Annotated in this window: 47 protein-coding genes, 6 tRNA genes and 1 pseudogene; 37 read left to right on the top strand and 17 right to left on the bottom strand. The window is 47.5% G+C overall.

Features of this window, described 5'->3' with window-relative positions; translation table 11 throughout:
- Both Q0620_RS05440 and Q0620_RS05435 read left to right on the top strand, forming a co-directional pair.
- A pseudogene (locus Q0620_RS05440) lies at positions 1 to 491 on the top strand (hypothetical protein); the annotation flags it as partial.
- Positions 492 to 520: 29 nt separating this feature from the next.
- Positions 521 to 1090 (top strand): hypothetical protein, encoded by a 570-nt coding sequence (locus Q0620_RS05435; protein WP_298783591.1) that lies wholly within the window; start codon positions 521 to 523, stop codon positions 1088 to 1090.
- 332 nt (positions 1091 to 1422) lie between these two features.
- Here Q0620_RS05435 and hcp read toward each other — a convergent pair whose 3' ends face one another.
- From hcp to Q0620_RS05395, 8 genes are all read right to left on the bottom strand, one after another.
- Complete coding sequence (gene hcp / locus Q0620_RS05430; protein WP_298783589.1) at positions 1423 to 2751, bottom strand: hydroxylamine reductase; 1329 nt, start codon at positions 2749 to 2751, stop codon at positions 1423 to 1425.
- Positions 2752 to 3024: 273 nt separating this feature from the next.
- A tRNA-Asn gene (locus tag Q0620_RS05425) sits at positions 3025 to 3099 on the bottom strand.
- Positions 3100 to 3113: 14 nt separating this feature from the next.
- A tRNA-Leu gene (locus Q0620_RS05420) sits at positions 3114 to 3198 on the bottom strand.
- A 49-nt stretch (positions 3199 to 3247) separates the two neighbouring features.
- Positions 3248 to 3324, bottom strand: a tRNA-Arg gene (locus Q0620_RS05415).
- Between the two features lie 15 nt (positions 3325 to 3339).
- Positions 3340 to 3416: transfer RNA gene (locus tag Q0620_RS05410), tRNA-Arg, on the bottom strand.
- Between the two features lie 6 nt (positions 3417 to 3422).
- Positions 3423 to 3499, bottom strand: a tRNA-His gene (locus tag Q0620_RS05405).
- Between the two features lie 5 nt (positions 3500 to 3504).
- Positions 3505 to 3581: transfer RNA gene (locus Q0620_RS05400), tRNA-Pro, on the bottom strand.
- Positions 3582 to 3655: 74 nt separating this feature from the next.
- Positions 3656 to 4285 carry a non-canonical purine NTP pyrophosphatase gene (locus Q0620_RS05395; RefSeq protein ID WP_298783587.1) on the bottom strand — a complete coding sequence of 210 codons (630 nt, stop codon included), beginning with the start codon at positions 4283 to 4285 and terminating at the stop codon, positions 3656 to 3658.
- A 105-nt stretch (positions 4286 to 4390) separates the two neighbouring features.
- Between Q0620_RS05395 and Q0620_RS05390 the strand changes: the two genes are divergently transcribed.
- The 5 genes from Q0620_RS05390 (at position 4391) to Q0620_RS05370 (ending at position 9119) form a co-directional block, all read left to right on the top strand.
- Positions 4391 to 5689, top strand: a complete 1299-nt coding sequence (locus tag Q0620_RS05390) for an MFS transporter (protein WP_298783585.1) — start codon at positions 4391 to 4393, stop codon at positions 5687 to 5689.
- Positions 5686 to 6897 carry a molybdopterin molybdotransferase MoeA gene (locus tag Q0620_RS05385; protein ID WP_298783583.1) on the top strand — a complete coding sequence of 404 codons (1212 nt, stop codon included), beginning with the start codon at positions 5686 to 5688 and terminating at the stop codon, positions 6895 to 6897. The genes Q0620_RS05390 and Q0620_RS05385 overlap by 4 nt, the downstream gene beginning before the upstream one ends.
- Positions 6898 to 7236: 339 nt before the next feature.
- Entirely contained in the window at positions 7237 to 7749 is a 513-nt protein-coding gene (locus tag Q0620_RS05380; protein ID WP_298783581.1) for a DNA-deoxyinosine glycosylase, read from the top strand.
- Between the two features lie 164 nt (positions 7750 to 7913).
- Positions 7914 to 8039 (top strand): hypothetical protein, encoded by a 126-nt coding sequence (locus tag Q0620_RS05375; protein ID WP_298783579.1) that lies wholly within the window; start codon positions 7914 to 7916, stop codon positions 8037 to 8039.
- A gap of 12 nt (positions 8040 to 8051) precedes the next feature.
- Positions 8052 to 9119 carry a toxin-antitoxin system YwqK family antitoxin gene (locus Q0620_RS05370; RefSeq protein ID WP_298783577.1) on the top strand — a complete coding sequence of 356 codons (1068 nt, stop codon included), beginning with the start codon at positions 8052 to 8054 and terminating at the stop codon, positions 9117 to 9119.
- 1502 nt (positions 9120 to 10621) lie between these two features.
- On the opposite strand, the gene Q0620_RS05365 is transcribed toward Q0620_RS05370, so the two are convergent.
- The 4 genes from Q0620_RS05365 to Q0620_RS05350 are packed head-to-tail and all read right to left on the bottom strand — an operon-like array spanning position 10622 to position 14267.
- Positions 10622 to 11353 (bottom strand): superoxide dismutase, encoded by a 732-nt coding sequence (locus Q0620_RS05365; RefSeq protein ID WP_298783576.1) that lies wholly within the window; start codon positions 11351 to 11353, stop codon positions 10622 to 10624.
- On the bottom strand, positions 11353 to 11526 hold the full coding sequence (locus Q0620_RS05360; RefSeq protein ID WP_005870938.1) for a hypothetical protein: 174 nt from the start codon (positions 11524 to 11526) through the stop codon (positions 11353 to 11355). The genes Q0620_RS05365 and Q0620_RS05360 overlap by 1 nt, the downstream gene beginning before the upstream one ends.
- The gene (locus Q0620_RS05355; RefSeq protein WP_298783575.1) at positions 11519 to 13633 is read right to left on the bottom strand and encodes a mechanosensitive ion channel family protein; all 2115 of its coding nucleotides are present in this window, start codon (positions 13631 to 13633) and stop codon (positions 11519 to 11521) included. The genes Q0620_RS05360 and Q0620_RS05355 overlap by 8 nt, the downstream gene beginning before the upstream one ends.
- Entirely contained in the window at positions 13599 to 14267 is a 669-nt protein-coding gene (locus tag Q0620_RS05350) for a carbonic anhydrase (RefSeq protein WP_298783573.1), read from the bottom strand. Before Q0620_RS05350 ends, Q0620_RS05355 begins: the two co-directional genes overlap by 35 nt.
- Positions 14268 to 14398: 131 nt before the next feature.
- Between Q0620_RS05350 and Q0620_RS05345 the strand changes: the two genes are divergently transcribed.
- The 10 genes from Q0620_RS05345 to Q0620_RS05300 all read left to right on the top strand — a co-directional run bounded on the left by Q0620_RS05345 (position 14399) and on the right by Q0620_RS05300 (position 21565).
- Positions 14399 to 15094, top strand: coding sequence for a Bax inhibitor-1/YccA family protein (locus tag Q0620_RS05345; protein WP_297880079.1), 696 nt, complete (start codon positions 14399 to 14401; stop codon positions 15092 to 15094).
- A gap of 94 nt (positions 15095 to 15188) precedes the next feature.
- Entirely contained in the window at positions 15189 to 15710 is a 522-nt protein-coding gene (gene secG, locus Q0620_RS05340) for a preprotein translocase subunit SecG (RefSeq protein WP_298783572.1), read from the top strand.
- A 101-nt stretch (positions 15711 to 15811) separates the two neighbouring features.
- Positions 15812 to 16369, top strand: a complete 558-nt coding sequence (frr, locus tag Q0620_RS05335; RefSeq protein WP_295150138.1) for a ribosome recycling factor — start codon at positions 15812 to 15814, stop codon at positions 16367 to 16369.
- A 3-nt stretch (positions 16370 to 16372) separates the two neighbouring features.
- The gene (pyrE, locus tag Q0620_RS05330; protein WP_298783571.1) at positions 16373 to 16984 is read left to right on the top strand and encodes an orotate phosphoribosyltransferase; all 612 of its coding nucleotides are present in this window, start codon (positions 16373 to 16375) and stop codon (positions 16982 to 16984) included.
- Positions 16985 to 17080: 96 nt separating this feature from the next.
- Positions 17081 to 17506, top strand: a complete 426-nt coding sequence (locus Q0620_RS05325; RefSeq protein WP_298783570.1) for an RDD family protein — start codon at positions 17081 to 17083, stop codon at positions 17504 to 17506.
- Entirely contained in the window at positions 17503 to 18066 is a 564-nt protein-coding gene (locus tag Q0620_RS05320; RefSeq protein WP_298783569.1) for a ribonuclease HII, read from the top strand. The genes Q0620_RS05325 and Q0620_RS05320 overlap by 4 nt, the downstream gene beginning before the upstream one ends.
- Positions 18067 to 18400: 334 nt before the next feature.
- A complete protein-coding gene (locus Q0620_RS05315) occupies positions 18401 to 18943 on the top strand; it encodes a ClbS/DfsB family four-helix bundle protein (RefSeq protein ID WP_298783567.1) in 543 nt (180 codons plus the stop codon).
- Positions 18944 to 19345: 402 nt separating this feature from the next.
- Entirely contained in the window at positions 19346 to 20065 is a 720-nt protein-coding gene (locus tag Q0620_RS05310) for a TerC family protein (RefSeq protein ID WP_298783565.1), read from the top strand.
- A gap of 34 nt (positions 20066 to 20099) precedes the next feature.
- Entirely contained in the window at positions 20100 to 21092 is a 993-nt protein-coding gene (locus Q0620_RS05305) for a hypothetical protein (RefSeq protein WP_298783563.1), read from the top strand.
- A complete protein-coding gene (locus Q0620_RS05300) occupies positions 21017 to 21565 on the top strand; it encodes a hypothetical protein (protein ID WP_298783560.1) in 549 nt (182 codons plus the stop codon). The genes Q0620_RS05305 and Q0620_RS05300 overlap by 76 nt, the downstream gene beginning before the upstream one ends.
- A gap of 389 nt (positions 21566 to 21954) precedes the next feature.
- On the opposite strand, the gene Q0620_RS05295 is transcribed toward Q0620_RS05300, so the two are convergent.
- The 3 genes from Q0620_RS05295 to Q0620_RS05285 all read right to left on the bottom strand — a co-directional run bounded on the left by Q0620_RS05295 (position 21955) and on the right by Q0620_RS05285 (position 24779).
- Positions 21955 to 22983: a DUF3137 domain-containing protein gene (locus Q0620_RS05295; protein ID WP_298783558.1), complete on the bottom strand. Its 1029-nt coding sequence runs from the start codon at positions 22981 to 22983 to the stop codon at positions 21955 to 21957.
- A 379-nt stretch (positions 22984 to 23362) separates the two neighbouring features.
- Complete coding sequence (locus Q0620_RS05290) at positions 23363 to 23923, bottom strand: Fe-S-containing hydro-lyase (protein WP_040303892.1); 561 nt, start codon at positions 23921 to 23923, stop codon at positions 23363 to 23365.
- A gap of 10 nt (positions 23924 to 23933) precedes the next feature.
- Entirely contained in the window at positions 23934 to 24779 is an 846-nt protein-coding gene (locus Q0620_RS05285) for a fumarate hydratase (RefSeq protein ID WP_297902263.1), read from the bottom strand.
- Positions 24780 to 24978: 199 nt separating this feature from the next.
- On the opposite strand from Q0620_RS05285, the gene Q0620_RS05280 reads away from it, so the two are divergent.
- The 3 genes from Q0620_RS05280 (at position 24979) to Q0620_RS05270 (ending at position 27644) form a co-directional block, all read left to right on the top strand.
- Positions 24979 to 25536: a NapC/NirT family cytochrome c gene (locus Q0620_RS05280; protein ID WP_298783556.1), complete on the top strand. Its 558-nt coding sequence runs from the start codon at positions 24979 to 24981 to the stop codon at positions 25534 to 25536.
- A gap of 10 nt (positions 25537 to 25546) precedes the next feature.
- Positions 25547 to 26947 (top strand): multiheme c-type cytochrome, encoded by a 1401-nt coding sequence (locus Q0620_RS05275; RefSeq protein WP_298783554.1) that lies wholly within the window; start codon positions 25547 to 25549, stop codon positions 26945 to 26947.
- 280 nt (positions 26948 to 27227) lie between these two features.
- A complete protein-coding gene (locus tag Q0620_RS05270; RefSeq protein WP_298783552.1) occupies positions 27228 to 27644 on the top strand; it encodes a hypothetical protein in 417 nt (138 codons plus the stop codon).
- 1240 nt (positions 27645 to 28884) lie between these two features.
- Here Q0620_RS05270 and Q0620_RS05265 read toward each other — a convergent pair.
- Positions 28885 to 29103: a hypothetical protein gene (locus Q0620_RS05265; protein WP_297962993.1), complete on the bottom strand. Its 219-nt coding sequence runs from the start codon at positions 29101 to 29103 to the stop codon at positions 28885 to 28887.
- A 313-nt stretch (positions 29104 to 29416) separates the two neighbouring features.
- Between Q0620_RS05265 and Q0620_RS05260 the strand changes: the two genes are divergently transcribed.
- The 17 genes from Q0620_RS05260 (at position 29417) to Q0620_RS05180 (ending at position 47251) form a co-directional block, all read left to right on the top strand.
- Positions 29417 to 29953, top strand: a complete 537-nt coding sequence (locus tag Q0620_RS05260) for a DUF6803 family protein (RefSeq protein ID WP_298783550.1) — start codon at positions 29417 to 29419, stop codon at positions 29951 to 29953.
- Between the two features lie 388 nt (positions 29954 to 30341).
- Complete coding sequence (locus Q0620_RS05255) at positions 30342 to 31031, top strand: response regulator transcription factor (protein WP_298783548.1); 690 nt, start codon at positions 30342 to 30344, stop codon at positions 31029 to 31031.
- Positions 31021 to 32439, top strand: coding sequence for a DUF3365 domain-containing protein (locus Q0620_RS05250; protein WP_298783547.1), 1419 nt, complete (start codon positions 31021 to 31023; stop codon positions 32437 to 32439). Before Q0620_RS05255 ends, Q0620_RS05250 begins: the two co-directional genes overlap by 11 nt.
- A 104-nt stretch (positions 32440 to 32543) precedes the next feature.
- Complete coding sequence (locus Q0620_RS05245; protein WP_298041518.1) at positions 32544 to 34619, top strand: cytochrome C; 2076 nt, start codon at positions 32544 to 32546, stop codon at positions 34617 to 34619.
- 51 nt (positions 34620 to 34670) lie between these two features.
- Positions 34671 to 35444 (top strand): FKBP-type peptidyl-prolyl cis-trans isomerase N-terminal domain-containing protein, encoded by a 774-nt coding sequence (locus Q0620_RS05240; protein WP_005870892.1) that lies wholly within the window; start codon positions 34671 to 34673, stop codon positions 35442 to 35444.
- A gap of 28 nt (positions 35445 to 35472) precedes the next feature.
- Positions 35473 to 36180 (top strand): 4Fe-4S dicluster domain-containing protein, encoded by a 708-nt coding sequence (locus Q0620_RS05235; protein ID WP_298783545.1) that lies wholly within the window; start codon positions 35473 to 35475, stop codon positions 36178 to 36180.
- A gap of 1 nt (position 36181) precedes the next feature.
- Entirely contained in the window at positions 36182 to 37153 is a 972-nt protein-coding gene (gene nrfD, locus Q0620_RS05230; RefSeq protein WP_298783543.1) for an NrfD/PsrC family molybdoenzyme membrane anchor subunit, read from the top strand.
- Positions 37154 to 37168: 15 nt separating this feature from the next.
- On the top strand, positions 37169 to 39859 hold the full coding sequence (gene ccsA / locus Q0620_RS05225; RefSeq protein ID WP_298783541.1) for a cytochrome c biogenesis protein CcsA: 2691 nt from the start codon (positions 37169 to 37171) through the stop codon (positions 39857 to 39859).
- A 10-nt stretch (positions 39860 to 39869) separates the two neighbouring features.
- Entirely contained in the window at positions 39870 to 40703 is an 834-nt protein-coding gene (locus Q0620_RS05220) for a tetratricopeptide repeat protein (RefSeq protein WP_298783539.1), read from the top strand.
- A 31-nt stretch (positions 40704 to 40734) separates the two neighbouring features.
- On the top strand, positions 40735 to 41859 hold the full coding sequence (locus Q0620_RS05215) for a nitrous oxide reductase accessory protein NosL (RefSeq protein ID WP_298783537.1): 1125 nt from the start codon (positions 40735 to 40737) through the stop codon (positions 41857 to 41859).
- 17 nt (positions 41860 to 41876) lie between these two features.
- Positions 41877 to 42044, top strand: a complete 168-nt coding sequence (locus Q0620_RS05210; RefSeq protein WP_297881588.1) for a hypothetical protein — start codon at positions 41877 to 41879, stop codon at positions 42042 to 42044.
- Complete coding sequence (locus tag Q0620_RS05205) at positions 42034 to 43143, top strand: FtsX-like permease family protein (protein WP_298783535.1); 1110 nt, start codon at positions 42034 to 42036, stop codon at positions 43141 to 43143. The genes Q0620_RS05210 and Q0620_RS05205 overlap by 11 nt, the downstream gene beginning before the upstream one ends.
- On the top strand, positions 43140 to 43817 hold the full coding sequence (locus Q0620_RS05200; protein WP_298783533.1) for an ABC transporter ATP-binding protein: 678 nt from the start codon (positions 43140 to 43142) through the stop codon (positions 43815 to 43817). Before Q0620_RS05205 ends, Q0620_RS05200 begins: the two co-directional genes overlap by 4 nt.
- Positions 43814 to 44767 carry a hypothetical protein gene (locus Q0620_RS05195; RefSeq protein WP_297914381.1) on the top strand — a complete coding sequence of 318 codons (954 nt, stop codon included), beginning with the start codon at positions 43814 to 43816 and terminating at the stop codon, positions 44765 to 44767. The genes Q0620_RS05200 and Q0620_RS05195 overlap by 4 nt, the downstream gene beginning before the upstream one ends.
- The gene (locus Q0620_RS05190; RefSeq protein ID WP_298783531.1) at positions 44764 to 45273 is read left to right on the top strand and encodes a hypothetical protein; all 510 of its coding nucleotides are present in this window, start codon (positions 44764 to 44766) and stop codon (positions 45271 to 45273) included. The genes Q0620_RS05195 and Q0620_RS05190 overlap by 4 nt, the downstream gene beginning before the upstream one ends.
- Positions 45274 to 45609: 336 nt before the next feature.
- A complete protein-coding gene (locus tag Q0620_RS05185) occupies positions 45610 to 46431 on the top strand; it encodes a DUF364 domain-containing protein (protein ID WP_298783529.1) in 822 nt (273 codons plus the stop codon).
- A 136-nt stretch (positions 46432 to 46567) separates the two neighbouring features.
- Positions 46568 to 47251 carry an alpha/beta hydrolase gene (locus tag Q0620_RS05180; protein ID WP_298060733.1) on the top strand — a complete coding sequence of 228 codons (684 nt, stop codon included), beginning with the start codon at positions 46568 to 46570 and terminating at the stop codon, positions 47249 to 47251.
- 455 nt (positions 47252 to 47706) lie between these two features.
- Here Q0620_RS05180 and Q0620_RS05175 read toward each other — a convergent pair whose 3' ends face one another.
- Positions 47707 to 48138 carry a hypothetical protein gene (locus Q0620_RS05175; protein WP_298783526.1) on the bottom strand — a complete coding sequence of 144 codons (432 nt, stop codon included), beginning with the start codon at positions 48136 to 48138 and terminating at the stop codon, positions 47707 to 47709.
- Between the last annotated feature and the right edge of the window lie 151 nt (positions 48139 to 48289).

The raw sequence follows: 48289 nt of genomic DNA, 5'->3' as shown, positions 1-48289 counted from the left end.
TTATGGACGGCGATAACGCGAATTTAGCAAAGGCGTCCGAGCAACACAAGAAAGATTGCGATAGCAAGGGCGATATACTCGCTTGCGGGTTATTTGCCTTATTTATGGAGGGAAAGGATAATAAAGAAGCGGCGAAATACTATAAAAAGGCCTGCGAGCTTGGCAAAAATATCTCGGATCCCGCATTGCAAAATAACCCTGCATTTAACGATGGGATAAAGCAATTTTGCAGCAGATCAGATGAGCTTAAAGCGCAAAATTTAAGAGCTGTGCAGGACGTAATTAAAGCAAAAATCGCCGAAGAGTATAGAATATCTTGCGATTCTGAGGGGAACTGGGTATCTTGCGCGATATACGCCTCTAATATAGAGAGCGACGATCAAAGAGCGGCGATGAGATACTACGACAAGGCGTGCAAATTGGGCAAAAAAATCATAAGTGTCGATTCTAACAAGATACTGCAAAAATCTTGCGAAAAAGCCACCCGCTGAGGTGATTTTAAATTTATAGAGGAGTTGTAATGAAAAAGATGATTTTAGCTTTAGTGCTGTTAGGCTATGCAGCGTTCGGCGGTTTGGGAACTAAAATAGATGAAATCGTCTGCGAAGCAGGACGCGCCGACTCCTGCGCCTCCGCCGCCGCATCATATCTGAAAGAAGCCGAGCGATTAGATAATCTGACGCCCGAGATTGATCTAGGCAAAGCTGCAGAATTCCTCGGCAAAGCTTGCGCAGGCAAGCATAAAGCAAGTTGCTTGCAGCTTGGCATGATGTATCAAGAGGGAAAGGGCACCAAACAAGATATGGCGCAAGCCGTACAGCTTTATAAAAAGAGCTGCGATGGCATAGGTGGAGAATGGGCGGCTTGCGGATTGTATGCAGAGTATCAAACCGGCATAGAAGAAATGCAGGAGGCGGCACTCTATTACGAAAAAGCCTGCAGACTCGGCGACTGGGCGCGTCTTGGTACGACGGACGAAAAAGTAGGAGATATCGTAAATCATTTATGTGAAGCGTCCGAATCACTAAAATCGTTCCGACCTAAAGAGTCTGCGGCGCAAAGGCTTCTACGCGATGCCGCACGACCTTAATTATGTGGCAAAGCTATAAGACGAGTGCTTTGCTAGGCGTATTTTTTCACAATATATCACTCGTCACCGCTTACCCAATTGTGAGTATTTTGGAATTTAACGGCATAAATTTAAAGCCGCTTGATTAACTTCTGCGAAGCATTTGGCGAGATTATATGATTTTAAAATTTAAATAAGACGGACGGTATAGTCGTGAAATTTAAATATGAGCGTTGCGTAAAATAGCCGCGGAGTGAATCAGCTAGCTTCGCTAAAAGCGGCGTATAAAGGGTAAATTTAAAATCGTAGCTTTGCCGAATTTTAAATTTACCCGATTTGCCTCTCTATGAAATTTATTCGCCTAGGAAGTATTTCAGATCCGCCTGCGCGTCGCCGCTGATTAGGCGAAGGCCGAAATTTTGCACCAAAAAGCCCAAAATTTCATCGTTGAAAAACTCAGGCACCGTAGGACCCACGTTGATATTCTTAACGCCTAGGCTAAACAGCGCAAGCAGGATGATGACCGCCTTTTGCTCCATCCACATCAGCACGATCGAGACCGGCAGGTCGTTTACCGCGATGCCCGTAGCCTCGCTAAGCGCAAGGGCGATCTTGACCGCGCCGTTGCTGTCGTTGCACTGACCAAGGTCGATATAGCGCGGAAGCTCGGTGTCTGGCACGTTTCCGAAATCCACGTCGTTGAAGCGGAATTTGCCGCAGCTGGAGGTCAAAATCACGCAGTCCTTCGGCAGGCTAAGTGCTAGCTCGCGGTAATACTCGCGTCCCTTGCCCGGCGCGTCGCAGCCTGCGATGACGAAAAAGCGGCGGATTTTGCCCGATTTGATCGCGTCTAAAATTTGCGGCGCGAGGCTCAAAATCGTCTTGTAGTGTCCGCCCGTCACCAAGCTCTCGTCGCTGTCCATGCTCACGTCGCCGCATGCAAGCGCGCACTCGATGAGCGGCGTAAAATCGTCGTTTTGGATATGTTTGATCCCGTCTGTGCCAGCGATAGAGTAGCCAAACAGCCTGTCTGCGTAGCTACAGGACGAGCGAAGCGGCACGATGCAGTTCGTGGTCATCAAAATCGCGCCTTTAAATTCGTTAAAAAGCTTGGTCTGATCGAACCACGCCTTGCCGACGTTGCCCTTTAGGTGCGGATACTTGCGAAGCTGCGGATAGCCGTGCGCAGGAAGCATCTCGGAGTGGGTGTAGATATTGATGCCCTTGCCCTCGGTCGCCTTTAGCAGCGCCTCAAGAGCATGCAGATTGTGTCCGCTAACCAAAATCGCCTTGCCCTCGACTTTGTTTTGGCTGACCTTAACGGGGGTCGGTACGCCGAATTTTGCGGTATGCGCCTCGCTTAAAATATCCATCATCTGCACGCCCGCGCTTCCGACGGCCATTAGCTGCGCGATATGCTCGTCAAAGTTAAAATTTGAGTTCGTCAGCGTGAAATACAGCGTGTCCGCCATAACGGTATCGACCGCGCTAGTATCGGCGCCGAGCTCGTGCGCGTGGTGGCGGTAGGCGCTAAGACCTTTAAGCCCGAAGATCATCGTATCTTGCAGCCGTGCGAGCGTAGAGCCCTTGCCGCAGGTGCCTTTGCTTTGACCCTTTGCGCCGCAGCCCTCGGGCGCGCTCATTTGGCACTGATGACAGAACATCTCTAGATTGTCGCTCATAGAAATCCTTTATAAAAAATTTAGTTGGTAATTTTAAGATTTTATTTAGGCAAAAAAATTGATTATAATCAATAAATGGCTAAATTTTATCAAATTTATTTACAAAATGAGAATTTTAAATTTTATAAAAGGTATTCTAGATTGGCTTAGAAAGCATAACGAGAAATTAGAATATTAAAAAATTTCTGGAATAAATTTTTATAAAACCAAGAAAACTTAAAGCTCTTTAAATATCGATAAAATCAGGGGTCTAAAGGAGTTTTTGAGTATATATGGCTCCGGATGCTGGATTCGAACCAGCGACCAAGCGGTTAACAGCCGCCTACTCTACCGCTGAGCTAATCCGGAACGCGTAGAATGGATGGTGCGGATGAAAGGACTTGAACCTTCATGCCGTGAGGCGCCAGATCCTAAGTCTGGTGTGTCTGCCAATTTCACCACATCCGCAAAAAAGAAAGCGCATATTAGCTAAAAAGCTCTTAATATGAGCTTAATATGGTACGCCCAAGAGGATTCGAACCTCTGGCCTACGGCTTAGAAGGCCGTTGCTCTATCCAACTGAGCTATGAGCGCAAAATATCAAATCAGTGGTACGCTCGAAAGGAGTCGAACCTTCAACCTACAGATCCGAAGTCTGTTGCTCTATCCAATTGAGCTACGAGCGCATAAAGTGGGGTGAGTTGTGGGAATCGAACCCACGACCCTCAGGACCACAATCTGATGCTCTAACCTACTGAGCTAAACTCACCACAATGGTCGGAGCGAAAGGATTCGAACCTTCGACCCTCTGGTCCCAAACCAGATGCGCTACCAGCCTGCGCTACGCTCCGAAGATTTTCGTGGATTGAATGAAAAGCGTATTATATATATTTTTTCTTAAATTCCGCTTTTTACGGCTCTAAATTTAATGAAATTTAGCGAATCTCATCTGTTTTTCTAAATTTTTCAATAAAATTTGCATCAGCGCCAGCCCCTTCGTGCGGTGCGAAATTTTAAATTTCACCTCAGCGGGCAGCTCTCCAATTGTGCGGTCAAATCCGCGCGGAATAAACATAAAATCGTATCCGAATCCGTTTTGCCCGCGCTGCTTCGTTATCGCCGTGCCGTACATAAAACCATGCGTGCAAAACTCGCCCAGATCGCATTTTAGCGCGATCGCCGCCGTATAATGCGCGGGACTCTCCTTTAGCCCCAGGGCACGCAGGTTAGCGGCTAGCTTCTCGCGATTGCTCACATCCGTTGCACCCGCTCCGCTAAAGCGCGCCGAAAATATCCCCGGAGCCCCGCCCAGCGCGTCCACGCAGATACCGCTATCATCGCTTAGCACAAAAAATTCGCTCTGCAATTTTTTACTTTTTAGCGCCTCATGCACTGCGCGAACTTTAATAAGCGCGTTTTGTTTAAAGCTTGTGCCGCATTCGTCGATCTCAAAAGGATCCAGCACCTCGCCGAGCGCGTACACGTCGTATCCCGTGAAAAATTCTTTTATCTCTTTTACTTTATTTTTATTGCTCGTCGCAAGTAAAATTTTCATCCTCGCTCCTTAAATTTAAGCCGCCATTTTACCCAAAATCAAAGAATTCGTTACGATTTTTGGCTATAATCGGCACAAATTTCATATTATTTGAGGTCTAAGATTATGCTAAAAAGCGTCCTTCCACTTAGTTTTATCATCGCTACGAGGTTTTTTGGATTATTTATTTTGCTGCCCGTGCTTAGCCTGTATGCATTGAGCTTACACGGCGCAAACGAAAGCCTAGTGGGGCTACTTTTTGGAATTTATGCGATTATGCAAGTGATTTTGCAAACGCCATTTGGAGTGCTAAGCGATAAGATCGGACGTAAAAAAACCCTTGCGATAGGACTGGCGCTTTTTATCCTGGGCGCTTGCGTTTGCGCGGCTAGCGAGAGCATTTATACGATGATTTTTGGGCGTTTTTTGCAAGGCTGCGGTGCTGTAGGAGCCGTAGCTACCGCGCTAATTAGCGATTTTACGCGGGAGGAAGAGCGCGGCAAGGCGATGGCGGTAATGGGCGCGATGATAGGCGTGAGCTTTGGTGTCGCAATGATTTTAAGTCCGCTTTTAAGCGCTAAATTTGGACTTGCCAGCCTATTTCATCTAAGTTCGGCGCTTACGCTTTTATGTTTGATGCTGCTTTTTTTCGTAGTACCCACCGAACCGCATATCCGTTCCCTGCGCCAAAAGGTCCCGCTCGGCTCACTTTTGAGTGACAAAAATTTAATGCTTATGAATTTAACGAATTTTTTTCAAAAAGCTTTCATGACGGCAGCGTTTTTTCTAATTCCAATTTTGCTCGTGCAAAAATTCGGACTTTCTAAAAGTGATTTGACCAAAATTTATGCTCTAGGCGCTATTTTCGGCTTTACTGCGATGGGTGCGAGCGGTGCTTTAGGCGAAAAGCGCGCGCTAGCTAAGCAAATTCTACTCATCGGCATTTGCTTTTTCATCGCTTCGTATTTGATTTTTGCGTTTGCTAGCGGGGCGAGCGCTTTCGTGGTGGGTGTGATGCTCTTTTTCGTGGGATTTAACGCGCATGAGCCCATTATGCAAAGCCTTGCGTCCAAATTTGCCAAAGTCGCTCAAAAAGGCGCCGCGCTTGGGATTTTTAATTCGTTCGGATTTTTTGGCAGTTTTTTGGGCGGGCTATGCGGCGGCGCACTTTTTGGCAAAATTGGCATCGAAGCGCTAGGCATTGGCGTCGCGGTTTTGGGTGTGATCTGGCTTGTGCTACTTTCTAGGCTGAGCGATCCAAAACTTTTTAAGAATTTATACTTTCCTAAAGGCGGCGATTTTTCCGCACTACAGGGTGTCAAGGGCATTATTGAAATTTACGAGACCGATGGCGAACTCGTTGTGAAATTTAACTCGAAACTGATAAATGAAGATCAAATTTATAAAATCGTAGGAGGCAAATGATGGAATTTGAAAAATTTGAAAGCGCGATGGAGCGCTTCGCAAACACGGTGCAAAAGTCCTCGCGCATCGAAAAAGTCGCGATCACGCAGGCGCTGGGGCGTATTTTGGCAGGCGATGTCGCGGCGCCCTTTAGCACTCCGCGCCGCCCGACCGCCGCAATGGACGGCTACGCGCTAAAGGGCGCGGATCTAAGCGAGGGGGCTAAATTTAAGATCGTCGGCACGACGCCTGCGGGCAAGATGCCTAGCGCCGCGGCAAAGGCGGGTGAGTGCGTCAAAACCTTCACCGGCGGGCTCATGTGCGAGGGTAGCGACACGCTTCTGCCGATCGAAAACGTGCAGGTACAAGCAGGCGGTATTATCGTCACAAAGCCCGTTTCCGCAGGCTTTGCCGTGCGCGCGGCGGGCGAGAGCTACCGCGAGGGCGAGCTTTTGCTTAGAAGTGGCACGAAGCTCGGCTTTTCGCAGATCGCGCTGCTAGCCGAGCTAGGGCTATTTCACATAAGCGTATTCATCCGCCCAAAAGTAGCGATCCTAGCCACCGGCAGCGAGATCAAGGATCTGGGCGAAAAACTCGAAAACGACGCTCAAATTTACAGCTCCAACCACATCGCGCTTGCAAATTTAGTAACGCAGCTAGGCTGCGAAGCGATGATAATGCCCCTAGTACGCGATGACGAAAAAGAGCTGGAAGGCGCGATCCTATCGGCTTTACAAAGCGCCGACATACTTCTAACTAGCGGCGGAGTGAGCGTCGGAGACTACGACTTCGTGCAAAGCACGCTACAATCAAAATTTGAGCTCATCGTAAAGGGTGCGGCGATCAAACCGGGCCGCCACGTGCGCGTAGCCAAAACCGGCGAAAAATATATCTTCGCATTCCCCGGCTTCCCGCTCTCAGCGCTTATTACGTGCATTTTGTTTCTGCGCGTATTTTTGCAAAAATCCTTCGGCGTGCGCGAAAACACGGAATTTAGTGCAATCTTAGATCACGACTACGTAAAAAAGACGCCGTGGCTTGAGTTTATGCCCGCCGTTTTGCAAAACAGAGAGGGGCGACTTTTTGTTAGCCTACAAAGCAAAAAGCAGGGCTCCAGCGCGATTTTGAACAATTTAGACGACGATAGCGTCCTGCTCGTCGCACCGCTAGAGGTCAAAGAGCTCAAAAAAGGCGAGCTCGTGCGCGTGATCTCGGTACCTAAAATTTAGCGCGCAAGGTTTCGGGGGCGGTTGCGGCGGATGGAATTTTAACTGCCGCGAGGGTTAAAATTTTGCCGCTGCGAAGCGCTAAATTTAGTCGCAAAAGCTCAGTTTAGGATTTGCAAAGCTGAAATTTAGACCCAAATCGCACGCCGTAGCAGACTGATCAAAATTTTTACTGCGCAGCGCTATACAGCGAGTGCGCTAAAATTTTTGCCGCCGTGCAATTTCAGCCCCAAGCTACTTCGCGGGCGAAATTGCGAAATTTACGAGAGATAAAGCGAAAATGAAAGATAAATTTTATGGCGCTCCGGCGGGCGTTTTCGGCGAATACAAAGCAGGCGCAAAATGAGCCAAACTCACCCTTTTAAGCCGATTTTCGATAAGAATTCTAAAATTTTAATCCTCGGCTCCTTCCCCTCCGCCCCCTCTCGCAAGCTAGGCTTTTACTACGCAAATCCGCAAAATCGCTTCTGGCGCGTGCTGGCGCAAATTTTAAACGCGCCGCCGCCTATGAATACGGATGAAAAGATAAAATTCCTACTCGCCCGCCGCATCGCCATCTACGACGCTGCGATCTGCTGCGAGATAAAGGGCTCGAGCGACGCCAAAATGACCGCCGTCGTGCCCGCAAATTTAAAGCCGATCTTTAGCGGCGCACGCATCGTGCAGGTGTTCGCCAACGGCGGCAAGGCGCATGAAATCTGCGAAAAACATCTAAAAACTCAAATTTTAAACGCAACGGGCAAAGAGCCTGTTAAGCTACCGTCCACGAGCCCTGCGAATGCAAATTTTAGCTTTGAAAAGCTCGTGCGCGAGTGGACGATCGTCGCGGATGTGTTGAAGCACGCCGAAATTTAGCGCTCGGCTCCATTAAACAGTGCGCGCGAGGCTTACGGGTACATGGCTGCGCTCCGCCCGCATCATAAACCAAATCCACAGCCCAAACTCCGCGAGGATTTATCTAAAATTTAGCTTCAAATTTTAAAATTCTTAAAATTTAACCGAGCCAAAGGAAGCAAAATATGAAAATCTGCAAAGCCGCGCAAAATTCGCTCAATTTGGGCTTAAATTTAATGCGAAATTTTAGCTTTTCAAGCGCATTAAAGCTCCTGCTTCCGTTTTTGGCGCTAGGCGCGCAAGCTCTGTAGCCAAAAATCGTAATGCAACCTGAGCCGGTCCTAAAAAACGGTCTGTATTTCGTAGCGGACAAGCCCTACAGCGGGACGCTCAAGGTGCTGCACTACAGCGCCGAGGATCTCTACGACGTAAACTTTATGGGCGTCGTCTACCCCAGAGCAAAGCCGCTGCCGCCGACGCTTATCAGAGAGATCGACGTAAAGGACGGTACTGCGGTGCTTCAGCGCGATTACTTTGACGGCAGAGATAAGCCCTCAAACGAATATCCGCTAAAAAACGGCCTGTACGACGGCGTCGCGAAGAGCTACTACGCGGACGGCGGCGAGCTGAGATCGCAGAGCGAATACAAAGCCGGCAAGCGCGAGGGTTTTTACAAGCTGTATTATCAAGGAAGCGGCAAGCTAAAGCAGCAGGGCGCGTATAAAGCGGATAGGCGCGAGGGCGTTTTCACCGACTACTACGAAAGCGGCGAAGTAAGCGCGCGCCATCCGTATAAGGGCGGGCTGCGAAACGGCAAGGACGTGGATTATTACAAAAGCGGCAAAGTGCGCGGCGTGCGAAGCTATAAAGGGGGCAAGAGGCAAGGCACGGAAAAATTGTACTACGAAAGCGGCGCGCTAAAGCAGACGGGCGCATACAAGGATGACCGCAAACAGGGCGTTTGGAAGTTGTTTTACGAGGACGGCAAGACGCACGTAGTCGAAAATTTCAAAGACGGCGAGCGCGACGGCGCCGTACGCGAATACTACGCAAGCGGCGCGCTGCAGGGCGAATACGAGTTTGAGCGCGGCAGGCAAACGGGCGAGGCGCGGCAGTACTACGAGAGCGGTGCGCTTGCGGCGAAGGTGATGTTCAGAGACGGGCGCAAACACGGACTATACGAAACATATCACGAAAACGGCGCGCTCAAGGCTAGAGTTACGTTCAAGGATGGCCTGGAGACGGGCACGGCGAAGCACTACTACGCAGACGGCAAGCTCGAAGCCGAGGGCGAGTTTGAGCGCGGCAGGCTCGTGCGCGCCAAAAAATACGACGAAGCAGGCAAGCTAATCAGCGACAAATCCGATAAAAACGGGCTCGCAAGAGAGTAAGGCGGGCTAAATTTTAAAATTTTAAGCGGGTTTGGAATTTTAAAAAGGTTTAAAATTTTGAGTAGGCGCAGCTTTACGTTTTAACGACGCGGGTTTATATTTTCAGTACTCATGGCTTTGTGTTTTAAGCGAGCGAAATTTTGCGTTTTGAAGCGCAGCTTCGCGTTTTAAATAAATTTAGCTTTACCTTTCGAGCTAGCGCGGTTTTTAATTTTATTAGGCGTAGCTCTATACTTTAAATAGACACGACTTCGCGTTTCGATTGATCTCTGCTTCACGTCTCTAACATTTGATTAGGGCGCGGCTCCGCACTTTAAACAGACGCGACTTTACGTTTCGAGTGAGTGCGGCTTTGGATTTTATTGAGTATGACTTTGGATTTAAGCGAACGTGGTTTGCACTTTTGGTTTGGCGTGCATGCCGCGCGACTAGTGCCGCCTTAACGGACTAATTTTATGTTTGTGAAGCGATGTGCTGCGTTTAAACTAGTAAAATTCTACGCCGAGCAGCTTTATGCGGCGCGCGAATACGGCTGGCGCTTTAATTAACGAAGTCTCGCACAGCGCAGCTCGTCGCACAATTTGAGCTGATACGGTTAAAACCACTATATTTTGGCACACATAGTGCGCAGGTATCGCCCGGCGCAGCATAGCTTGGCTTTCTATACGGCTTGTTTTTTCCGCGCAACGAGCAACTTTGGCACGGTGCAAATTTTTAAAATTTAAAGCGAAATTTCAAGCCGAAACGACGCTAAAAATTTCAACTGCCAAAAAGTAAAATTTGACGATCAAATTTTGTTAAATTTAGCCCGCGGTTCGCAAGCCGCAAGTCGTGCTATTCAGGCCCAAATTCAAATTCACCGCAACCTTGTCTTTGGCGCGGCAAATTTTATCTGGCTGATATTTTAAAATTTGCCGACCGCTTTACTAAACAAAATTTTACGAATAGGGCATGGGTGAACAAAGCAGGGAGGCAGAGAGTGCCTCTCTATATAATTACGGAAGCAAAGAATGCGCTGCTTATTTCGGTATGAAAATTTCATGGGCTTATTGCAACTTTAAAATTTTGCAAGATGCTCGCTCGTAGCGTTAAATTTCAATACGCGGGCAGTGGAAATTTTAAGAAAGCAGAGCTAGATAAAGCGAAATTTCACATAAGGTCTGTGTAACGCGGTATTTGCGCACAAGATATAAGCGCTGAAAAGGAGAAGCACTCGGAATTTGGCGCGTAACGAGCGGTGAATTATAGTCAAACAAACTTCAAATTAAAAATCTTAAATTTTAATCCGTGGACGCCAAATGAGCTCAAGATCAAAATCCACGTAAATTTTATACGGCGAGATAGCAAGCCTAAGGTCTCGCGACGCCACGGGCGATACGGTGCAGTATTCGCGACGCAAAATATAGACGCCAAGAAGCGGAAGGCGCTTGAAATTTAGCGCACGGCGGGCATAGAGAACCGAAAATCCGCAGCGCTCGAAGCTGTGTAACGAAAGCTCAAATCTACCCGCAGCAGCCACAATCGCAGCGCGAGGAGGCAGCAGGGTGAAGCTCGCTGATGTAGAGCTTTACGGAGTCAAGTCCTTGCTTTTTTGCCTGAAAGTAGGCGTCGCTTGCAAAGCCAAAGTCCGCAAAACGCAAGAAATTCTCCACGTAGAACTTGCGCGCATTTTGATGATCGACATAATAGGCGTGCTCCCAAAGATCGCAGGCTAAAAGCGGAATTTTACCACGCACGATCGGCGTATCCGCGTTTTGCGTCGTGATGATTTCTAAATTTGCGCCGCACTCGTCGCATACGAGCCAGCACCAGCCGCTGCCAAAAAGCCCCATTGCGCGCTTTAAAAACTCGCTTTTAAAATTTTCCATCCCGCCGAAAGCCTGCGCCAAAGCATCCGCGAGCTCGCCACTAGGCTCGCTTGGCTGCGCGATGCAGTCGAAGTAAAAATCGTGATTGTAAATTTCAGAGGCGTTGTTAAAAATACGGCTAAAACCTAGGCAGATCCGATAGAGCTTTGAAATTTGCGAAAAATTGCACTCCTCGCCGCGCGTATCCTTGAACGACTGCGTGATGATCATAAAAAGATCCGCGTTTTGTATCGGCGTGTCCGCAATATCTCGATTTAAGGCAGAGACGTAGTCCTCGCAAAGCCCGCCGTGATGGAATTTCAAACTCTGCAAGCTCGCGATTTTATTCGTGCGCGGATCAAAAGGCAGCACCCTGGATCTAAACACTAATAATCCTCGCTGTCCAAATCGCTATAATCGTTAAAACCGTCGTCGTCTTCGTAGCTGTAATCATCCTCGTCGTAGTTGTAGTTGTAACTCTCGTCGCCTCCGATTAAATCATCGTCCTCGTATTCGTCCTCATCGAACTCTTCGTCTTCGAAGTCATCGAAATCAGCCATTTTGCTCTCCTTTGTCGTTGGAATTTACTTTTGATTTTACGCATTCGCTTGCTATTTCCGGGATATTTTCGATATAAACGCTCTGCGATGGGAAGGCAAACGATAGTCCGTTTTGCTCCACGATATCCATTATTTTAAATAAAACATCCTCTTTAGTTTGGATGAAATTTGCCCATATTACGGTTTTTGTGAAGCAGTAAACTAAAATATTAATAGACGAATCGCCAAAGCTATCTAACGCCACGAACATAGTGCTTTTATAGCCCGCTAAATCGTCGATAGAGACCATATTTTGTCTATAGCGCATACGAAAATCTTTAGAATTTAGCGCCGTATCTGCAGATTGAGCGATACCCGGGTGAGATTTTAACATCTCTTTGATGTCGTTTACGCACTTTCGAAGTTGAGCCGTGCTCGCACCGTATTCGACGCCTACGGTAAGCTTTAAATTCCGTCCTACCTTCCTGCGGCTCCAGTTTTTGATATTTTGCGCCATTATGTTGGAATTCGGCACAAAAACAAGAGCGTTGTCAAAGGTTCTGATCGTCGTCTTTCTAAAGCCTGTTTCTACGACATTTCCTTCTATGTCTCCTAATACGACCCAATCACCTTGTGAGAACGAGTTATCAAACAATAGCATCACGGATGAGAAGAAATTTGCGATGATGTCCTTGGTTGCAAACGCGATCGCAAGTCCGCCGATTCCAAGCGATGCCATAAGCGCCGAGATGTCAAAGCCTAGACGCTTTAGTACCAAAAGCACGGCGATGATGATTACGATGACGTATAGAATTTTAACGACTAGATTTATGATATCTTTTCTGACGCCTTTTTTTGTGATGTTTCCAAGCACGACAATGCCGTAGCCATCGATGATTTCGATGATGAGCCATGCCCAAAGTACCACGTAAACGATCGAGAATAAATTTGCAAATTTTATCGGCACGGGCGCCGGATAATAAAAGATACTAAGACAGATATCAACCGAATAAGCGATCAGCAAAATACCCATCGGGCGCTTGATAATGCCCACTACTTGCGTTTTTAGAGTTTCGCTATCCAGAGAAAAGCTTTTATTAAAGAATTTAAATACGAAATAGATGATGTTGGCAAGTAGCCTGCGAAGCGAGTAGAAAAATAGCGTAATCAGCGTGATTAGAATCAGCTTGCCGAAATTTACGTGGCTGAGCTTAAACGGAATTTTATCGTTGATATAATCGATCACCGACTTAAAATTTAAGCTCGTAAAAACCACGCTGCTTGCGAGTAGATCGCTATTTCGCGATAGATACGTAAGCACCTCGTCGTAGGTCTGCTTGTCGTTTTTCAAATCGTTGATTTTAGACTCTAAGGCGTCTATTTGCTCTTGACTGCTTAGATTATTTTTCAAATCATTAAGTTTGCTAAAATCCCTAGTTTGGATATTTAGTAGCGTGCTACTTAGCTCGCTTTCAAGCGCGCTTCTGCTTGCGCCGTTTACAAACATATCCTCAATTTTCATAAGTGAGGTATAAAAGATCTCTGCCATCTCCATTTTTTCCAAATCCGCGCTTGCATTTACGTATTCGGGAGAGCTCTGCTTTTTAGCGTATTTTTTTAGCGTAGTTTGGATGTTCTTTTTATTTTGTGCATACGACATTATGCTTTCGATATCCATATCCTGCTGTGTAATCGCGAAAGGTAGGCGATCAAAGAGCTTGGCTTTATTACGATCGATGGCGTCCAGCTCGTTTTTGCTCGCGTTGGCATCGCCGCCGTTAAGCAGGGAGCTACGCTGCAAATTTAGCTTTTTAATCTCTTTGATTACAGAGATAAGCGTCTCGCCGTTAGGAGTTTTTTTCTGTGAAGTCTCCGTTTTGGCGACCTTTTCTGCGATCATATTTATTACTTCGGTTTTATTGCCATCCTCCGCACCGAGGGATTTGGATAAAATTTTAGCGACCTCCTTTTTGATCTCGGTTTTGTTATTTTCTAAAGTAAGATTTGCCTCTGGAGTAGAAGAATTCGTCTCTACAAAGCTTCCCTCGCCGGTCGTGTTGAGGTCTGCAAACGCTAAAGCGGCGCTAAAAAGACTAATCGTTAAAAAGCTGATTATAGATTTTTTCATAATCCATTCCCTTATTTAATAGCGTAAAATGCGCGCCTTCGTCGTCGTAGTTGAATAGCTCGCCCGTTTCGATGACGTAGTGCCAGCCGTAAATTTTAATCTCGCCGTTTTTGTAGGCGTCTTTGATGCCAGGAAAACTAAGTAAATTTTGCATGGAATTTATAATATTTAATCTCTCGGTGATCCACTCACGCTTGTCGGTGCCGAGATCTTTGAGCTTTTCGACCTCGTCTTTTACGGGCTGCATTAAATTTAGCCAGCGCCTTACGTTTGGAATTTTTTCAAGTTTTTTAGCGTCGTAAAACAGCGCCGCGCAGCCACCGCAGTTGCTGTGCCCGCAAACGATGATATTTTTGATTTTTAGCGAATACAGCGCGTATTCAATCGCCGAAGTAGTAGCTAAAAATTCCTCGCTAATTCGGTATGGAGGAACGACGTTTGCAATATTTCGTACAACAAAAAGCTCTCCTGGAAGCGTCGAGGTAATTAGACTCGGCACCACGCGCGAGTCGGAGCAGCCGATAAAAAGCGTGTGGGGCTTTTGATGATTTGCTAGACTTCCGAAAAGCTCGGCATGCTCGGCAAAATTTTCTTCCATAAATTTAATAGCTCCATTTATTAACTGGCTGGGCATACTTTCTCCTTAAAAAAGTCGGGAATTATATATTACTTTCATAAATAGATAGAATTCTGCGAATTTTTAATTATATATTTACCAAATTTTCGCTAAACTCCCCGCTCATAAATCAAAAGAAGGAGAAAAATATGAGTCTATACGACAGACGAAATTACGCGGACGGCTATGAACTATCGGACGCGTCACTGGAACAAGGACGAATCTCTCAGACCATTAAACAAACCTATGCGCTTCTAACCGCTTCGATGATAGCTGCAGCGGCAGGGGCTTTTGTGGCGATGAGTTTCGGCGTGAGCTTGGCTCTTCATCCGATTTTATATCTGGTAGTTTTAATGGGGCTGATCTTCGGTATGCAAGCAGCTGTAAATCGCGGCGCTAATACGATTGCGCTAGTTTTGCTTTTTGCATTTACCTTTATTACCGGTCTTACTCTAGGTAAATTGATCGCTATTTATATCGCAGCAGGCGCTGGAGACGTAGTAACGCATGCGTTTGTGGCTACAGCGATTACTTTCGGTGCTCTTACCGTTTATGCGATGAATACAAAGACAAATTTCGACTCTTGGGGCAAACCGCTATTGGTATCGCTTGTGGCTATTATCGTGCTAAGCCTTTTGAACTACTTCTTTTTCAAAAGCACCGTGCTTGATATAGCGATTTCAGCTTTTTCGGCTTTAATCTTTTCGATGTATATCATCTACGATACTAAAAACATCATCAACGGCACCTATACTTCACCGATAATGGCTGCCGTAGATATGTATCTAAACATCTACAACCTCTTCCTTTCGCTGCTAAGAATTTTCGGCGCAAGCAGAGACTAAATTTTACGCACCGCTTCGTGCGGTGCACTCTTAACTTAAAATTTATAAATCTTTTATTATAATCGCGAATTCAATTTTTTCAAAAGGTTTTATAGTGACTACGTTATTTTTGGTTTTACAAGTCGTTTTTGCCGTGATAATTACGATCTCCGTCCTGCTGCAAAAGAGCTCTTCTATCGGACTTGGCGCATACAGCGGAAGCAACGAAAGCTTATTTGGTGCGAAGGGTCCAGCGGGATTTTTGGCTAAATTTACCGCCGCGATGGGAATTCTATTTGTGATAAATACACTCGTGCTTGCGTATTTCTATCAGCAAGATGCTAAATCTTCTGTCGTAGATCGCGTAAAGATTGAAGCAAATGCTACTAAATCCGTGCCAAACGCTGTCCCTGGCGTGCCATCCATCCCAGCTTCAGGCGCAAAGCCTAATTTCGCTCCGGCAAGCACCGAAGCAAATCCTGTAAATAGCAGCGAGGTAAATTCAACAGCTCCGAAGATCGAAGCACCCGCAACTCCTGCTACCGATACAGCCGCAGCTAGCGCGCCTGCTCGGTCGCAAGCATCAAGTGATACCAATGCTAGCGCTGCTTCCGCAGATCAAAACACAACCAAATAAACTCTAAATTTTAAAATTTAAAAGCGCAAAATCCGCGCTTTTAAATGCTATTCTTATTTTTTTAACGCTATAATTCCGCAAATTTTATTTAAAGGATTTGAATGCTAGAAGCTATCTACAAAGAGCAAAGAGCAAACGGCGATCGAGCTATCGAGGCTTTGAAAAAGGACTTTACGACGCTACGCACCGGCAAGGTGAGCGTGGCGATCCTGGATCATATTTTCGTGGATTATTACGGCTCGCAAACTCCGCTGAATCAAGTCGCGACCGTCCTTTCGACCGATGCGGTAACGATTTCGATCACGCCGTGGGAGAAACCGATGCTAAAGGCGATCGAAAGCGCGATCGCAGCGGCGAATATCGGCGTAAACCCTACTAACGACGGCGAGAGCGTAAAACTATTTTTCCCGCCGATGACGATCGAGCAACGCCAAGAAAACGCTAAAAAAGCAAAAGCAATGGGCGAGAAGGCCAAAATCGGCATTCGCAACGTCCGTAAAGACGCTAACGACGAGATCAAAAAGCTCGAAAAAGACAAAGCGATCTCCGAAGACGACGCCAAAAAGGGCTACGACGAGGTGCAAAAGATCACCGACTCTTACTCCGCCAAGATCGACGACGCAGTTAAGGCCAAAGAAGCCGAGCTTTTGAAGGTTTGAGCTGTGAATATAGAAAAAATCTATCGCGACTGCGGCGCATATTTGCGAGGGCATTTTCTACTTTCAAGCGGCAACCATTCGGAATTCTATCTGCAAAGTGCCAAAGTACTTGAGGATCCGCGGCTCGCGGGACGGCTCGCAGACGAACTCGCCGCGATCATCGAAAAAGCGGGCGTGGAGTTTGACAGCGTCTGCTCGCCCGCGCTGGGCGGAATTTTAGCGGGCTACGAGCTAGCTCGCGCGGCAAAAAAACGCTTTATCTTTACCGAGCGCGTAGATCGCGTAATGAGCCTGCGCCGCGGCTTTGAAGTGCATAAGGGCGAGAGATTTATCATCTGCGAGGACATCATCACGACGGGCGGCTCGGCTCTTGAGAGCGCCAGGCTCATCGAAAACCTCGGCGGCGAGGTCGTGGGCTTTGCCGCGCTTGCCAATCGCGGATTTTGCAAGGTCGCAAATTTAGCGGGCAGCGTCGCTAAGGCTGGCGCCAAGCTGCCCGCGGATAAGCCGTTTTTTGCGCTAGGCAATTTCGAGTTTGAAATTTACGAGCCCGCGACCTGCCCGCTTTGTGCTACCGGAAGCAAGGCGATCAAGCCTGGTAGTCGCGGAAACTAGGCGCCGATTTGCTGCTAACAAACCGCAACGAGATTAAATTTTACCCTTCGGCTTTACCGCGCCGGAATTTTAAAATTTAATCCAAAACGGATCAAAATGGCAAAACAAAAAGCTAAAATTTCACCGATTTTTCTGCGCGTAAAGGCCTTCATCGTCGATCTTTTCATCATCGCGATGCCTCTATTTTACGGCGTTACATATCTCGTCTTGGGCTCGAAAGAAGCCCTGTGGCGCAACCAAGTTGCGATCGCGCTTATCTGGCTTGCTTACGGCGCGATTTGCGCGGCATTTTACGCCCGCAGCGCCCAGACGCCAGGCTACAAGCTGGCGGGGCTTTACCTCATCGATGTTCGCAGCGGGCGCAAAGTAAGCTTCTTTAGAGCCTTAGCGCGCTTTGCGTGCTTCGTATTTGCAGGCTTTAGCGTCATCGGGCTTTTGATCTGCTTTTTTCGCAAAGATAGATTAAATTTACACGACCTGCTAAGCGGGGCCGCACCCGTCGTGCGAAAGGACGCGCAGTGAGCGGGCAAATTTGCGGCATTGACGAGGCGGGGCGCGGCTGTCTTGCGGGTCCGCTTTGCGTCGCGGGCTGTGTGTTGCAGCGCGAGATCGCAGGACTTGCCGATAGTAAAAAACTAAGCGAAAAGCACCGCGAGGAGCTCTACGCCCAGATTATCAAAAACTCGCGCTACAAAATCGTCGAAATTTCAAGCGCACAGGTCGATGAGATCGGACTAAGCGCATGTCTAAGATCGGCGCTTGAGCAGATTCTTGCGTATTTTGCGGATTTTAGCGGACAGATCATCTACGACGGCAACGCAACCTTCGGCGTACGCGGGCTTCAGACGCTCGTAAAAGCCGACGCGCAAATCGCCGAAGTAAGCGCGGCGAGTATCCTCGCTAAGGTCACGCGCGACCGCACGATGAATGAGCTCGCGCAGCGCTACCCGCAATACGGCTTCGCGCAAAACAAAGGCTACGGCTCGCGCGCGCACATCGCGGCGATCGAGCGGTACGGGCTCACGCCTTTTCACCGCGCAAGCTACAAGATCAAATCGCTGCAACCCTCGCTGTTTGATTAATGAAATTTCTTTTGCTGCGATTTGTTTCGCGCTGTTTAGGACGCGCTCACTCGCTTAAATTTCGACCTCGCACCCTCTGCGTGCATTCGGCACAGAATTTAACTCATCCGCATTGCGCCGCCAGTCGCTGAATTTATTTACTGAAAAGAATTTAGAAATCCGCGTCTAAAAGTTAAGTTTGCTTGATAAATGGCGTCAAATATCTTGGAGGGGGATTATCTTAAATATTGTCTATGTTGTGCTATGCTTATGGCAGAGAATAATGAATTTTGTGGAAGCGCAAATGAAGATAGAGTTTTTCCAACACCTAAAAAAATGAAAGGAGTAAAATGCTATGCCAAGACCGACTACAAAAAATGATTTAATGACTGCCGCCGAGCAAAACTATGAGAAGTTAAATTTACTCATTTCGAAGATGAGCGAGGAGGAGCTAAATACGCCGTTTGATTTCTCAAAGGACGAGAAGAAAAAGGAGGCTCATTGGAGAAGAGATAAAAATTTGAAAGATATTTTAATCCACCTCTACGAATGGCATAGGCTTGTTTTGAATTGGGTAAATTCCAATCGAAAGGGAGAAGAAAAACCGTTTTTGCCCGAACCGTATAACTGGAAAACTTATGGAGATATGAATTTGGAACTTTGGAAGAAGCACCAAAAAACCTCACTTGAAGAAGCGACTAAGATGCTTCATAAATCGCATAAAGATATTTTAGAGTTAGCCGAAACATTTACAAACGAAGAGCTGTTTTCAAAAGATGTATATAAATGGGTCGGGGGCAGCACGCTTGGATCATACTTCGTAAGCGCCGCTTCGAGCCATTATGACTGGGCGATGAAAAAGCTTAAGGTCCATCAGAAAAATTGCAAGACAAAATAGCGGAAATAGGATAGTAGGGCGTATTTCAAAGCGAGTGCGCTTATTGCGACTAAAGAAGTAAAAATTTTGATTAAAGCAAACCCGCGCCGTAAATTTAAAATTTAGCTCGTAAATTTATCCGCGCATTCACTCCGCAGCAGTTTAGAAAGTGAAATTTTGTGCAGCATGAATATGAACGCGCGCTACGCCGCACTAAACAAATTAAAATTCCGATCTATGCTAAATTTAGCCCATATTTGCGCCGTATCAAAACTCAAAATTTTAAAATTCGAGACTTTAAATTTAGTGCGAAATCAAACGCGGAATTCCACGCGCTGTTTCGCGCGCAAAGGCGGTAAAATTTAGAAATTTTAACCAAACTTTCGCTATCATCACGGCTTAAATTTCACCCAAAGGAAACCGATGTTTGAATGGATCGCCTCACCCGAGGCATGGATCAGCCTGGCGACGCTCACGGGGCTTGAGATCGTGCTTGGCATCGACAATATCATCTTTATCGCGATTTTGTGCGGCCGCCTGCCCGAGGCGCAGCGCGGGCGTGCCCGTATAATGGGGCTCGCGCTTGCGATGTTCACGCGCATACTGCTGCTTCTTAGCCTAAGCTGGATCATGGGGCTTACCAAGCCGCTATTTAGCGTGCTTGCGCGCGATTTTAGCGGGCGCGATCTCGTGCTGATCGGCGGCGGATTGTTTCTACTCGTCAAATCCACGCTCGAGATCCACTCCAGCGCCACCGGCGAGTCACACGAGCATAGTGCTAGCGGCGGCAAGGCGAGCTTCGGCGGCACGCTCGTGCAGATCGCCGTTTTGGACATCATCTTTTCGCTCGACAGCGTCATCACCGCCGTGGGCATGGCGCAGCACCTGCCCGTGATGATCCTCGCAGTGATCATCGCCGTGGGCGTGATGATGCTCGCTAGCGGCGCGATCGCGCGCTTCGTGGACGCAAACCCGACGATCAAAATTTTAGCGCTTGCGTTTTTGATCCTAGTGGGCGTCTCGCTGATCGCCGACGGGCTGGGCTTTCACATACCTAAGGGCTACATCTACTTCTCGATGGCGTTTTCGCTGCTGGTGGAGCTCATCAATATCCAGATCCGCAAAAAATCCGCCGCGAAATAGAGGGGCGAAATTTTGCGAGATCTGAAAGGCACGCATGGGCTTTGCTAAATTTCTTTCGCCGCGGCAGATCAAGCTTGCTCGCGGCACGGCTAGGGATTTGAAGCTTGAGCCTGCAGCTGCAGACATAGCGAAATTTAGCTTTACGCTGGAGCGCTTGCGCTTTGCGGGAAATTTGGACTTAAGGCGCGACGGGCTTTATCTGCCGATACGCGAGGGCGACGAGCTGGCGGTAATCTATGAAGATGAAGCTTTGGGCTTAAATTTCGGCAGTGAGGCTTCGAGGGGCTTAAATTCCTGCCGCGAGGATTTAAGCCACGCCGATTTAAGCGGCGATAATTCCGCAGAGCGCCCTAGCTGCGAAGTTTCAAGTAGCGGAAATTCCACCGCCGCAAATTTAGACTGCGACACACATAGTGATACCGCGGCAAGTGTACGTCAAAATTCTACAGCATCTGATTTATCGGACAAAGATCGCAGCGGCATAAACTCCGCCGCTTTAGGTTTTATCCGCAAAGATTTAAGCGGCTCCGCCTCTTTAAATTCTACTCGCGAGAGCCGTGACGGCGCTTCGGTAAACTCCATTGCTTCCGCCCTTCCACTAGATTTCGTTAATCTAAGCCTAGGCGCGCAGCGCTGGAAGGACGCTGGTAGCACGGCGCTCGCCGCAATATTTGCAGCCTTCGGCGTAGCGCTGACCGCGATGAGCATCTACTGCATAATCTTTATCTTTGATGCAAGGGCTCCTGCCGGACTGCTAGCCCTGCTCATCCTCGCGCCTTTTGCGTATTGCAGCTTAGGTTTATGCGAAGAGACTGGCGCGCCGCAAAGTTTGGACGCATATTCGCAGCGCTTCCGCACTCCAAAGAGCCCAAGCGAAGCGGCGAAGCGGAGGGCTATGCTAGCGGCGTGCGCGTGCTGCAAAGCGGCGACGTTTATTACTATGGCTTCGCGTTGGACGGGCTATATTTATCGGGCGACAACAAGCGGCGTATCGTCTCCGGTGCGCTACGTGCGGATCAAAATTTAGTGGAGCTTGCGGACGGCGAAAATTGCATGAAATTTAAGAATTTAGACGCAGAAAATTCCACAAATTCTGCGAGCATCAAGAATTTTGCAAAATCAGCAAATTCCACAAGCTCTGTGGATTCCGCTAACGCAGCAAATTCTATAAATTCCGCCCGCTCCGCCAAAACCGCGGCATCCGTCAAGGCGAAGGACGCCTCGCAGAGCTTCGAGCTGCAAAACGGCGATATTCTCCGCGCCCGCTACAAAGACTACCGCGTAAGCGGGCTTTGGAATCAAAGCCGCGGCATGAAGCTCGGCGATACGCGCAGCGGACTTCGGCGCGTGATAGATTTTATCGCGAGCGTGGCGCTACAAATAGGTCTGCGTCTAGGCGGCGCGCTCGTGCTGACGCAGCTCGGCGATCACATCGGCGGCTCCTTCGGCAACGCCCTAAGCTTCATCGGATTTTTGCTGCTGCTTAGCCTTATGCTTTGAAAGGCGAATTTCAAACGGCAGCCTCACGAAATTTTGCAACTTCAAGGAATTTCAAATTTCGGAATTTCGCAGAATTCTGCAGCGAGCGGATTTGGATTTTAAATTTTAAGGCTTTTGGGCTGCAAATTTAAAAGCGTAGAATTTCAAGGCGCGGAATTTTAATTTCAGAATTTTAAATTTTGCGGTGCGGAATTCCGTAGCGTGGATTAAAATTTTAAATTTCAAAACGCGCGGGATTTTAGGGTGCATGAAATTCCAAAGCGCGAAATTCATGAAATTCAAAAGCAGAATTTTAAAATTTCAAATTTTACGGCGCGTGAGGTCGCAGCACGGCGTGTGAAGCTATAGTGCGCGAGGCTGTGACACGCAAAGCTGCGGCGAGCCGCCTGCTAGCTCCAAATTTTTTCGTTTAGTTTTAGGTTTTTTACGATCGCTAAAAAGTGCGAAAGCTCGCGCTTGAGCTGCGCGGCAGGGTCGCGGCGCAGCACGCTTTCGTCGATGTCCGGCTCGAAATTGTCGCGCCCCGTATTTACGAAAATGTAAATTTTGCTATCTGCGAAGCTAAGACTGACGGGCGCGGCTACGGCGTCTGCGAAGCGCAAGAGCCTGCGCATAAAGGCTGGCGTTAGAATATACATCGCGCCCGTCGCGTCCGCGGAATACACGGCGAAGGCGGCGTTAAACTCCGCATCGTCCATATCGATCTTTTTTAGCCCGCGGGTGTTCGGCGCGCCGGCATGAGCGGGAAAAATCAGGGTTTTGGCGCTTATGCGTTTGTTAAATTCCGCGTAGAAAAAGGTGCCGAGGATTTCGCTTTCCGAAAATCTATTAAATAAGCTCACGTCGCAAAATGCGAACTTCACGCCGTCATAAACGCCCGAGACCCTGTCGTTGCCGCCTAGATATCTGTCTAGTCGAAAAAAGAGCCCGGAGAGCTTGAGTTTGGCGGGATCGATACTGCCTCCAATATCGTATCGATAGCCGAACGCCTTAAAATAGGGCATTAGATAGTGCTCTTTAAAAGCGCGCCGAAATTTTATCGAATAATCTCGTTTGAAGACTCTAAATAATACGAATAAGCTGGAAGCAGCCAAGATTAAAATTATAATCGCGAGTAAGATATATTTGGAAATCGTGGGGCGATTTTGTAAATCGTTTAGAAATAGGCTCATAGCAAAAAGGCAGGCAGCGTAGATTATCTTAGCTTTTATGGAGCTTTCATCGCACAAAACGGCTACTATAAGAACAACCGCGAATAATCCGATAAGAGGCAACAAATCTGTCATCTCTCCTCCGTCGCGTAGCTTGTATAACAAAAACACGCCGTAGCCGAGCATGCACGCCGCCGCTAAGATCGTATTTCTTTTCGCCTTATACAAAAGCCCCAGTCTGATCTTCTCCAGCTCGCTCGCGCCCATTTTGCCCCTTTTAAATTTAAGATGGATTATGACGCCTGCGGGCTTTAAATTTGCTTACGAACGGCGCCAAAATTTTGAAATTTAGACTTGGATAAATTTTCGGTTAAATTTTAGCAGCGGATTGTTTAAATGAAACAAAGACGGAATTTTTGTAGGAATTTAAGCGGCGCGAAATTCTAAAAATTCCATGCCGCAAATGGAGATAAAATTTTACGAACGCGTTTAAATTTCGCTATAAAATTTCACTGCGCCGAGTCGTAAAATTTCGCGAAACAAACGCCGCAGATTATGCTGCGAAATTTAGGGCGCCCGAGCGAACGCCGATAAATTTACGAACGCTCGCGCCGCAAAAAGCGCCGCGCGGACGCCGCTAGCAAATTTAAATTTTTCTATAAGGCGCCTGTCCGACTTCGTAGAAGTTATTGCCCTCGCTGTCGATCGCTACGATAGCCGGAAAATCCTCTACGGTAAGTCGCGCAACCGCCTCGGGGCCGAGCTCGGGATAGGCCAATACTTCATATTTTTTGATACTTTGGCTGATTAGCGCGCCCGCTCCGCCGATAGCGACCATATAGACGCAGCCTGATTTTTTCATCGCCTCTACGACGGCGTCGGAGCGGTAGCCCTTGCCGATCATGCCGTTGATGCCGACTTCGTTTATCATCGTCGGAGTGTATTTGTCCATTCGTCCACTAGTCGTAGGTCCCGCAGCACCGATAGCCTGACCCGGTTTGGCGGGGGTCGGTCCCAGATAATATATCGTCTCGCCTGCTAAATTTACGGGTAGCTTCTCGCCGCGAGCGAGGGTTTCGGTTAGAGCCTTGTGCGCGGCATCGCGAGCTGCGATGATGGTGCCACTGATTAGGACGTTATCGCCCGCCTTTAGGCTTTTTACTACGCTTTTATCGAAAGGTGCGGTAATTCTTTTAACTTCTGACATGATTTCCTCCTTATAGTTCAGCGTCGGCATGGCGAGCCGCGTGGCAGTTGATATTAACGGCGACCGGAAGCCCCGCTATGTGGGTCGGATACCACTCTACATTTACCTTAACAGCGGTGTTTATGCCGCCCAAACCTTGCGGACCGACGCCCGTAGCGCGCGCCATCTCCAGTAGTTCATCCTCTAGTTTGGCGTAGCGCTCGTCGGGATTTCTGCTGTCGATCGAGCGAACCGCGGCTTGCTTGGCTAAAAGCGCCGCCTTATCCATCGTGCCGCCGATACCGACGCCTACGACCATAGGAGGGCAAGCGTTAGGGCCTGCGTATTTAACCGCCTCTAAAAATACCTTTTTTACCCCCTCGATGCCGTCTGCGGGAACGAGCATTTTTAGTACGGATTTGTTTTCGCTGCCAAAGCCTTTTGGGGCCACTTTGATCTTAAGCTTGTCGCCGGGGACGATACGGGTATTGATGACTGCGGGAGTATTGTTTGTGGTGTTTTTGCGCTCAAAAAGTGGCTCTGCGACCACGGATTTGCGCAGATAGCCGCCTACGTATCCGTCTGCAACGCCTGCGTTGATAGCATCCTCCAAATATCCGCCCTCGATATGCACATCCTGACCGAGTTCGACAAAAACCACCGTCATACCGGTATCTTGGCAGATCGGCGCGACCTCTTTCGCCGCCAAATCGGCATTTTGTAAGAGCTTGCCTAAGATATCCTTGCCGATAGGCGAAGTCTCATTCTCGCGTGCTTTCTCAAATGCCGCGCGCATATCTGGCGTGACGTGATAACAGGCTTTTTTGCAAAGCTCGCTGACTACTTTGGTAATTTCATCCGCTTGGATCGTTTTCATGATCTCTCCTCATATTGAAATTTTAATGGATTATATTCCGTTAAACTAAAAATTTAGTTTAAAATTTTATCTTCATTTAATAAATTTTAACAAAAGGCTAGAAAATAAGCGGTTTTTAATCTTTTTATAATAAAATACCACTTTTCGAATTATCAAATACTAAAAATTTTGCGAAGAAATTTTAAAATCAAGGAAACCTATGAAAAAGAAAACTCTTGTGCTGCTCGTGGGCGCTTGTGTGCTTATAGGAATGATACTTTCTCTTGGGATTGCGGAGATGGTTCACCTTACGGGCACCGATAAATTCTGCGTATCCTGTCATACGATGCAGCCGATGGCAAACGCATTTCACAACGATGTTCACGGCGGCAATAACCCGCAATGCTTCAAGGCCGATTGCGTCGCCTGTCACGTTTCTCATGAAAATACCTTTATGTATCTTTGGACTAAAGCTCTAACCTCCGCAAATGATGTCTACAAAACTGTCTTTACCGATGCCGATAAGATCGACTGGCAAGAAAAACGCAAGGAGCGAAATCATTTCGTTTATGAAAGCGGCTGTCTAAGCTGCCATCGAAATTTAAAAGAGCAGAATAACCAAGTAGATAAAGCCTGGCTCGCGCATAGGGATTATTTCGCGGGCACTACCGGCAAAACCTGCGTGCAGTGCCACGAAAACGTCGGCCACAAAAATATGGGTATAGAGATTACCAAATATTGGGATAAATACAACCGAGAAAATAACAAAACCAAGTAAAGGAGAAGCAATGCTAAAAAAAGTCGCTATTTTAATAGCCTGTATCGCATCGTTTGCATTCGCAGAAATGCCCGCGCAGCATGCGAATATGTCCGCGTCGGATGCGAACGTAAGCAATTCTGTAAACGTTAGTCTTACGAAGAATTTAAAGGTAAATAGGCAGCTTACGCCGCTAGCTAGACGCTGCGTCGAGTGCCATGCCGAAAAAACTCCGGGCGTCGTTGCGGATTGGAAGATGAGCCGTCACGCTCACGTAGGCGTTAGCTGTACCGACTGCCACTCGCAGCCAGCAGATAGCCCTATGGCAGCTAAAGAGCCGCATCCGAAAGACACAGACAATCATATTTCGGTGCTAGTTAGCCCAAAAACCTGTGCCAAATGCCACAGCAACGAGGTTAAAGAGTTTGAAAACAGCGGTCACGCAAGAGGCGCTATGCAAATGCAAGCCAACAAAGGAATAGTTGATCTAATGTATCACTACGAAGGACGTGATATCCCTGATCTTAAACATGCACCTGATATTACCGGCTGCTCTCAATGCCACGGTAGCGTCGTTAAAATGGATGAGCATAACAAGCCTACCAAAGAGACCTGGCCCGTTTACGGCATCGGTACGGTTTATCCGGACGGTAGCGTAGGCGGATGCAAATCGTGCCACTCGGGTCATAAATTTTCGATCGCCGAAGCTCGTAAGCCTGCTGCTTGCGCATCTTGCCACTTAGGACCTGATCATCCGGATATCGAAATTTACAATAACTCAATGCACGGACACGTATTTAACGCTGAAGGTAACGAGTGGAAATTCGATAGCGCTCCTGGTACTTGGGCGGTTCCTGACTACCGCGCCCCTACATGCGCGACCTGCCATATTAGCGGCGGTGTGGGCGATCTAAACTCCACTCACAACGTATCTCAACGCTTGAAGTGGAATTTGTGGCAGCCTAAGAGCAATCTACGCACCGGCGGTAATGAGACCGCGGTAAGCGAGTTTTTAAATACCGGCAAACTAAACGTTGGTAATCCTTTGGCGGGTAACCTAAACGGTCCTGAGGCAGCGCGTGCCGAGATGAAGCAAGTCTGCAAAGAGTGCCACGCAAGCACCCACACGAATAATTTCTTTGAGGTGGGCGATAAGCAGGTACTTCTATATAACGTTTACAACGACGAAGCGACTAAGATGCTAAAAGAGCTTAAGGAAAAGAAACTTCTAAAAGACGATCCTTGGGCGGATGCGTTCCAGCGAATCTATTATGTTTCATGGCACCACGAGGGTCGCAGAATGCGTCAAGGCGCGCTAATGGGCGGACCTGATTATTCGCATTGGCACGGCGTATTCGAGGTCAAAAATGACATCAGAGAGATGCGCGAAATCTACGAGCGCCGCATCAAAACCGGCAAGATCGAGGAATAATCCTTCTTAGTCTGCTAAATTCTGCCGGACTAAACAGATCAAGCTTGTAAGCCCCTGCACTTCGCAGGGGCTTTTTTGTTTGGATAAAATTTTGGAATTTTATTTTGTAATCCGCGCAAAGCCCATCGAAAATCGCCCCTAAAAGCCACTACAAAATCACTATCTAATTATTTAAGATTATTGAGAATTTATGACGGAAGTAGCTGATAAATTAGAGTAAATTTATCTCTTTGCAATCCAAAATTAGCTACAATCGCGCATATCATTTAAAAGGAATTTTATGGACAAGCAAACGGCATTAGACTTTTTGAGACTTCATCAGCCGATGCCTGCGCAGCTTTCGGATCAGCTCGTGGCGGAGTTTCGTGCGGTACGGGAGTTTTTGCGTGATAATCCCTGCGACGAGGCGCTTGAGCCGCTTTTGCGCTCGCTAAACGAGGGCGACGGCGCAGGTGAATATCCACTCGTGGACGAGGTGCTAGGTGCAGCGGACGATGCTGCTGCGGTAGCTGCGATTAGAGCGGTCTTGGAAGATCCGAGCACGGGCAGCGGAGCGCGATTTTGGGCGACGCTTTTTAGCGTGAGCTTCGTTCGTAAGGAGCTCATCGCAAGCCTGGAGACATCGCTTAAATACGCAAACGATGATTTGATCGAGCTTACGAAGGAGCAGATCGAAATGTTTAAGCAGCTGGTGTAAAGCTAGCTGCGTAACTTAGAGTTGCGCCTTATTCGCCAGATTGTGCATTGCAAAGCAAATCCAAATTTATAAAAATCGGCTTAATCGAAGGCTGCTTTTAAATTTTAAAATTTTGCGGTCGCTTAAATTTTTTAGAGGCTACGATTACGAAAGAGGCGCACTTTATTTTCTATGGGCTGTGGCAGGCGCCCTGTGCGAGGGTTGCTATCGGCAAGGATATAGCGTCGCCGCTAAGTGCGAGCGGCGCAGGCACTGCGAGATATGTATCTAGGAGGGTAGAAATTTCACGGCGTCGTTTGAAGTAAAATTTTAAATCTGCGGGCTTGTGATAGAATTTAAGTCGTAATAATGAAGCAGAATTTAATATGCGGCGAGCTCACCGCTGAAATTTTAAGATTACGTCGCGCAGTGACGAGATTTTGCTCGGTGCAATCCGTACGAAATTTTAAGCCGTAAAGATAAAGCGGAATTTCTCATACGTGATTTTTTGAGACGAAATTTTAAGTAATGAGTTTGAAGCGGAATTTTAAGGTGCGAGTTAGAGACTATAAACTCGCACCGTCGGTAGAGGATACCGCGCCTTTTTGCGGGCTGAGAACTTCGACCGCGCAACAAAGAATTCCACGCCATTTCGCACTATAGCTACGGACCTCGGCCACGCAGTGAGCAAGGCTACGCTATGCGACTAAGGATACTGCGCATTTCATAAGCGATCTTGTAGCGAGATTAGGCTATGAGCCTTGGCGCACAGCATAGGAATTTGGGCGGGTGTGATCCGTGCAAGGTTGCGTGGCACAGATTTTGCGCCTCCATCTGCACCGCCAAAAAATTCTACCGAGCGGAGTTGTGATCTAGAAATTTTGCAGCGGCACGAAATCTTCTAGCGCGGATTTTGAGCTTGCGTAAAATTTCGCACCGCTAGCATGTGAGAGACCTGAAATTTTAAATTGCATGTCGCTTTAAAATTTTAAACTTATGAATTTGACCCGCACTTACTTTTAAATCCTAATTCCACGCCATGTTTGGCGATGAAATTTTAAAATTTCATCGCGCCAAGAGCAGCTCGATCAATTGGCGGACGCAGTTAAAAATTAAGTATAGATAAAATGCATCGGCGCGCGTGAAGCGGAGTTAAATTTAAATTGCGGGCTAAATTTTAAAGTGCGGCTTAGACCGCTTGCGGGCGTTCGGCTCGGTTCTAAAATAGTTAAATTTAGCGCTAGCGCCTGCGGAGCTTCGGCTACCTGATTTTTGCGGTGCCGAAGCAAAGTCCGTTTTCGTTGCACTGCATATTTTCGATTTGCGGATCCTCGCTTTCGCCGCAAATTTGAATCATCTGATGCGATGCTTCATCCATTTTAGGCTCGCTGCAATACGAAACGCCGGGCTTTGGATGCTCAGGATTGGAGCAAGCGCATACAAACAGCGCTGCGCAGGCGAATAAGAGGGTGTTTTTCATTTTAAATCCTTTTAAAAAAATTTTGTAATTCTATCTTTGTAAAACTGAAATTTTACGGAATTTAAAGCGTTTCGGATAAATTTAAAGCATCTGCTTTTGCAAATATAAATTTTCTAAATTTCACGTTAGATACAAAGAGGCGGCGTGCGAGGCGAGATTAAAATTTAATATTTGTGAGCGAGTTTTAAGACGCAGCCCAAATCGTTTTATGGAAAGATAAGATTAAAGGTGCACTTAATCTTATCTATTGTTTTAAAATTTTTTACCGAAAGCCGCTAGAATTGCGCCCTTTAAACCAAAATAAGGAGAAAACATGGCAATGACGAATTACATGGAACTTTTGATGGCAAATCAGCCGTGGAATTTGATTTTATTTATGGCGGTGCCGATGGGCTTAGCAGAAGCGATAGTAGCGAGCGAATTTTTTAGCTTGTACCGCGCGAAGGAGGGCTCTTTGGCACTAAAAATCAATAAATGCCTTAGCATCATTCTCGGCGCTTATTTTACGATATTAATCATTTACGTAGCGGTTAAAATTTTGCCCGTCATTCATTTGCGTGGTGCTGCGGACGCCTTAGCTTTGGCGGCATACGTAGCGGCGGCGCTGCCTGCGCTGGTGCTGCTACTTTTGGAGCTCGGAGTTATCGCAAAAGGAGCGGAATTTAGAGCTAGGCTTAAATTTCATTTCTTGGCGCTGATTGTATTTTTGGTGCTAGGACACGTCGCGATGATTTTTGGAATGACCGATCCAGGTGTGAGCGGCATGGATCATTCTATGATGAATCATGGCTCGATGGAGAACATGGATCATGGCGGCATGGATCACTCAAAGATGGAGCATTCACATTAACTTTAGTATGCCCGGCTTGGGCTAAATTTTAAATTCTATTCCGCCGAGCTGCGGAGCTGAGATTTTATGTTTTAATTGCCTTTCGTCTACAAAATGCATATGTAAGCCCCTCTAAAATAGAATTTTACCGCCTTTCATATGCCGCCTGCGAGGCGGTAAAATTTAATATCAAGCTTATCGCCCCGCCTTTTATGTTCTTGTGATCTTTTAAGCCGACTTATGCAGGCGCAAAGCTCGCACATAGGTAGTTTTCAGTTTAAATTTGCGTGCAAACCGCTTTGGTATATTTTTTAACGTTAGTTTAATGCTAAATTTATATAATTTAAGCGAGTTATATTTTAAGAGACGATTAAGAATGAAATGTGCTAAGCTTGGAGGCGGATAGAGTATGCAAGATTACGAATTATTGGACGTTTTGTCCAATAAAAGGGTTCTTTGCCTAGAGGACGAGCCTGGGATTTTAAAAAATATAACCGAATCGCTACAGCTGTTTTTCGGCGAAGTAGTGGGGGTTAAGGACGGGCTGGAGGCGCTCGATGAAGCGATGAGCGGTTCGTACGACGCGCTGGTTTTTGATATCGGCGTGCCGCATATGGACGGGCTAGAGGTCGTTAAAAAGATCCGTGCTGCTGGTATCTCAGTGCCGATCGTGATACTTTCGAGCCACACCGAGCAGGAGTATCTGTGGCGGGCGGTGGAGCTTAAGATCACTAGATATCTGCCTAAGCCGTACGACAAAAATGCCTTTATAAAGGCACTGCAAGACGTCGCAGCGGAGCTGATAAATCACGCGCCGATATTTAGCATAAGCAGTGAGCTGAAGTATGATTTTGCCAAAAAGATCATCTACGTCAAAGACAGCGCCTGTCATCTTTCCAAAAGCGAGAGCAAGCTTTTGGAGTACTTCTTAGCGCGCAAAAATCAAACTATAACCTACGAGCAGCTATTCGACTATATGTGGGAGTTCGAGCAGCCCAGCAAGGAGGCGATCAAGGCGATCGTCAAAGAGCTACGCCGCAAGATCGGCAAGGACGTGATCAAAAATTTATATGCGGTGGGGTATCTCTTTGAAGTATAAATTTAAATTTATCGTAGCGGTTTTCGTGCTGCTATATATCGTAATTACGGCGTTGGTTTTTAACTTCTACCGCGAGCTCGCGCTAAAGGACACGAGGCGCGAGGCGTTTTATATCCTAGATACGATGAATGCGGTGCGCGATTACGTCTCGACCGTGCAGCGCCCGCTAATAAACGAACTTAAAGAAAAAAAGCTTCTGAGTGAGGATTTTTTCGATCCGAGGCTGATGTCCTCGACCTACATAACGCGCGAAATTTATAAAATTCAGCTCGCTAAAGAAAACATCAACTACGACTACAAGCTCGTCGCTACCGATCCGCTCAATCCCGAGCACGAAGGAAGCGAGTTTGAGAATGAAATTTTAGAGGGCTTTAAAGAAAACAAATATAAAGAATACTCCAGAGTCATCTATGATAAAGGTGGCGCCTCGTATCTTTTGAGCCTGCCGATAACAAACTCCCAGCCTTCGTGCACTGAGTGCCACAGCATCAACGCAGCACCTAAAAAGATGCAAGAGCTCTACGGCGATGTAGGGAATTTCAAAGGCGGTCTAGGCGATACGATCGCGATGATAAGCTTTAAAATTCCGATAAAAAGCATTCTGCTCTATCACACCAAAGAGTTTGTCGTTAGCGGCCTAAGCTTGCTTGCAGTGTTTTTGATCTGCATATTTTGTATCTATAAAATTCACAAAAAAAACGAGACCTTAAAGATGCAGACTCAGCTTTTACTGATAAATCAAAGCCGCCTCGCGCTAATGGGCGAGATGATCGGCAATATCTCGCACCAGTGGCGCCAGCCGCTATCGCAGATCAGCTCCACGCTTATAAATTTAGAGCTTTACAACGAGCGAGGCAAGCTCTCAAAAGAGAGGCTCGAAGGCGGTATAAAAGACGCGGGCGAGCAGGTGAAATTTATGAGCGATACGATCGAGGATTTTAAAAATTTCTTCAACCCGAACATGCCGAAGAGGGAATTCAGCGCCGGCGAAGCGATCGAGCAGGCGCGTAAAATTTTAAACGCCTCGCTTAAAAAACACGTCATCGATATAAGCGTGCGGATAGAGGAAAATTTCACCCTTTACGGCAACGTAAACGAGCTAATCCAGGTGATCATAAATATCATAAATAACGCAAAGGAGGCGTTTTTGGACGTACCGCTTAAACGGCGCGAGATTAAAATTCGCTCGTTTTTAAAACAGGGCGAGCGGGTAATCACGATCGAAAATAACGCAAGCCGCATCGATGAAGCGCAGCTAGATAAAATTTTTGAGCCGCACTTTACTACAAAGCAGCAGGGCAGCGGGCTAGGGCTATATATGAGCAAGATGATAATCGAAAAAAATGGAGGGAGCATAAGCGCTGCGAATTCCGACGAAGGCGCGATATTTACGATATCTTTTCGTTAAATTTAGACTTTATTAAATTTCTCCCTTTTTCACCCTTTTTTGTTGGTATTATTTCAATCGTAAAACTTTGCTAATTTAAAAATTTGATTTTCAAAGGAGGAGCCATGAAAAAATGGAATAAGATGCTACTAGGCGCGCTCGCCTGTATTAGCATTTTTGCCGCAGGAGCCTGTGCCGACGAAGGCATGGGGCATGAGATGGAAATGTCGCAAAAATCGCGCGACGTCATCGCAAATCCTAAGGGCACGTTGCAAAGCAGAGGCGTCATATCCTTGCAGGACTACGTCGTAGAAGAGCGAGAGATGTATGACTGGCTATTTAAAAATCACCCGATTTTTACCAAATACGGCGGTAAGACGGTCGGTAAGATGGATGTACACGACCGAGGTTTGGAGTGGCTTGCGGAAGGTCATGGATTTGACTTTTCAAAGGCGAGTAAAAGAGACGACGGCAAGGGCTATAGCTCTATGATGTATAGAATCCCTGCGGGCTCTTCTTTGCAATTTCCGAATAAATTCATAGGTCCTGAAAAATGCGGCGAGTGCCACCCTGCGCAGTATGAGACATGGAGCAGATCGCGCCACGCCACTACTATCCGCTTCCCGGGCGAGCACCCGGAGGTTAATAACAACCTAACCGATCCTGTATTTAGCCCGGATACGGCGTCGATCCTTCCAAAAGGTATTACCCCTGACGTAATTTATGCGACCGTGGGGCATCTAAGGACAAAATTTGGCTACGTAGATGCGTGGCTTCTACGCGGAACCTATCACGTAGAGGGCGGCTTGCTAAGAGATGGTACCGGTCAAATCGTAGCCGGCGGCAACCAATTCCAAAGGACTTGGGCGTTAAATTTAGACGATGAGACGGTCAAAAAGATTAAAAAGATCGTTCCGGAATTCCCGGAAACTCTAGCCGATTATGGCGATAACGGCGGTTACGTAAGAGGTCTTGCGTCGTATGCTGCGAAATATAAAAAATCGATGTTTTTCCAAGCAAACAGCTCGTATTGTGAAGTCTGCCACCCATTCAAATTCGACTTTAAAACTAAAAAAGAATTCTATGCTGCTTTGGGTAATGCAAAAGAGCTTCAAAAGCACACTATCTCCAAAGGTATCACCTGTGAAGAGTGCCATGGAGCGGGCGGTCACCTTGACGGCGCTACAAATTTTAGAACCTCAAACTGCGAACGCTGCCACCAAAGATTTAACTATAGCCCTGATTTAGCTCGTGCTAATCCGCTAAACAACGGAAATCCCGATCTATCTCTTAGCTCTAAATTTAAATCTATGGGACCAGGATGTGGCTCTGAAGGCTCTCAGTCCTACTTCACCGCTCACTACGAAAAGGGTATGCGCTGCGTAACCTGTCACGATCCGCACGATAATACTGGACCGGTAGTTGGCGATAAAACCGTCAAGGGCGTAAATTATAACTCCGAGCAAGGCTATTTAAGCGCGTTTTATACAAAGCCTAAGATCACAAAAGAGTGCAAAGACTGCCACCAAGAGCAAGCCTACATCGCCGCAAGAGCCGATACGCATAAAGACAATACCTGCGCATCTTGCCACATGCCGTTTATGATGAGCTGCGAGAACTTCTACGCTATTCAGTTCCAAGACAACGCGGGATTCGATACTCAAAGAAGATCGCACATCTGGAAGATCGACATCGATCCTGCTAGAAAATCTCTAGTCGCAGGCGATGCCGCTAAAGGTCCAAGAGATGCAAAAGATTGGCACTTCCAAAGAAATAAAGAGGGACGAAATTTCGTCGATCTTATGTGGTCGTGCGCACGAACGTCTTGGGCAGATAAAGATATGCAAGATACCAAAGGCTGCCATAGTCCAGTCGTCTCCGAGCTAAAAGAGACGCTTCACTTCAAGAACCAAAAGCAGGTTTACGATGAGGTTATGGGCTGGCAAACTCCGATTAAGAGCGACTTCTCGCAAGTTAAGATCGGTATTCAAGGAATTTACTCTATCCTTGAGACTAAAAAGCTTAACTCCAGCGACAAAACTCGCGTTTACGAGCTAATAGAAAAAGCTCAAGACACCGTCGATCTTATCGAAAAAGACGGCTCATGGGGAATGCATGGCTTTAAATATACTAAGCAAAGGCTAGAGGCTGCTAAAGAGTATATCAAAGAGGCTCAAAGAATTCTAAATAATAATTTATAATTCTTTCGGGGTCGCGTAAGTTCGCGGCCCCGAAATTTAAAAGGCAAATGTATGCAAAAAAGACTAAAAATTTTCTTGCCTATCGTTTTGGCAAGCTGCGCGTTGGGCGCGAATTTAACTACGCAAGAACAAAAAGAATCTTATAGCATCGGAGCTTCTACCGGAAGCTATGTTTCAAACCAGCTGCATTCACAAGCCGCATTAGGCGTCAAATATGACTTAGATGCGGTGATAGAGGGGTTTTTGGACGCTCTTAAAAAGCAGCAGAAGCTAAAAGATGAGGAAATTATTGCGCTTTTGAATCAAAGAGCCGATAAGCTAAATAAGATCGTAGAAACAAATTCCAAAGCGGAGCTTGATAAAAATTTAAAAGCGGGCAAGGAATTTATGGCGAAAAATGCCAAAAATCCGGACGTTAAAACCACAAAATCCGGTCTTCAATATGAAATTTTAAAGCTAGGTATGGGCGAAAAGCCAAAGCCTGAGAGCGTAGTAGTGATGAACTACAAGGCGTATTTGACGAACGGTAGCGTATTTGACGATACTTTCGCGTCTAAAATTCCGGCGCATCTTTCTATGATAGGCTTAATCGACGGATTGCGCGAGGGGTTGCTTTTGATGAATACGGGCTCGAAATATAAATTTACAATCCCTAGTAATTTAGCCTACGGCAACGTGGACGTAGATAGAATTCCTGCGGGTTCTGTGGTGATTTTTGAAGCCGAACTACTAAAGGTTTTAAAGCCCGGCGAGCTTGCCGATGCGGCCAAAAAGCTTAGCGAGAGCGAGGCTAAAAGCTTTCACGACGCGAATAAAACAAAGTAGTTTTGCTTAAATTTAGTCGGAGGAGAATATGCAAAAGCAAAGAAGAAATTTTATAAAATCCGCCGCACTCGGCTCTTTGGGGCTCGGCGCAATCGCCTCAAGCTTGCTCGCACAAAACGGCACAGATAAAAATGCGCAAGATGTAAACGCAAGTGCTAAAAAGCAAGAGCCGAAAAAGCCGCACTACGGCATGATATTCGATCAGAACAAATGCGTGGGCTGTACCGATTGCGAGATCGCCTGTAAAAAGGTAAATTTGGTTCCGAAAGGTCAAATGAGGCTTTTTATCCAGGACAAAACCGATCCGCTAAATTTGAAAGAAAAGCGCTATGTTAGAGTATCTTGTCAGCAGTGCGAGGACGCGCCGTGCGTGAACGTCTGCCCGACGAAAGCCTGTCACAAGGACGAAAAAACCGGCATCACGACGATGAACACCGATGATTGCATCGCCTGTAAATACTGCATCGTCGCCTGTCCTTACGACGTGCGCTTTATAAATCACGAAATAAGAGCCGCAGAGAGCTGTAACTTCTGCTTGGATACGAATTTAAAAGACGGTCACGAGCCGGCCTGCATCGAGGCGTGCAGATACGAGGCGATCGTGTTTGGCGATCTAAACGACGAAGACTCGCACATCAGCAAGCTACTTCGCGTAAAAGACAGCCTGCGAATGCATCCTGAGTGCGGCACGAAGCCGAGCCTGCGCTATATTCCTGCGGTAAAACTGGGGGTGTGATATGAACGGAGCCATAAATTTCACTGCGACCTTCTCGCACGGCGTAGAGTGGGGCTGGCCGATAGCGGTCTATCTTTTGCTGGCGGGTATGAGCGGCGGCGCTTTAGTAGTCGCGATCCTCGTCAAATTTTACAAAAAACAGACCGAAAGCACGCCGCTGTTTAAGGCCGCGTCGCTGCTATCTTTAGTTACGATTTTACTCGGTATGGTCTGCCTGGTAGCCGACCTTGAGAGGCCGCTACTTTTCTGGAAAATTTTGATTAATTATAACTTCACCTCGGTTATGTCCGTGGGCGTAGCGGCGCTTTGCGTCTATATCCCGCTTAGCTTCTTAGCCTGCCTTTATGCGTTTGAAGCTGATCTTAGCGGATTTTTATCGCGCAGACTTACTTTTTTAAAAGGGCTTTTCACGCTCGTAATAAAAATTTTAAACGCGCTTCGCCCGCTACTTCTTGCGCTTACGCTTGTTTTTGCGGTCGCGATCTGCGCCTATACGGGCTTTTTGATCTCGGTTTTGGTTAGATTTCCTATCCTTAATACCGCTGTTTTACCTGCGCTTTTCGTGGCGTCTGGCTTATCGGCTGGTATCGCGGGATCTAGCCTAATAGCCGCGCTTTTCTTTAAAGCCGACCCGCACGGCGGCGATCTTAAAATTTTACACGCGGTCGAGTGGCCGGTTTTAGCGATGGAAATTTTACTAATCGGCATGATTTTCGTCTCACTAATAACGGGCAGCGACGTACAAAAAGCCGCGAGCGTCGCATTTAGCGAGGGATTTTATGCGAAGATGTTTTGGCTAGGCGTCGTAGGCGTAGGCTTTTGCGTACCGCTAGTTTTAAATTTCGCACTGGGCAAAAAGATCGCTCACACCGCGTTTGCGTTCTACGTTAGCGCGCTTGCTAGCGTGGTCGGAGTATTACTTCTTAGAATGTTTATACTATACGCGGGACAAACTTACGATATAATAATGTAAAACTGCGGAGGGTTAATGAGCGCGCTAAAAATATTAAAATTTTTCATCTCTTACAAGTTCGCGCTCTGCCTCCTTTTTATTCTAGCCGCAGGTGCCGGCGTCGCAACCTTTTTAGAGAGCATTTACGATACGCAAACTGCTAAAATTTTAGTCTATGAGGCGCGCTGGTATGAGTGCGTCATGGGTGCTGCGACGCTGAGCCTGCTCGGCATAATCATAAAATCTAAAATGTGGCGCCGCTTCGGCTCCTTCGTCCTTCACACGGCATTTATCGTTATCTTTATCGGCGCGGCGCTGACGCGCTATTTCGGCACCGAGGGCGTGCTGCACGTAAGAGCGGGCGAGAGCGAAAACGAGATGGTGAGCGTCAAGCCATACTTGCAAATCCGTACGCAAGACGCGCTGTTTGAGCACCCGCTAAATTTAAGCCAGATCGGCGATAACGATTTTAGCTTCACGCAAACCATAAACTCAAAAAACTTCACCGTCAAATTTAGCTCCTACAAACCCGCGCCCAAAGGCGAGCAGGGCACGCTTGCGGTAAAGGTGGGCTTTGAGGGCGGAAGCGAGCAAGAAGCGCAGCTGCGCGGCGGCGCTGGCTGGCTCGGGGAACCTAAAATTTTAAACTTTGACGGCGAGGAGATAATGCTAAGCTGGGGCTCGAAACTCATAGAGCTTCCGTTTGCGGTAAAGCTTTTGAAATTTAAGCTCGAGCGCTACCCTGGCTCGCAAAGTCCATCATCCTATGCTAGCGACGTTGAAATTTTAAAAGAGGGAAAGAGCGCGGGGGAGTATGAAATTTATATGAACCATCCGCTAAGCTTTGGCGGCTTTAAGCTCTTTCAATCCTCCTACGACACGGACGAGCTGGGCACGGTGCTGGAGCTTAACCGCGATCCGGGTAAAATCCCTACCTATTTCGGCTATTTCTTGCTTTGCGTCGGATTTATCGGAAATCTTTTTACCGCCGGCAGCAGGTTTAAAAAGCTAGCTAAATTTATCAAAAATAACGCGCCTGCCGCGCTTCTTTTGATCGCGCCGCTTTTTTTCAGCATTGAGCTTCGCGCCGCGGATGAAAACTATCTAGCAAACCTTAAAGCCAACTCGCGCGTTCACGCAAACGGCGCGTTCGCGGAGCTTTTGGTGCAAGATTACATGGGTAGAATCAAGCCGCTTAGCACCGAAGCAAGCGAGATCGTAAATAAAATTTCGGGCACGGAGGGGCTTTACGGCTTAAGCGCCGAGCAGATGATCCTAGGAATGAGCCTAAACCCCGCGTTTTGGCGCGATCAAAAGATCATCAAGATCAAAAACGACGAGATCAAAAAGATGCTGGGCTTAGCCCCGCAGGAGCGATATGCGAGCTTTAATTCGGTCTTTGATGAAAACGGCAACTACAAGCTAGCCCACGCCCTGGACGAGGCGAATGAAAAAAGCGCCTCGCGCCGCGGCGTACTCGATAACGAGCTGATTAAATTCGACGAGCGGCTAAACATCGCGTATCTGACCTTTAGGGGGGTGTTTTTTAAATTTATCCCCGTGCCGAACGACCCGCAAAACGCGTGGCTCTCGCCGAACGACGCCTTTGCGGATTATAGTATCGCTCCGCAGATCAAAGGCGTGCTAAATGACTATCTAAACGGCTTGCAGGATGGAATTTCGGATAATGATTGGGCTAAAGCGGATGCCGCACTTGCGGAGCTGAAAAACTACCAAAGAGCCACCTCGGTAGCTATTCTTCCAAGCGTTAGTCGCGTCAAAGCCGAGGTGTTTTACAACAAAGCTTCGGTTTTCAAAAAGCTCGTTTATTGCTATATGGTCCTAGGCGGCGTAGCTCTAATATTGGCGCTTTTGGGCGCACTTTGCGGCAAGCGCTTTGTGCTCGCGCAAAAAATTTTATTCACAGCCTTTGCCACAAGCTTTGCGGCACATACCCTCGCGCTTGCGTTGCGCTGGTATGTCGCGGCTCACGCGCCGTGGAGCGATAGCTATGAGTCGATGATCTACATCGGCTGGTCGGCGGCGCTTGCAGGGATCATATTTTTTAGAAAGTCCCTACTTACGCTAAGCGCGAGTTGCCTGCTAGCTAGCATCGTAATGCTCGTAGCGCATATGAGCTTCGTAAATCCGCAGATTACCAACCTCGTGCCGGTGCTAAAATCCTATTGGCTTAGCATCCACGTCTCGGTTATTACGGCTAGCTATGGATTTTTAGGGCTTAGCTGCCTGCTTGGGCTTTTAGCTCTTGTTTTGATGGCGCTTAAAAACGGCGCCAATCGCGAGCGGCTCAATGCGCAGATCAGATATATAACGGCGATCAACGAGATCAGTCTCATAGTGGGGCTTTCGATGCTGACGCTCGGAAATTTCTTCGGCGGCGTATGGGCGAATGAGAGCTGGGGGCGATACTGGGGCTGGGATAGCAAAGAGACCTGGTCGTATGTCTCGATCATCGTCTATGCAATCGTGCTGCATCTAAAGCTTATCCCGAAGCTCGGTTCGATCTATGTTTATTGCGTGAGCTCGACGCTCGCGTATAGCTCGATCATAATGACCTATTTCGGCGTAAATTTCTACCTCACCGGCATGCACTCTTACGCCGCTGGAGATACGCCGCAGATACTCGCGCCGTTTTATTGTATAATAGCGGCGATAATTTTAATAATCGCTCTTGCTTTTAGAGGCAGGGACGTAAAAACGATATAAAGGAGTAAATTTGAAAAAAATTCTAATAGCGCTGGTTTTGGTTGCCGCGGCAAACGCGGGCTTTATAAGCGAGGGCATTCAAGCTCAGCAAAGCGGCGATCATAAAAAACTCGCAGAAATTTACGAGCGAGCGTGCGGTTTGGAAAATAAAGCTTCGGGATGCTATAATCTAGCCGTTTTGTATTTTGAGGGCACCGGCAACGTAGAGAAAAATTTCGAAAAAGCGATCAGCCTCTACGAGAAGGCGTGCAGCGCTAAATTTGCGCTTGCGTGCAACAATCTAGGCTATATCTACGAAAGCGGCAACGGCGCGGATCAAAATTTCACCAAAGCCGCGGCTTATTACGAAAAAGCCTGCAAAGATAACGAGGGCTGCACATCGCTCGGGCTTTTATACGCAAACGGCGCCGGGCTCGCGAAAGACGTAGCCAAGGCCGCTAGCCTTTATGAAAAAGCCTGCACCTACGGCGATATGATGGGCTGCAACAACCTGGGCTATCTGTATCTGAAGGGCGAAGGCGTACAGCAAAGCTTCGCAAAGGCTAAAATTTTTTACGAAAAGGCTTGCGGTGGCGACATCGGCATCGGCTGCAACAATCTGGGCTATCTATACGCCTTCGGGCAGGGGGTGGACCAGGATTATAAGCAAGCAAAGCAGCAGTATGAAAAGGCGTGCAGCCTCGGCCACTTCGACGGCTGCAATAACCTAGCCATAATGTACGCCGAGGGCAAGGGTGTGAAGTCCGATAACGCCAAAGCAAAAGAGTTTTTCAAAAAAAGCTGTGACGGCGGCATCAAGATGGGATGCGAGAATTTAGAATTTTTAAACTCGATTAGTAAGTAAATTTAAAACATCAAATTTTTAAGGAGATAGTATGATTTTACGTTCTATTTTGGCTTCGGCTTTACTGGCGGCAGCGGTTTGCGGCGCTTCGATGAATGAGCAAAAAGACAAACAAATGCCGATGTTTCAAAGTGTGGATCCTAGCAAGGCTACGCTCGTAGGAAGCGGCGAGGGCAAAGAATACTGCGCCGTTTGCGGAATGAATTTGGTTAAATTTTACAAAACCAACCACGTTTGGAAAGGCAAGCAAGTAGCTTCTCTACACTGCTTGTACGAGATTACGGAGGGAAAAATTCCAAGCGATGCACAGGTCGTCGATACGAAAAATCTAAATTTGATCGACGTAAATAAAGCCTTTTACGTCGTGGGCAGCAAGGTCAAAGGCACGATGACGCGTAATAGCAAATACGCCTTCTCAACCGAAGCCGACGCTAAAGAATTTCAAGCCGAAAACGGCGGCGAGATAATGAGCTTCGCCAAAGCCTACGAGATTGCGGGGCAGGATTTCGAGGGCGATAATAAGATGATTAAAGCCAAGCGCGAGGGCGGCGTTTACGCGCACGGTAAAGAATTTTACGAAACAAACTGCGCTAAAACGTATGCTAAAAGCTTCAAAGCCATCTCCGAGCTTAAAGCTCATCTCAAAAAGACTTGCGATGCAAAGGGTGCTAGCAAGGCTCCTGAGTACGACAAACACCTGCAAGCTGCGGCGCTATATTTGTGGGACGCGCCGGCAAATTTAGGCAGTAGCGATAAAAACGCAAAAGCGAAAAAGCCTGAAAAGATCGTCGTGCCGGAAGGCGCTAAATGCCCGGTCTGCGGCATGCTAGTGGGCAAAAACCCTAACTGGGCGGCGATGATAGAGATTCAGGGCGGCGAGAATTTGTATTTTGACGGCGTGAAAGATATGATGAAATACTACTTCCAAAAGGGCAAGGGCTTTGATAAAATTTTCGTAACCGACTACTACAAGCTACACAAGATCGACGCTAAAAGCGCCTTTTTCGTGCTCGGCTCCGACGTCTTAGGACCGATGGGCGACGAGCTCATTGCGTTTGATAGCGAGAGCGCGGCTAAGACCTTCGCTAAAGATCACGGAGGCAAGAGCGTGCTTAAATTTGACGAAATTCAAGAGAGCGTAATAGAAGGGCTATGAGGCTCATTTGCGCTTTAATGATCTTTTTTGCCGCCCTTTACGCGCTCATCGCGGTACATTATGTGAGCTTTGATCGCGCAAAGGGCGAGCAGTGCCTGCAAAAGCTCGCACGCGAGATAAAGGACGTGCGGCTCTCAAGCAGCTTTAAGAGCAAGGCCTATGCGGAGTTCGTCTATGATAAGTAAAAATTTCATCGACTACTCCGTAACTTTGCTGCGAAAAGACAGAGCCGATCACGCTTTTAGCTTCGCGATCTTTGCGTTTATCGTTTTTATTTTAAGCTCGGTGCTTTTTATCTCGGGCTCCATTCAAAACGATCTTGAAAAGGTCATCAAGCTCAGGCCCGACATCGTCGTAGAGGCTCTACGCGCGGGCAAACGCGATCTGATGCACGACGGCTATATCTACGACATCTCTAAAATCGCGGGCGTCAGCGAAGTGCAGGGCGCCGTGGACGGGATGTATTACTTCGCTCAAAAGCGCGTTTGGTTTCATATCGTAGGCGACGAAAATTTGAATGAAAACGAAATGATCGTAGGCGAGGGGGTAAAGGCGGCGATGGGCGAGTGGTACTACGAGGATGAGTTTCACTTCTTAACCGAACAGCGCCTAATCGCGATTAAGATCAATAAAATTTCGCCGCACGAAAGCAGCATCGTCTCAAACGACGTGATCTATCTCAACCCCGATACCGCGCGCGAGGTGCTAAGCCTGAAGGAGGGCGAATATACCAAGCTCTACGTAAGCGTGCCCAACCCCAACGAAGTAAGCGAAGTGGCGCTTAAGATCGTAAATTTATACCCCAACACGGAAGCCCTTAGCGCCGAGGACGCGGTGGCAGAAGTAAGGCATCTGTATTATTACAAGGGTGGAATTTTTATGGTGCTTTACGCCGTGGCGATGATCTCGTTTTTCATCTTGCTGAAAAATCAAATTTCGCTCGCATACGGCGAGAAGAAAAAGGAGATCGCGATCTTGCGCAGCATCGGCTTTTGTATAAAGGACATCATCGCGATGAAATTTATCCAAAATTTCATCGTCTCGCTAAGCGCGTATCTACTCGGCGTCGCGGGCGCTTATGCTTATGTTTTTATCCTGGATGCGCCGCTTCTGCGCGATATATTCTTAGGCGGCGAGCTGCGAAATTTCATCACCTTCACGCCCGCGATAAATTTTAATATGCTCTTTTTGATCTTCGTCTTTAGCGTGATCCCGTTTTTGGCGTTCGTCATCATCCCTTCATGGCGCATCGCTATCGGCGATATGAGTGAGGCGGTCAAATGAGCAAGATAGAGATCAAGCAGCTTTTTAAAATTTACAACGAGGGCAGGGCGAATGAGTTTCGCGCCTTAAAAAACATAAGCCTAAGCGTCGAGGAAGGGCAGATCGTAATCTTAAAAGGGGTCAGCGGCAGCGGCAAAAGCACGCTTCTATCCATCATAGGCGCGCTTTCTAAGCCGAGCAGCGGCGAGGTTTTAGTGGACGGCGCAAACGTCTCCAAGCTCGCCGATATCGAAAGCTCCGCGTATCGCCACAAAAAAATCGGTTTTATCTTTCAGTCTTTCAACCTGCTTGAGGCGCTTAGCGTCTATAAAAACGTCCTTGCGCCGCTTAGTCTTGAGCGGCTGAGCAGGGATGAGTTTAGCGCGCGCATAGACGAAGCGATGCAGATCGCTAATATCGCGCATAAAAAAGATCAGATCGTCTCGAGCCTTAGCGGCGGCGAGAAGCAGCGCTGCGCTATTGCAAGGGCGCTCGTGATGAGGCCGCAGATCATCTTGGCCGACGAGCCGACGGCAAATTTAGACAAACAAAACTCGCTCGGTTTTATCGAGATGCTCTCAAAGCTTAAAGAGCTTAAAAAGACCGTTTTGATCGCGACGCACGACATACTCTTCGACGAGTTAAGTTTCGTAGATCGATACGTGTTTTTAAAAGACGGAGAAATTTCCGCATGAGCGTATTTTTATCGGGCAGCGTGATCGCGTTTTTGGCCGTGGAGCTGATCGTAATAGCGCTGATGGCGATCTCGCAGTTTCACATCGTGCGGATCATGCGCTACTGGGACTTTAACGCCACGTCAAATTTACAATACGCCCTGGAGAAAAGAAACTATCTCATCAACACCATTTTGTTCTTCACGATAGCGTGCAAGATCATTTTGTTTATATTTTTTGCGCTCTGCTTAAATGAGCTCTCTTCGGTCGTGCCGGGCGCGATGTGCTCCGCGGGCGTCGTGGGCTCGAACCGCTACGGCAATATCCTGCTGCTTTTAAAAATTTTACTGATCTTCGGCTTTGGGCTCTGGCTTATTTTAAACAGCCTCGATCTTAAAGCGGGCAAATTTCCCTATCTAAAGCGCAAATACCTGATCTTTACCATCCTTTTTACGGGTGTTTTAGCGGAGTTTATTTTAGAAATTCTATTTTTTATCAATATCCCGTTGCGCGTGCCGGTGTTTTGCTGCTCGGTCGTATTTCGCGCGCCGAAGCTTCCGTTCGGCTACACGCAGGCGCTTTTGGCAACCTTTTTCTACGCGATATTAGGCGCCATTTTGATCTTAAATTTCTTAAAGCAGTCGATGGCGAGCTTTGCTTTAAATTTACTCTTTTTGTTCGTCGCATACTACGCGATTACCTATTTTTTCGGGCTTTACGTTTACGAGCAGCCCAACCATAAATGCCCGTATTGCATGCTTTTGAAGGATTATTACTTCGTCGGCTATGCGATTTGGGGCTCGCTGTTTTTGGGTATATTTTTCGGCATCGTGCCGTTTTTAACGGAGCTTATCACCAAGCGCGCCTACACCCACCTGCTTAAATACTCCTCGTTCTGGCTTATTCTAAACGCGCTCATCTGCAGCGCCTACGTCGTCAAATACTACTTCGTGCGGGGTGCGCTGCTATGATTAAGAAAATTTTTGCCGCGGTTTTGCTCGCCTGCGTGATGGGGCTACTGATATCGTTTATGGATATAGCCGAATCCAAAATTTCCGTGCGCCACGGCAATAAGGATAAGCAGCCGCTGCAGATCGAATTCGGCAAATACCTATGTCACGAGAGCGGCACGGTGATAAACGATCTGTACAACACCGCTCAGGCCGTTATGCCAAACGGCGATACATATTTTTTCAACGACATCGCAAACGTCTTTATGTGGCTGATGCGGCAAAAAAACAAAGATGAGATCGTGGTGTGGGTTTATTCGCAAGACACCGAAAAATACATCATCGCCAAGGACGCCTGGTACTCGCGCGTCGAGATCACGCCGATGGGCTACGGCTTTGGCGCGTATGAGTTTCACAACTACGGTAGGAGCGATTACTACTACGACGAGATCGTGCTGTGCGCCGCTCGCGGCGAGACGCTGCTAAATCCGCTCATAAACATCCTGCTATCGGAAAATAAAATTTAGCTTTGCGGCGGATCGGGAAATTAAATTTAGTCCTGCGATGGATCGGAAATAAAATTTAACCCTTCGGCGGATATGAAATAAAATTTAGCCGTGCGGCAGGTAGGAAGTAAAATTTAACTCCGCAGCGGGCGCGACTTGTTGTAGATACGGCTCGCCGCGTAAATTTTACCCGTGCTTGCTGCTTTTATTAAAATTTTGCTCACTCCCGCCTATTTCGTTAAATTTGGCTCGCGTCTGCTTGGACGTTGCCCGTCGTGCGATCAATAAATTTATATCAATACGGGCGCCGAAATTTTAAGCTATAATGGCACTAAATTCCAGATCAAAGGAGCGAAAATGAGCGAAATTTTAGATCAGACGCTAGAGTGCGCGAAAGAAATTTTAGGCGCCCAGGCGCTGGATCTTAAGATCGAGCGCGCGGTCGTGGGGCTGTTTTTTAGCGGCGTGAAGCTGAGCGGAGGCGCGTGCGGGCTTAGCTATACGCCGCTAAAGTCCCTATCGGGCGCCGTTTGCTGCCCCTCGCAAGCAAGCGTGATGCCCGATTCGGGCAATATTGCGGGCAAGAGCGTGCGCTATCTACTGCGTGATCTGGGCTCCGCCGCGCCGCTTAAAAAGACGCTCGCGCTCGCTGCGCTAAATGCGCTTGGAAGGGCGTGTTTTGATAAAATCCGCGCGGATTACGACGTGAAATTCGGCGCCGATCCCTTTGAGCAGCTGCGGATCGAGCGCGGCAGCTTTAGCGTCGTCGTGGGCGCGCTGGTGCCCTACATCAAGACGCTGATGAAAAATGGCGCGGATTTTAAAATTTTAGAGCTTGATAAAAGCACGCTCAAGCAGGCGGAGCTGCCGTTTTATTTGCCCGCAAGCGAGGCCGCAAGCGTCGTGCCGCGCGCCGATAACGTGATAATCACGGCTACGACGCTCATCAACGACACGCTCGATGGGCTTTTGCGCCTGAAAAAAAGCGGCGCCAAGCTCGTGCTCGTGGGGCCTACCACGCCGCTACTGCCGCAGGCGCTGTTTGAGCGCGGCGTGGACTTTGCGGGCGGCACGCTCGTGCGGGATGCGGACGCGGTACTCGATATCATCGCACAGGCGGGCTCGGGGTATCACTTTTTGGGTAAATTTGCCGATAAAATCACGATTTGCAAGGGCTAGGGCGCGGATTGAAATTTTAAAATTTTGCGCACAAGCGGCTTTGCAGCAGATTTTTATAGATCTACGCGAACGTTTTAAGAGGTCTTTTTTAAAAAACGATGTAAAATGTCCGCTTTAGAAATGAGAGGAGCTATAGATGAATAGCAAAAGACGAAATGCGATGAAATTTAGCTTGGCGTGCGCAGCTTCGCTACTTTGCGTCGGTACCGCCTCGTTTGGGGCGAGCTTAAATTCGAAGGAGAAAAATATGCAAAAGTGCGTCTATATCGTGCACGGCTACGATGCTTCGCCTAAGAAGCACTGGTTTGCTTGGCTTAAAGGCGAGATCGAAAAATCGGGCGCGAGGGCGGAAATTTTAGCGATGCCTACGCCTGCGCACCCAAGGCTTGATGAGTGGCTGAAGACATTGCGAGAAAGCGTAAAATTTGAAGGCGAAGTCTATCTGGTCGGACACAGCCTCGGATGCCCTACGATCTTAAATTTCTTACAAAGCAGTGCCATGGGCGGCGCAGTAGAGGGCATCGTGCTAGTTTCGGGGCTTGCAAAGCCGCTTAGCGATCCGCAATTTAAAATTTTAGATGAGTTTATGGATAAAGGCTTTGATTTTGAGCGCATAAAAGCCGCCGCAAAACAGCGCGCTGTAATTTCTGCGAAGGACGATTATATCGTGCCGTTTAGCTTCAGCCGCGAGTTAGCGGGGCAGATCGATGCTAAGTTTTACGAAGTGGAGAAGGGCGGGCATTTTTTAGACAGGGACGGCTTTACGAAGTTTGATCTAGTCTATGAAATTTTAGAAAAAATGATGAAGCTAAAGGGCTAGATTTGGGGCAAACGCACCCGCTTGGTTTTTGCTTCTGCATTCGCCGCTCGTATTTTTCTCTACCGAAGCTTGGACTTGCTTTGCGGCTAAGATAAGGGTCTCGTCTTTAGCCCGCCGAAGGCTTCCGCTACCCGCATAAATAAATAGATAAGCCTGCGGCGTAATCGTCGTTTGCGAGGCGAGTTCCGCGCCGTTTTAAAATTTTGCAAACGCCGCAGCGGCAATAGGCGCGTATCGTGCGAGTGCTAAAGCGCAGTGTGTATGGCGGCAAGTAGGTTTCGAGTTGCGGCAAGATAAAATTTAGCGAGCGCGGCGGAGCTTTTTCGACTACGAAATTTTAAAGCAAGCGGGATAAGCTAAATTTTAAATAGCGCCCAGCTTGCGAGGGCTAAATCCGCACCTAAGTCCGTATCGCGCGAGAGATAAAATTTGGCGGGCGCGAAAGGCGCATAAGTTTAACTTTTCTTTTCGTTAAACACATACGAGATCACGAAAACGATCAGACAAACGGGTGCAAATGCAAATGCCACGCTCCAGCCGGCGGCACGCTCGCCCCAAAAATACCCCGCCGCCAAGCACGCCAAAAACCCGCCGTAAAAAGCGCCGAGCGATAAATTTTCTACCGCAAAAAGCAGCAAACTGAGATTTGGATTTTTTATAAATAGCTTACTTAGCTTAAAGTTTTTATACCTTTTGAACAAATACCAAAGCGGCGTGCAATCCAAAATCGCAAATATTGCTACAAAAACAGCAATCCTTAGCGCGCCATCAAAAGGCAAAACCGCCAAAATCAAAGCCGCCACCAACCAATCAAGCAAGAAGACCATCGGCAAAGCGAGCAAATATCTCGCTGTCCTGTGAAATTTATACCTTTGCTTTGCACTCACTATATCTTGCGCACTCCTTGACATTTTATCAGGGCATATTTGCCAATTCTTTTATCATACTCTCAACACTTTTGTCTATATTGGTTTTCGTAGTGCCACAGTTATCAAATTCTAAATAGCTAATATTTTGTTTAAGATCTGATTTATGGTT

Source organism: uncultured Campylobacter sp. (assembly GCF_938017615.1).
Taxonomy (GTDB): Bacteria; Campylobacterota; Campylobacteria; order Campylobacterales; family Campylobacteraceae; genus Campylobacter_B.
This window is presented reverse-complemented; position numbering and strand designations above follow the sequence as displayed.

Bases quoted from the DNA above. Each gene is read 5' to 3' on its own strand.
- Q0620_RS05195 (WP_297914381.1), top strand. From the start codon at position 43,814: ATGAGCGTATTTTTATCGGGCAGCGTGATCGCGTTTTTGGCCGTGGAG.
- ccsA (WP_298783541.1), top strand. From the start codon at position 37,169: ATGAGCGCGCTAAAAATATTAAAATTTTTCATCTCTTACAAGTTCGCG.
- Q0620_RS05210 (WP_297881588.1), top strand. From the start codon at position 41,877: ATGATCTTTTTTGCCGCCCTTTACGCGCTCATCGCGGTACATTATGTG.
- Q0620_RS05380 (WP_298783581.1), top strand. From the start codon at position 7,237: ATGAGCCAAACTCACCCTTTTAAGCCGATTTTCGATAAGAATTCTAAA.
- Q0620_RS05235 (WP_298783545.1), top strand. From the start codon at position 35,473: ATGCAAAAGCAAAGAAGAAATTTTATAAAATCCGCCGCACTCGGCTCT.
- Q0620_RS05275 (WP_298783554.1), top strand. From the start codon at position 25,547: ATGCTAAAAAAAGTCGCTATTTTAATAGCCTGTATCGCATCGTTTGCA.
- Q0620_RS05205 (WP_298783535.1), top strand. From the start codon at position 42,034: ATGATAAGTAAAAATTTCATCGACTACTCCGTAACTTTGCTGCGAAAA.
- Q0620_RS05200 (WP_298783533.1), top strand. From the start codon at position 43,140: ATGAGCAAGATAGAGATCAAGCAGCTTTTTAAAATTTACAACGAGGGC.
- Q0620_RS05240 (WP_005870892.1), top strand. From the start codon at position 34,671: ATGCAAAAAAGACTAAAAATTTTCTTGCCTATCGTTTTGGCAAGCTGC.
- Q0620_RS05315 (WP_298783567.1), top strand. From the start codon at position 18,401: ATGCCAAGACCGACTACAAAAAATGATTTAATGACTGCCGCCGAGCAA.
- Q0620_RS05245 (WP_298041518.1), top strand. From the start codon at position 32,544: ATGAAAAAATGGAATAAGATGCTACTAGGCGCGCTCGCCTGTATTAGC.
- Q0620_RS05255 (WP_298783548.1), top strand. From the start codon at position 30,342: ATGCAAGATTACGAATTATTGGACGTTTTGTCCAATAAAAGGGTTCTT.
- Q0620_RS05185 (WP_298783529.1), top strand. From the start codon at position 45,610: ATGAGCGAAATTTTAGATCAGACGCTAGAGTGCGCGAAAGAAATTTTA.
- Q0620_RS05305 (WP_298783563.1), top strand. From the start codon at position 20,100: ATGGGCTTTGCTAAATTTCTTTCGCCGCGGCAGATCAAGCTTGCTCGC.
- Q0620_RS05215 (WP_298783537.1), top strand. From the start codon at position 40,735: ATGATTTTACGTTCTATTTTGGCTTCGGCTTTACTGGCGGCAGCGGTT.
- Q0620_RS05370 (WP_298783577.1), top strand. From the start codon at position 8,052: ATGCAACCTGAGCCGGTCCTAAAAAACGGTCTGTATTTCGTAGCGGAC.
- Q0620_RS05310 (WP_298783565.1), top strand. From the start codon at position 19,346: ATGTTTGAATGGATCGCCTCACCCGAGGCATGGATCAGCCTGGCGACG.
- Q0620_RS05390 (WP_298783585.1), top strand. From the start codon at position 4,391: ATGCTAAAAAGCGTCCTTCCACTTAGTTTTATCATCGCTACGAGGTTT.
- Q0620_RS05375 (WP_298783579.1), top strand. From the start codon at position 7,914: ATGAAAATCTGCAAAGCCGCGCAAAATTCGCTCAATTTGGGCTTAAAT.
- Q0620_RS05295 (WP_298783558.1), bottom strand. From the start codon at position 22,983: ATGGGCGCGAGCGAGCTGGAGAAGATCAGACTGGGGCTTTTGTATAAG.
- Q0620_RS05360 (WP_005870938.1), bottom strand. From the start codon at position 11,526: ATGGCTGATTTCGATGACTTCGAAGACGAAGAGTTCGATGAGGACGAA.
- nrfD (WP_298783543.1), top strand. From the start codon at position 36,182: ATGAACGGAGCCATAAATTTCACTGCGACCTTCTCGCACGGCGTAGAG.
- Q0620_RS05435 (WP_298783591.1), top strand. From the start codon at position 521: ATGAAAAAGATGATTTTAGCTTTAGTGCTGTTAGGCTATGCAGCGTTC.
- Q0620_RS05280 (WP_298783556.1), top strand. From the start codon at position 24,979: ATGAAAAAGAAAACTCTTGTGCTGCTCGTGGGCGCTTGTGTGCTTATA.
- Q0620_RS05395 (WP_298783587.1), bottom strand. From the start codon at position 4,285: ATGAAAATTTTACTTGCGACGAGCAATAAAAATAAAGTAAAAGAGATA.
- hcp (WP_298783589.1), bottom strand. From the start codon at position 2,751: ATGAGCGACAATCTAGAGATGTTCTGTCATCAGTGCCAAATGAGCGCG.
- Q0620_RS05290 (WP_040303892.1), bottom strand. From the start codon at position 23,923: ATGTCAGAAGTTAAAAGAATTACCGCACCTTTCGATAAAAGCGTAGTA.
- Q0620_RS05355 (WP_298783575.1), bottom strand. From the start codon at position 13,633: ATGAAAAAATCTATAATCAGCTTTTTAACGATTAGTCTTTTTAGCGCC.
- frr (WP_295150138.1), top strand. From the start codon at position 15,812: ATGCTAGAAGCTATCTACAAAGAGCAAAGAGCAAACGGCGATCGAGCT.
- Q0620_RS05285 (WP_297902263.1), bottom strand. From the start codon at position 24,779: ATGAAAACGATCCAAGCGGATGAAATTACCAAAGTAGTCAGCGAGCTT.
- Q0620_RS05270 (WP_298783552.1), top strand. From the start codon at position 27,228: ATGGACAAGCAAACGGCATTAGACTTTTTGAGACTTCATCAGCCGATG.
- Q0620_RS05260 (WP_298783550.1), top strand. From the start codon at position 29,417: ATGGCAATGACGAATTACATGGAACTTTTGATGGCAAATCAGCCGTGG.
- Q0620_RS05345 (WP_297880079.1), top strand. From the start codon at position 14,399: ATGAGTCTATACGACAGACGAAATTACGCGGACGGCTATGAACTATCG.
- Q0620_RS05180 (WP_298060733.1), top strand. From the start codon at position 46,568: ATGAATAGCAAAAGACGAAATGCGATGAAATTTAGCTTGGCGTGCGCA.
- Q0620_RS05325 (WP_298783570.1), top strand. From the start codon at position 17,081: ATGGCAAAACAAAAAGCTAAAATTTCACCGATTTTTCTGCGCGTAAAG.
- Q0620_RS05350 (WP_298783573.1), bottom strand. From the start codon at position 14,267: ATGCCCAGCCAGTTAATAAATGGAGCTATTAAATTTATGGAAGAAAAT.
- Q0620_RS05385 (WP_298783583.1), top strand. From the start codon at position 5,686: ATGATGGAATTTGAAAAATTTGAAAGCGCGATGGAGCGCTTCGCAAAC.
- Q0620_RS05190 (WP_298783531.1), top strand. From the start codon at position 44,764: ATGATTAAGAAAATTTTTGCCGCGGTTTTGCTCGCCTGCGTGATGGGG.
- Q0620_RS05265 (WP_297962993.1), bottom strand. From the start codon at position 29,103: ATGAAAAACACCCTCTTATTCGCCTGCGCAGCGCTGTTTGTATGCGCT.